This window comes from Hymenobacter cheonanensis, assembly GCF_030581075.1.
Taxonomy (GTDB): domain Bacteria; phylum Bacteroidota; class Bacteroidia; order Cytophagales; family Hymenobacteraceae; genus Hymenobacter.
Genome location: NZ_JAUQSW010000009.1, coordinates 1 through 55346, shown reverse-complemented (window position 1 = coordinate 55346; position 55346 = coordinate 1). Strand labels below are relative to the sequence as shown.

At 62.2% G+C, this 55346-nt stretch carries 55 protein-coding genes and 1 pseudogene (1 of these 56 running past the window's edge); 28 read left to right on the top strand and 28 right to left on the bottom strand.

All coding sequences use genetic code 11. From position 1 onward, the window contains the following. From accC to Q5H89_RS16505, 9 genes are all read right to left on the bottom strand, one after another. Positions 1-199, bottom strand: partial view of an acetyl-CoA carboxylase biotin carboxylase subunit gene (gene accC, locus Q5H89_RS16545; RefSeq protein WP_305020450.1) — the 5' portion only. Its footprint begins 1145 nt before the window's first position; only the first 199 of its 1344 coding nucleotides appear in the window; it begins with the start codon at positions 197-199; its stop codon lies beyond the left edge, outside the window. Positions 200-306: 107 nt separating this feature from the next. After that, entirely contained in the window at positions 307-783 is a 477-nt protein-coding gene (gene accB, locus Q5H89_RS16540; RefSeq protein WP_305020631.1) for an acetyl-CoA carboxylase biotin carboxyl carrier protein, read from the bottom strand. Between the two features lie 136 nt (positions 784-919). Next, entirely contained in the window at positions 920-1483 is a 564-nt protein-coding gene (gene efp / locus Q5H89_RS16535) for an elongation factor P (protein WP_305020449.1), read from the bottom strand. 102 nt (positions 1484-1585) lie between these two features. Beyond that, positions 1586-2578: a beta-ketoacyl-ACP synthase III gene (locus Q5H89_RS16530; RefSeq protein ID WP_305020448.1), complete on the bottom strand. Its 993-nt coding sequence runs from the start codon at positions 2576-2578 to the stop codon at positions 1586-1588. 58 nt (positions 2579-2636) lie between these two features. Beyond that, positions 2637-3578: a phosphate acyltransferase PlsX gene (gene plsX / locus Q5H89_RS16525; protein ID WP_305020447.1), complete on the bottom strand. Its 942-nt coding sequence runs from the start codon at positions 3576-3578 to the stop codon at positions 2637-2639. Positions 3579-3700: 122 nt separating this feature from the next. Beyond that, entirely contained in the window at positions 3701-3934 is a 234-nt protein-coding gene (gene rpmF / locus Q5H89_RS16520) for a 50S ribosomal protein L32 (RefSeq protein ID WP_157562136.1), read from the bottom strand. Between the two features lie 59 nt (positions 3935-3993). Further along, entirely contained in the window at positions 3994-4533 is a 540-nt protein-coding gene (locus Q5H89_RS16515) for a YceD family protein (RefSeq protein ID WP_305020446.1), read from the bottom strand. A 110-nt stretch (positions 4534-4643) separates the two neighbouring features. Next, positions 4644-5678: a 4-hydroxythreonine-4-phosphate dehydrogenase PdxA gene (gene pdxA, locus Q5H89_RS16510; protein WP_305020445.1), complete on the bottom strand. Its 1035-nt coding sequence runs from the start codon at positions 5676-5678 to the stop codon at positions 4644-4646. 139 nt (positions 5679-5817) lie between these two features. Then, positions 5818-7278 (bottom strand): leucyl aminopeptidase family protein, encoded by a 1461-nt coding sequence (locus Q5H89_RS16505; RefSeq protein WP_305020444.1) that lies wholly within the window; start codon positions 7276-7278, stop codon positions 5818-5820. A 119-nt stretch (positions 7279-7397) separates the two neighbouring features. On the opposite strand from Q5H89_RS16505, the gene Q5H89_RS16500 reads away from it, so the two are divergent. From Q5H89_RS16500 to Q5H89_RS16450, 10 genes are all read left to right on the top strand, one after another. Next, a complete protein-coding gene (locus tag Q5H89_RS16500; protein WP_305020443.1) occupies positions 7398-9059 on the top strand; it encodes a M1 family metallopeptidase in 1662 nt (553 codons plus the stop codon). A 202-nt stretch (positions 9060-9261) separates the two neighbouring features. Next, a complete protein-coding gene (locus Q5H89_RS16495; RefSeq protein WP_305020442.1) occupies positions 9262-9816 on the top strand; it encodes a hypothetical protein in 555 nt (184 codons plus the stop codon). Between the two features lie 162 nt (positions 9817-9978). Beyond that, complete coding sequence (gene rsmA / locus Q5H89_RS16490; protein WP_305020441.1) at positions 9979-10770, top strand: 16S rRNA (adenine(1518)-N(6)/adenine(1519)-N(6))-dimethyltransferase RsmA; 792 nt, start codon at positions 9979-9981, stop codon at positions 10768-10770. Between the two features lie 43 nt (positions 10771-10813). Further along, positions 10814-11410, top strand: coding sequence for a hypothetical protein (locus tag Q5H89_RS16485; protein WP_305020440.1), 597 nt, complete (start codon positions 10814-10816; stop codon positions 11408-11410). 11 nt (positions 11411-11421) lie between these two features. Next, on the top strand, positions 11422-12366 hold the full coding sequence (locus Q5H89_RS16480; RefSeq protein WP_305020439.1) for an NAD(P)-dependent oxidoreductase: 945 nt from the start codon (positions 11422-11424) through the stop codon (positions 12364-12366). A 184-nt stretch (positions 12367-12550) separates the two neighbouring features. Further along, the gene (gene greA, locus Q5H89_RS16475) at positions 12551-13024 is read left to right on the top strand and encodes a transcription elongation factor GreA (RefSeq protein ID WP_305020438.1); all 474 of its coding nucleotides are present in this window, start codon (positions 12551-12553) and stop codon (positions 13022-13024) included. Positions 13025-13155: 131 nt separating this feature from the next. Further along, positions 13156-13998, top strand: coding sequence for a nuclease A inhibitor family protein (locus tag Q5H89_RS23300; RefSeq protein WP_369810673.1), 843 nt, complete (start codon positions 13156-13158; stop codon positions 13996-13998). Between the two features lie 147 nt (positions 13999-14145). Then, a complete protein-coding gene (locus tag Q5H89_RS16460; protein WP_305020437.1) occupies positions 14146-15789 on the top strand; it encodes a M28 family peptidase in 1644 nt (547 codons plus the stop codon). Between the two features lie 60 nt (positions 15790-15849). Beyond that, on the top strand, positions 15850-16221 hold the full coding sequence (locus Q5H89_RS16455; protein WP_305020436.1) for a hypothetical protein: 372 nt from the start codon (positions 15850-15852) through the stop codon (positions 16219-16221). A gap of 94 nt (positions 16222-16315) precedes the next feature. Continuing rightward, positions 16316-17146 carry an alpha/beta hydrolase gene (locus tag Q5H89_RS16450; protein WP_305020435.1) on the top strand — a complete coding sequence of 277 codons (831 nt, stop codon included), beginning with the start codon at positions 16316-16318 and terminating at the stop codon, positions 17144-17146. 156 nt (positions 17147-17302) lie between these two features. Here the strand turns inward: Q5H89_RS16450 and Q5H89_RS16445 are convergent, their stop codons facing one another. The 4 genes from Q5H89_RS16445 to Q5H89_RS16430 all read right to left on the bottom strand — a co-directional run bounded on the left by Q5H89_RS16445 (position 17303) and on the right by Q5H89_RS16430 (position 22329). Beyond that, entirely contained in the window at positions 17303-18787 is a 1485-nt protein-coding gene (locus tag Q5H89_RS16445; protein ID WP_305020434.1) for a DNA/RNA non-specific endonuclease, read from the bottom strand. Between the two features lie 100 nt (positions 18788-18887). Further along, a complete protein-coding gene (locus Q5H89_RS16440) occupies positions 18888-19907 on the bottom strand; it encodes an aldo/keto reductase (RefSeq protein ID WP_305020433.1) in 1020 nt (339 codons plus the stop codon). A gap of 251 nt (positions 19908-20158) precedes the next feature. Beyond that, complete coding sequence (locus Q5H89_RS16435) at positions 20159-21475, bottom strand: hypothetical protein (protein WP_305020432.1); 1317 nt, start codon at positions 21473-21475, stop codon at positions 20159-20161. Between the two features lie 140 nt (positions 21476-21615). Further along, complete coding sequence (locus Q5H89_RS16430) at positions 21616-22329, bottom strand: hypothetical protein (RefSeq protein ID WP_305020431.1); 714 nt, start codon at positions 22327-22329, stop codon at positions 21616-21618. Positions 22330-22717: 388 nt separating this feature from the next. Here Q5H89_RS16430 and Q5H89_RS16425 point away from each other — a divergent pair, with 388 nt between their 5' ends. The 5 genes from Q5H89_RS16425 (at position 22718) to Q5H89_RS16405 (ending at position 27715) form a co-directional block, all read left to right on the top strand. Continuing rightward, positions 22718-24085 carry an AAA family ATPase gene (locus Q5H89_RS16425; protein ID WP_369810672.1) on the top strand — a complete coding sequence of 456 codons (1368 nt, stop codon included), beginning with the start codon at positions 22718-22720 and terminating at the stop codon, positions 24083-24085. Positions 24086-24111: 26 nt separating this feature from the next. After that, complete coding sequence (locus tag Q5H89_RS16420) at positions 24112-24615, top strand: hypothetical protein (RefSeq protein WP_305020430.1); 504 nt, start codon at positions 24112-24114, stop codon at positions 24613-24615. Between the two features lie 18 nt (positions 24616-24633). Then, on the top strand, positions 24634-26400 hold the full coding sequence (locus Q5H89_RS16415; protein WP_305020429.1) for a DUF885 domain-containing protein: 1767 nt from the start codon (positions 24634-24636) through the stop codon (positions 26398-26400). Between the two features lie 71 nt (positions 26401-26471). Continuing rightward, the gene (locus Q5H89_RS16410) at positions 26472-26828 is read left to right on the top strand and encodes a thioredoxin family protein (RefSeq protein ID WP_305020428.1); all 357 of its coding nucleotides are present in this window, start codon (positions 26472-26474) and stop codon (positions 26826-26828) included. 113 nt (positions 26829-26941) lie between these two features. Continuing rightward, positions 26942-27715: a YdcF family protein gene (locus tag Q5H89_RS16405; protein ID WP_305020427.1), complete on the top strand. Its 774-nt coding sequence runs from the start codon at positions 26942-26944 to the stop codon at positions 27713-27715. Positions 27716-27765: 50 nt separating this feature from the next. On the opposite strand, the gene Q5H89_RS16400 is transcribed toward Q5H89_RS16405, so the two are convergent. Further along, positions 27766-29163, bottom strand: coding sequence for an NAD-dependent succinate-semialdehyde dehydrogenase (locus Q5H89_RS16400; protein ID WP_305020426.1), 1398 nt, complete (start codon positions 29161-29163; stop codon positions 27766-27768). A 221-nt stretch (positions 29164-29384) separates the two neighbouring features. Between Q5H89_RS16400 and Q5H89_RS16395 the strand changes: the two genes are divergently transcribed. The 3 genes from Q5H89_RS16395 (at position 29385) to Q5H89_RS16385 (ending at position 31530) form a co-directional block, all read left to right on the top strand. Then, positions 29385-29945 (top strand): RNA polymerase sigma factor, encoded by a 561-nt coding sequence (locus Q5H89_RS16395; RefSeq protein ID WP_305020425.1) that lies wholly within the window; start codon positions 29385-29387, stop codon positions 29943-29945. 14 nt (positions 29946-29959) lie between these two features. Continuing rightward, positions 29960-30856, top strand: a complete 897-nt coding sequence (locus Q5H89_RS16390; protein ID WP_305020424.1) for an anti-sigma factor — start codon at positions 29960-29962, stop codon at positions 30854-30856. A 134-nt stretch (positions 30857-30990) separates the two neighbouring features. Then, positions 30991-31530, top strand: a complete 540-nt coding sequence (locus tag Q5H89_RS16385; RefSeq protein WP_305020423.1) for a heme NO-binding domain-containing protein — start codon at positions 30991-30993, stop codon at positions 31528-31530. Between the two features lie 60 nt (positions 31531-31590). Here the strand turns inward: Q5H89_RS16385 and xseB are convergent, their stop codons facing one another. Both xseB and xseA read right to left on the bottom strand, forming a co-directional pair. Next, on the bottom strand, positions 31591-31905 hold the full coding sequence (gene xseB / locus Q5H89_RS16380) for an exodeoxyribonuclease VII small subunit (RefSeq protein ID WP_305020422.1): 315 nt from the start codon (positions 31903-31905) through the stop codon (positions 31591-31593). A gap of 65 nt (positions 31906-31970) precedes the next feature. After that, positions 31971-33332 carry an exodeoxyribonuclease VII large subunit gene (gene xseA, locus Q5H89_RS16375; RefSeq protein WP_305020421.1) on the bottom strand — a complete coding sequence of 454 codons (1362 nt, stop codon included), beginning with the start codon at positions 33330-33332 and terminating at the stop codon, positions 31971-31973. 158 nt (positions 33333-33490) lie between these two features. Here xseA and Q5H89_RS16370 point away from each other — a divergent pair, with 158 nt between their 5' ends. Both Q5H89_RS16370 and Q5H89_RS16365 read left to right on the top strand, forming a co-directional pair. Beyond that, a complete protein-coding gene (locus Q5H89_RS16370; RefSeq protein ID WP_305020420.1) occupies positions 33491-35539 on the top strand; it encodes a M13 family metallopeptidase in 2049 nt (682 codons plus the stop codon). A 265-nt stretch (positions 35540-35804) separates the two neighbouring features. Further along, the gene (locus Q5H89_RS16365; RefSeq protein WP_305020419.1) at positions 35805-37871 is read left to right on the top strand and encodes a M13 family metallopeptidase; all 2067 of its coding nucleotides are present in this window, start codon (positions 35805-35807) and stop codon (positions 37869-37871) included. 61 nt (positions 37872-37932) lie between these two features. Here the strand turns inward: Q5H89_RS16365 and Q5H89_RS16360 are convergent, their stop codons facing one another. Both Q5H89_RS16360 and Q5H89_RS16355 read right to left on the bottom strand, forming a co-directional pair. Next, a complete protein-coding gene (locus Q5H89_RS16360; protein ID WP_305020418.1) occupies positions 37933-38457 on the bottom strand; it encodes a hypothetical protein in 525 nt (174 codons plus the stop codon). A 133-nt stretch (positions 38458-38590) separates the two neighbouring features. Continuing rightward, on the bottom strand, positions 38591-38818 hold the full coding sequence (locus Q5H89_RS16355; RefSeq protein ID WP_305020417.1) for a hypothetical protein: 228 nt from the start codon (positions 38816-38818) through the stop codon (positions 38591-38593). 222 nt (positions 38819-39040) lie between these two features. On the opposite strand from Q5H89_RS16355, the gene Q5H89_RS16350 reads away from it, so the two are divergent. Beyond that, entirely contained in the window at positions 39041-40240 is a 1200-nt protein-coding gene (locus Q5H89_RS16350) for a zinc dependent phospholipase C family protein (RefSeq protein WP_305020416.1), read from the top strand. Positions 40241-40373: 133 nt separating this feature from the next. Further along, positions 40374-41114, top strand: coding sequence for a peptidylprolyl isomerase (locus tag Q5H89_RS16345; RefSeq protein WP_305020415.1), 741 nt, complete (start codon positions 40374-40376; stop codon positions 41112-41114). A 128-nt stretch (positions 41115-41242) separates the two neighbouring features. On the opposite strand, the gene Q5H89_RS16340 is transcribed toward Q5H89_RS16345, so the two are convergent. Continuing rightward, positions 41243-42547 carry a metal-dependent hydrolase family protein gene (locus Q5H89_RS16340; RefSeq protein ID WP_305020414.1) on the bottom strand — a complete coding sequence of 435 codons (1305 nt, stop codon included), beginning with the start codon at positions 42545-42547 and terminating at the stop codon, positions 41243-41245. A 650-nt stretch (positions 42548-43197) separates the two neighbouring features. Between Q5H89_RS16340 and Q5H89_RS16335 the strand changes: the two genes are divergently transcribed. From Q5H89_RS16335 to Q5H89_RS16325, 3 genes are all read left to right on the top strand, one after another. Continuing rightward, complete coding sequence (locus Q5H89_RS16335; RefSeq protein ID WP_305020413.1) at positions 43198-43452, top strand: acyl-CoA-binding protein; 255 nt, start codon at positions 43198-43200, stop codon at positions 43450-43452. 98 nt (positions 43453-43550) lie between these two features. Then, entirely contained in the window at positions 43551-44597 is a 1047-nt protein-coding gene (locus Q5H89_RS16330) for a hypothetical protein (RefSeq protein WP_305020412.1), read from the top strand. Between the two features lie 61 nt (positions 44598-44658). After that, positions 44659-45027, top strand: coding sequence for a hypothetical protein (locus tag Q5H89_RS16325; protein ID WP_305020411.1), 369 nt, complete (start codon positions 44659-44661; stop codon positions 45025-45027). Between the two features lie 63 nt (positions 45028-45090). Here the strand turns inward: Q5H89_RS16325 and Q5H89_RS16320 are convergent, their stop codons facing one another. Further along, positions 45091-45321 carry a CDGSH iron-sulfur domain-containing protein gene (locus tag Q5H89_RS16320; protein WP_305020410.1) on the bottom strand — a complete coding sequence of 77 codons (231 nt, stop codon included), beginning with the start codon at positions 45319-45321 and terminating at the stop codon, positions 45091-45093. Between the two features lie 38 nt (positions 45322-45359). After that, positions 45360-45884, bottom strand: a complete 525-nt coding sequence (locus Q5H89_RS16315; protein WP_305020409.1) for a GNAT family N-acetyltransferase — start codon at positions 45882-45884, stop codon at positions 45360-45362. A 145-nt stretch (positions 45885-46029) separates the two neighbouring features. On the opposite strand from Q5H89_RS16315, the gene Q5H89_RS16310 reads away from it, so the two are divergent. Then, complete coding sequence (locus tag Q5H89_RS16310) at positions 46030-46509, top strand: hypothetical protein (RefSeq protein WP_305020408.1); 480 nt, start codon at positions 46030-46032, stop codon at positions 46507-46509. Positions 46510-46517: 8 nt separating this feature from the next. Here the strand turns inward: Q5H89_RS16310 and Q5H89_RS16305 are convergent, their stop codons facing one another. After that, the gene (locus tag Q5H89_RS16305; RefSeq protein WP_305020407.1) at positions 46518-46970 is read right to left on the bottom strand and encodes a hypothetical protein; all 453 of its coding nucleotides are present in this window, start codon (positions 46968-46970) and stop codon (positions 46518-46520) included. Positions 46971-47047: 77 nt separating this feature from the next. Here Q5H89_RS16305 and Q5H89_RS16300 point away from each other — a divergent pair, with 77 nt between their 5' ends. Continuing rightward, positions 47048-47671 (top strand): deoxynucleoside kinase, encoded by a 624-nt coding sequence (locus tag Q5H89_RS16300; RefSeq protein ID WP_305020406.1) that lies wholly within the window; start codon positions 47048-47050, stop codon positions 47669-47671. Between the two features lie 71 nt (positions 47672-47742). Here Q5H89_RS16300 and Q5H89_RS16295 read toward each other — a convergent pair whose 3' ends face one another. From Q5H89_RS16295 to Q5H89_RS16270, 6 genes and pseudogenes are all read right to left on the bottom strand, one after another. Beyond that, entirely contained in the window at positions 47743-48228 is a 486-nt protein-coding gene (locus Q5H89_RS16295; RefSeq protein WP_305020405.1) for a DUF2461 domain-containing protein, read from the bottom strand. Between the two features lie 777 nt (positions 48229-49005). Continuing rightward, positions 49006-50097: pseudogene (locus tag Q5H89_RS16290) on the bottom strand (aldo/keto reductase). 24 nt (positions 50098-50121) lie between these two features. Further along, positions 50122-50412 (bottom strand): DUF3861 domain-containing protein, encoded by a 291-nt coding sequence (locus Q5H89_RS16285; RefSeq protein ID WP_305020404.1) that lies wholly within the window; start codon positions 50410-50412, stop codon positions 50122-50124. 21 nt (positions 50413-50433) lie between these two features. Then, a complete protein-coding gene (locus Q5H89_RS16280) occupies positions 50434-51252 on the bottom strand; it encodes an aldo/keto reductase (RefSeq protein WP_449271983.1) in 819 nt (272 codons plus the stop codon). A 392-nt stretch (positions 51253-51644) separates the two neighbouring features. Next, entirely contained in the window at positions 51645-52193 is a 549-nt protein-coding gene (locus Q5H89_RS16275) for a hypothetical protein (RefSeq protein ID WP_305020403.1), read from the bottom strand. 541 nt (positions 52194-52734) lie between these two features. Beyond that, the gene (locus Q5H89_RS16270; protein WP_305020402.1) at positions 52735-53412 is read right to left on the bottom strand and encodes a DUF2461 domain-containing protein; all 678 of its coding nucleotides are present in this window, start codon (positions 53410-53412) and stop codon (positions 52735-52737) included. 335 nt (positions 53413-53747) lie between these two features. On the opposite strand from Q5H89_RS16270, the gene Q5H89_RS16265 reads away from it, so the two are divergent. Further along, positions 53748-55346, top strand: a 1599-nt coding sequence (locus tag Q5H89_RS16265; protein ID WP_305020401.1) for a hypothetical protein, incomplete at its 3' end; no start/stop codon positions are given.

The following is a 55346-nucleotide window of genomic DNA, read 5'->3' as shown; positions in this document are numbered from 1 at the left end:
TAAGAGTCGGGATGTTGAGGTAGCTTTGGCTGCTGGCGGGCGGGCCAATACACACGGCCTCGTCGGCAAAGCGCACGTGCAGGCTTTCCTTGTCGGCAGTCGAGTACACGGCCACCGTTTTGATGCCCATCTCGCGGCAGGTGCGGATGACGCGCAGGGCAATTTCGCCCCGGTTGGCAATTAGAATTTTATTGAACACAGTTTTTCAAGTTATGAGTTATGAGTTAAAAGCTATGAGTTAGGAAGTATGAATTGCCAGCGCAGCAACTCATACTTCCTAACTCATACTTCATAACTTAAAAAGGACTACTCAATCAGGAACAGCGGCTGGTCGTATTCTACCGGGGTAGCGTTCTCTACCAACACTTTTACGATGCGGCCGGCCTGCTCGGCCTCAATCTCATTGAAGAGCTTCATAGCCTCGATAATGCAGATAACCTGGCCTTTCTCGACCATATCGCCTACCTGCACGAAAACCGGCGAATCGGGGCCGCTGCTGCGGTAGAAGGTGCCAATCATCGGCGATTTCAGGGCCGTTTGGCTGGTGCTGGCGGCGGGGGCAGCGGCTTGTGGCGCGCTGGGGGCCGGGGCCGGGCTAGCGGCTGGGGCAGCCACGGGCGGCGGCGCGGGGGCGGCCAGCGGCGCGGCGCTCATGCTCACCACCTGCTTGGTAGAAGGCTCGCGCTGCACCGAAATCTTAAACTCTTCGGTTTCAATATTAACCTTATTGAGGCCCGACTTGGCAATGAAGTCGAGCAGTTCCTGGAGTTCTTTGGCTTTCATGGCGGCGTCCTTTTTGGGCGGGTTTTTGGAGGATTCTTTCGACATATTCTTAAGCGGATAACTCTTGTCTACTAGCCGTTAGCTTTTTCTTGAGCCGAAAGCTAACGGCTAGCAGCTAATAGCCAATAGCTTAGGACTACTTAACGCGCTCTACGTAAGAGTAGTCGCTGGTTTTGATGCGAATCTTGGTGTCCGTGTCAATAAACAGCGGCACCTGAATGCGGGCGCCGGTTTCTACGGTAGCGGGCTTAAGGGTGTTGGTGGCGGTGTCGCCGCGCAGGCCGGGCTCGGTGTAAGTCACTACGAGGTCGACGGTGGTGGGCAGCTCGGCGGTGAGGGGCTGCTCGGTTTCGGCGTGCATGAGGATGGTCACGGCCTGGCCTTCCTTCATGAGGTCGGCGAAGGGTACCATCGCCTCGGGCAGCACAATCTGCTCGAAGGTGTCGTTATCCATGAACGTGTAGCCGTAGTCGTCCTTGTACAGGTACTGGTGCGGGCGCTGCTCCACGCGGGCCGTCTCTATTTTAACGCCGGCGTTAAACGTGTTATCCAGCACCCGGCCAGTCTTGATGTTACGTAGCTTGGTGCGCACAAAAGCCGGGCCCTTGCCGGGCTTTACGTGCTGAAATTCAGTGATAACGTGCAAGTCGTTGTTGTACATCAACACGAGCCCGTTGCGGAAGTCGGCGGTGGTTGCCATTTTTAGGTAGTTGTAAGTTTTAAGTTATGAGTTATGAGTTGGGAAGCCGTGAGCAGAGCGACCGAATCAACTCATAGCTCATAACTTTTAACTCATAACTCCTCAAGAGTTGTACGCCCATTTTACGTGCATGGCGCCCCACGTAAAACCGCCCCCGAAAGCGGCCAGAATCAGGTTGTCGCCCTTGTGAAGCTGCTTTTCGTAGTCCCACAGGCACAGCGGGATGGTGGCGCTGGTAGTATTGCCGTAGCGCTGAATGTTGAGCATCACCTTGTCGGGGCCCACGCCCATGCGGTTGGCAGTGGCGTCGATAATGCGCTTATTAGCCTGGTGGGGCACCAGCCAGGCAATATCGTCGTGGCTGAGGTGCTGGCGGGCCATCACCTGGGCAGCCACGTCGGCCATGCTCTTCACCGCAAATTTGAAGACCGTAGCACCTTCCTGGTAGATAAAATGCTCGCGATTGGCAACGGTTTCGGCCGAGGGCGGGCGGCGGCTGCCGCCGGCTTTCTGGTGCAGGTAGGGCTCGCCGCTGCCATCCGAGCACAGCACCTGGTCGAGCACGCCGTAGCCATCGGTGCTGGGCTCCAGCATAACCGCCGCCGCGCCGTCGCCGAAAAGAATGCAGTTGGCGCGGTCGGTGTAGTCCACGATGGCCGACATTTTATCGGCGCCCACGATAACTACCTTCTTGTGCAGCCCGCTCTGGATGAACTGCGCACCCGTGGCTAGGGCATACAGAAAGCTCGAGCACGCCGCGTTCATATCATAGCTGAACGCCTTGGTAATACCGCAGCCGGCCGAAATAATATTGGCCGTAGCTGGAAACAGCATGTCGGGCGTCACGGTGGCGCAAATGAGCAAGTCTACCTCCTCGGGGCGAGTATTGGTTTTTTCCAGCAGCTGCTGCACCGCCTTGATGCCCATCACGGAGCTGCCCTGGTCCTTACCCTTCAGAAGGCGGCGCTCCTTGATGCCGGTGCGCGTCGTAATCCATTCGTCGGTGGTATCGACCAGGGTTGTAAGCTCCTGGTTGGTGAGCACGTAGTCGGGCACGTAGCCTCCGACTCCGGTGATGGCGGCGGTAATCTTCATGAGCGCAAAGGTGCGTTCCAAACGCAAAAAGCCCGACCATACGGCCCGGCTTTTTGCCCTAGGATTTGAAAGAGTCTTTGATTTGGTCCACGATGCCGGACTGCGCCATCTGGTAGCCCTGCATCAGCATGTTACAGATGGCTAGCGGCGTGCTTACCCCGTGGCCGATAATAGCATTGTCGTTGATGCCCAGGATGGGCGAGCCGCCAATGGTTTCGTAATTTACTTTCTCAAAAAATTCGTCGTTTAGGTTGCGGGCCACCATGATGTCGTACATCGACTCGGCCATTTTCAGCATCACGTTGCCCACGTAGCCATCGCACACAATCACGTCGGCCTTGTCGTTGAACAAGTCGCGGCCCTCGATGTTGCCGATGAAATGCACGTGCGGGTTGACCTTGAACAGCTGGTGCGCGGCCTGGGTGGTTACGGTGCCCTTGCCTTCTTCCTCGCCCAGGCTCATGAGTCCTACCTTAGGGCGCTCGATGCCTAGCACGTAGTGCGCGTAAAGCGACCCTAGCTCGCCAAACTGCTCCAGCATTTCGGGCTTGCAGTCGGCATTGGCGCCCACATCGACCAGGATGCCGTAGCCGCCGGCCAGCTTGGGCACAAAGTTGGCAATAGCCGGGCGCAGCACGCCGGGCACTGTTTTCACCGTAAACATGGCGCCCACCAGCATAGCGCCGGTGTTGCCGGCCGAGCAAAAGGCATCGACCTCGCCGCTGTGCAGCAGGCGGTAGCCCACGGCAATGCTGCTGTCCTGCTTTTGCTGAAAAGCCTTGGTAGGGTGCTCGCCCATCTCGATAACCTGCGAGGCAGGCACCACTTCGAGCAGCGTAGCGCTAGGGCCGTGCTCGAGCAGCAAGGGGCGGATTTCAGCTTCGGGGCCGATGAGGACAACCTGGGCTTTGCCGGCTAGGCGCTGGGCAGCCAGCACGGCACCGGCCACGGCGGCCTGGGGGGCAAAGTCGCCGCCCATAGCGTCGAGGGCAATTTTCATGAACGCGGATAAAGTAGAGAGTCAGCCATAAAAGCGCAGGGCGCGAAACCAAACCGGGCCGGACTGCCAATTTTAAAAGAGCAGTCCGGCCCGATGGTACCGCGAAATAACAACGCTTTCGGCTATTCTTCGTCCGAGCCCGTGTCGCCAGCGGCGGCCGGAGCGGCTACCGAGGTGTAATTTTTGATGGCTAGCTGGCCATTGTGGTACAAATCGCCGTCTACCACGTAGGCTTTGTGGCGCAGGTGCAGCTCGCCCGTGTTGGGGCAGATGGTCACGGCCTTAGGGGTCAGCTTGTGGTGGCTGCGACGCTTGTCGCGGGTGGCGGAGGAGGTCCGGCGCTTAGGATGTGCCATGGTCTTGGTAGGGGGAAATTAAGAGTTAGGAATTAGGAATGATGAATTAGTACAGGGTCCTAATTCAGGTTTTTGAGGGCCGCCCACCGTGGGTCAGCTGGCTCGTCATCGTCCGGGCCTTCGCCTTGCGGGCGGGTCGAGAAGATGAGCTTGGTAGTAGCGTCGGGGTCGTCGTCGGCTTCGTTTTGGAAGCGCGGGTGCAGCTTTTTCATCGGCAGCGCCAACCCGATGTAATCGTACAAGTGCTGAGCAATGTCGAGCGAAAGCGTTTCGGACGTGATTTGCAGCACGTCGTCGTCCAGCTCTTTGGGCTCGTCGCCGTAGCGCACCAGCAAGGTGTTGGTTACGTCCAGCGGGTGGTCGTACTCATCCAGGCTGCGGTCGCAGGTGAGGCGCACGGTGCCTTTGATGTGCGAGGTAATGGTGATAACGCGCTCGGTTTTGTCGAGCGTAATATCGGCGTGCAGGTTGCCATCGGCAATAAACTCGCCCTTGGGGTCGAACTGCTCGAAAAAGGCGCGACCTAGCTCAAACGCGAAGTGGTGCGTTTTAAGCGAGAGCCGGGCGATGGGCAATTCAAATTGCGGGTCTTTTTTCACAGTTAGCCGAATAACGGGGGGCAAAGGTACGGGTTTTTGTTGGCTTTATCAAGCCAATCGGGGGCTAGCGGTTCAGGCTCAGCTTGTTTTTAAAGCGAAGCATATGCTGGCTAGGCCTGGCGCGGGTCGGCAGCGGCTAGCCGGCGGGCGCGCACCACGTCGCAGGCCAGGTACACGGCCGCCCGAAAAGACGAGGCATCGGCCTGAAACTTACCCGCAATGCCGTAGGCCGTGCCGTGGTCGGGCGAGGTGCGCACTACCGAGAGGCCGGCCGTGAAATTGACACCCCGCTCGAACGCCATGAGCTTGAACGGAATCAGGCCCTGGTCGTGGTAGAGCGAGAGCGTGGCGTCGAACTGCCGAAACTGGCCGGTGCCGAAGTAGCCATCGGCCGGGTAAGGGCCGAACACGAGGTGGCCGTCGTGCTCAAACTGCCGGATTACGGGCGTGACCACGTCGCCTTCCTCACGGCCAATCAGGCCGTTTTCGCCGGCGTGGGGGTTGAGGCCCAGCACGGCAATTTTGGGCTTTAAAATGCCAAAGTCATGCTGCAATGACTTGAGCAGCAGTCGAATTTTGGTGCGCAGCAGGTCGCTGGTGAGGCGCGTCGATACCTCCTTGAGGGCGATGTGGCCGGTAGCGGTGGCCACGCGCAGCTGCTGGTCCTCATCGACAAGGAACATGAGGTTGTCGGCCGCGCCGAAGTAGCTGGCCAGAAACTCAGTGTGGCCGGGAAACCGGAAGTCGTCGGCCTGGGTGTTTTCCTTGCTGATGGGCGCCGTCACGATGGCGTCGAGCAGGCCGGCCTTAAGGTCGCGGGCAGCGGCTAGCAGGCTTTCGCGGGCGGCCTGGCCGCTGGCGGGCGAGGGCTGGCCGGGCGTGAGGTGGAAGTCCTCGTCCCAGCAGGTCACGGCGTTGAGGCGGCCAGGGGCAATGTCGGCCGCGTCGCGCAGCTGGCGAAAGGTGAGCGGCTCGGCGTTTTTCTCAAGCGGAAAATCGTCGAAAAGCGCCGTGGCCGTGCCGTACACCACGGGCGTGCACTGCTGCAGCAGGCGCTCGTCGCGCAGCGTTTTATAAATGACTTCGGGGCCGATACCGGCCAGGTCGCCTACCGAAAAGCCGAGGCGGGGGAGGTGTTTGGGCATGATAATGATAAGGCGTCCGTCAGTCGTCCGTCATGCTGAGCTTGCCGAAGCATCTTGCTCGCGTCGTCGAATGAGTGGAGTTAGTGATGCTGGAAAGATGCTTCCTTCGTCAGCATAACAACGATTTAAGGGGCTAGGGCTACTTAGTGAGCTGCTTGGTCAAAAACTCATACAGCAGGCGCACGCCGGTGCCGGTGCCGCCCTTACCGCGGTACGAGTCGGGGGCGGTGAGGAAGGCGGGACCGGCGATGTCGAGGTGCAGCCAGGGCGTGCCCTCGATAAAGCGCTCCAGAAACTTGGCGGCCGAGATGTGGCCCGCGTCGCCCTTGCCGAGGTTGGAGAGGTCGGCGATGTCCGATTTCATGTGGTCGGCGTAGTCGTCCCAGAGCGGAAACTCGACCAGGCGCTCGTGCACGCGGTGGGCGGCGGCCAGCAGCCGGGCAGTGGTTTCGGGGGCGGCGGTGCCCATTACGGCGGCGCCCTCGGTGCCGATGGCGCGCACGGCCGCGCCAGTGAGCGTGGCCAGGTCAATTACCAGCTCGGGGTGGTATTTTTTGGCGAAGCTGAGCGCATCGGCCAAGAGCAGGCGGCCTTCGGCATCGGTGTTTTTGACTTCTACCGTGAGGCCCGAGTGCATGGTGAGCACGTCGCCGGGCACGTAGGCTAGCCCGCCGGGGCGGTTATCGGTGGCCGGCACCAGGCCGATGACGTGCAGCGGCACGTTGTTCTTAGCCAAGGCGTAGAGTGTGCCGCCCACGGCTGCGCCGCCGGCCATATCGCACTTCATCATGTCCATGCTGTTGGGCGTGGGCTTGAGGCTGAGGCCGCCGGTGTCGTAGACCACACCCTTGCCTACCAGCACGTAGGGGTGCTCATTCTGCGCGCCCTCAGGCTTCCACTCCAGAATGCTGAAGGTGGGCGGCTCGGGCGAGCCCAGGTTCACGGCAAGCAAACCGCCCATGCGCAGGCTCTCGATTTTGGCAAAGTCGAGAATCTCAGTATGGTAGCCGGCCTGGTCGCCGGCTTCGGCCAGGCGGTCGGCAAATTGCTGGGCGTTGAGCTTGTTGAGCGGCATATTGACGAGGTCGCGGGCGAAGGCCACGCCGTCGAGCACGTGTTGCAGCGCGGTAGCCTGGGCCTCGGTGGCCGCGTTGCCGACCAGCGTAATGGTGGCTAGCGGGGCGGCCTGGCGCGATTTCTCATCCGTTTTATAGCCTTCAAACTCGTAGGCGGCCAGGAATAAGCCTTCGGCCAGGGCCAGCCCAGCGTCGGGATTATCGCTTAAGTTTTGAATAAAAACTTCGGCGGTTTTTTCTTTTTTCAGGGCGGCTTGCAGTTGGTGGCCGGCCTTGCGCAGGGCTTCGAGCTGCAGGTCAGGGCTAGCCTTTTTTTCGAGCACTACGAAATAGTGCTGGTGCGAAAAGTGGTTGAGGCTGACGAATTTCTGCTCGGCGGCCAGGGCGCTGTCGACGTAGTGGCGGGCCGCGGTGGGCAGGTCGGTGGCGGCGGCCTCGGGTAGCGTGGTGGTGGCCAGCGGCAGGATGAAGACCTGGGTAGACTGGGCCGGCGCGGTGGCGGCGTGGGCGAGCGTGAGCGACATAGGGGAGGGTATAGAGGCGTAACTTTGGCGTGAAGGTATTGTAAAACGGAGTGGCACTCCATTTTAGCGTTAGGTCTGCGCTTAGGAGAAACGGAGTGCCACTCCGTTTTACACCCCCCATGATTCTTCGGAAAACCATGCGGCTGCTGTTGCCGCTCCTCTGCTCGTCGCTGCTGGCTTCGGCCCAGCTCATGCAACCCAAAGCCGCTTTTACCCGCGCCGACTCGCTGCGCGGCGGGCAGCCGGCGGCGCGCACCTGCTACGATATTACGTACTACCACCTCGATGTGAAGCTCGATGTGGCCAACAAGGCCATTAGCGGCACCAACCTGTTCCGCTTCGCGGCCACGCGCGATTTTACGCGGCTGCAATTTGACCTTTTTGCCAACCTGGCGGTGGAGAAAGTGACCTGGCACGGCCGCGCGCTAGCCTTCACTCGCGAGGCGAATGCCGTGTTCGTGACTTTCCCCGAACCCATTAGGCAAGGCACCCGCGACGAGTTTACGGTGGCCTACTCGGGCCAGCCTACGGTGGCCAAAAAAGCGCCCTGGGATGGCGGTATGGTTTTCGCGCAGGATGCCCAGGGCCAGCCCTTTATAGCCACGGCCTGCCAGGGCGTGGGCGCCAGCATCTGGTGGCCCTGCAAAGACCAGCAGGCCGATGAGGTCGATTCGATGCTTATCAGCATTGCCGTGCCGGCGGGGCTCAAAGACGTGAGCAACGGCCGCCTGCGCGGCACCAAAAAGCTGGCCGGCGGCCACACCCGCTACGATTGGGCCGTGACCAGCCCCATCAACAACTACGATGTGGCCCTGAACGTGGCCAACTACGCGCATTTCTCGGATGTGTATCAGGGCGAAAATGGACCGCTAACCCTCGACTACTGGGTGCTGCCCGAAAACCTGGAGAAAGCCAAAAAGCAGTTCGCGGCCAACGTGAAGCCCATGCTCAAGAGCATGGAGTATTGGTTTGGGCCGTACCCGTGGTACAAGGACGGCTACAAGCTGGTGGAGGCGCCGCACCTGGGCATGGAGCACCAGAGCGCCGTGGCCTACGGCAACAAGTACCAGAACGGCTACCTGGGCCGCGACCGCTCGGCCACCGGCTGGGGCGATAAATTCGACTTCATCATCATCCACGAAAGCGGCCACGAGTGGTGGGGCAACAACATCACCAGCAAGGACATTGCCGATATGTGGGTGCACGAAAGCTTCACCACTTACTCGGAAAGCCTGTTTGTGGAAAGCCAATACGGCAAGCCGGCGGGGCAGGAGTATTTGCACGGCCAGCGCCGCAACATCCAGAACGATGGGCCGATACTAGGCCCCTACGGCGTAAATAAGGAAGGCTCAAGCGATATGTACGACAAGGGCGCCAGCCTGCTCAACATGCTGCGCACGGCCCTGAACGACGATGCTAAGTGGCGCGGTATCCTGCGAGGCCTGGGCAAAACATTTTACCACCAAACCGTGACCGGCCAGCAGATTATCGACTATATCAACCGGGAGTCGGGCCGCGATTTCAGCAAAGTATTTGCCCAGTATCTGCAACACAGCGCGTTGCCGGTGCTCGAAATGCGCCTCGAAAAAGGCCAGCTGCTAGGCCGCTGGGTGGCCGCCGTGCCGGGCTTCGACCTGCCGGTGCGCTTGCGCACCAAGGGCGGCGAGTACAAGCTGCTGACCCCCGCCACCAAGTGGGCACCGCTCGACCTGCCCGGCGCCACGCGCGAAACCGTGGAAGTCGATACGTTTAACTATTACGTAGGCGTGCTGGTAGACTAAGAGCGTGTTCGGATTTTCAATTTCCGGGTCATGCTGAGCTTGTCGAAGCATCTCTACCGCCCCGTTGAGCGGCTTTTCAACAAAGCGGTAGAGATGCTTCGACAAGCTCAGCATGACAAAAACTCTGTTTTTTACAATTTCCAAACACGCTCTAAGCAGTTGGCTGAGCAGGCGCCCACTCATTTACTTAGCTGCTAGCCTCATGAGCGAATTCATAATTCGAACGGCGACGGAAGCCGATGCGCCCGCCATTGCCGCGCTGGCCAACCAGCATACCTACCAGCAACTGCCCGAGGCCGAGCGGCGGGGTGGCTTTCTTACGGGCGCGTTCACGGTGCCGGCCCTAGTGGCCATGCTGGCCTCGGTGCCCGGGCAGGTGGTTTATAAAGATGCTGAATTGGTCGGCTTTATCATCAATTCGCGGCTGGCCCCCGAGCGCTACCCGCCGCTGGTGCAGCACATCGGCGCGCTGCTGCCCACGCTGCACTACCACGGCCAGCCGCTGGCCGATTACCGCTGGTTTTTCTACGGGCCGGTGCTGCTGGCGCCGGCCTGCCGGGGCCGGGGCCTGCTGCCCGCGCTGTTTGCCGCCAGCCAGCGGGCATTGGCCGGCCGCTACGAGGTAGGCGTGGCCTTCATCGCGGCCGAGAATGCGGCGTCGCTGCACGTGCACACCCACAAGCTGGGGCTGGCGGTGGTGGGCGAGCTGGAGTTTGGCGGCGCGGCCTATAGTATCCTGGCTTTCGCCGTGCGCTAGGGGCTGGCCGAGCCAGCGCGCCGCCCCAAAGCCCCCGGGCTGCCGATATTTGAGCCAGCTTTCGCCGCCTGGCGAAGGCAGTTGCTCATCAGGCGGTGGGTTTGAGTAGGGGAGGGGGCGTGCCGCCCGCTGCCACGCACGCCGCCGCAGCCCGTTTAGCCCGTGGCCTATCCCGCCGTTCGCCCCAAAAAACACCTCGGCCAGCACTTCCTCGCCGACCCCAACATTGCCCGCCGCATTGTGGAAAGCCTGCGCCTGCCCGATGCCGTGCACGAGGTGCTCGAAATCGGCCCCGGCATGGGCGTGCTCACGCAGTACCTGCTGGAACACAGCGAGTACCAGACCAGCGTGGTGGAGATTGACACCGAATCGGTGGCTTATCTCACCGAGCATTATCCGGCCCTAGCCCCCCGCATTCACGCTACCGACTTTCTGCGGCAAGACCTGGAGGCCATGTTTCCGGGCCAGCTGCTGACTATCATCGGCAACTTTCCTTACAACATCAGCACTCAGATATTTTTTCAGGTGCTCGACAGCCGCCAGCAGGTGCGCGAGGTGGTGGGCATGCTGCAAAAAGAAGTGGCCGAACGCCTGGCCGAGCCGCCCGGCTCCAAAACCTACGGCATTTTGAGCGTACTCTTGCAGGCCTACTACGACATCGAATACCTGTTTACGGTGCCGGCCCACGTGTTTGTGCCGCCGCCAAAGGTCGAGTCGGCCGTGGTGCGCCTCACGCGCAACAAAACGGAGAAATTGGACTGCGACGAGAAGCTGTTCTTCCGCGTGGTGAAGCAGGCGTTCTCGACCCGCCGCAAAACGCTGCGCAACGCGCTGCGGCCGCTAGGCATGTCGGCCGAGACGATGGCCGCCGAGATTTTTGACAAGCGCGCCGAGCAGCTAGGCGTGAGCGATTTTGTGCTGCTGACGAACCTGGTGGCTACCGCGGAGAGCTAAGTAAATGAGCAGGCGGCGCGTGTATTGCCTGACCAGCCTAACAATGGCTAGCCTGGTGCTGGCCGGAGCTGGCGGGCCGATGACACCGGCTTCAGAATCCCTGTTTGGGGGATGCATTGTGTACGAAACCGAGTATCAAACGATGGTAGGCGCGCCACTCTTCTATGCAGTAAAGCCAAAAAGCTGGCTGTATATACAGGGCAACAGCTTCAAAGCGTACGACCGAAAAAAGCAGCTGGAAGAGTTGTACCTCGGTGACAAAAACGAGTTGTATCGGTTTGACAAAGGCCAGGCCGTGCTGGTGCCCGATACTGCCCGGCCCCCGGCCCATAGCGCCCGGACGTGCCTGCTTACTACGGCCACTATTTTAGGCTATCGGTGCCAGCTGCTGCAACTAGTGCAGGGGGGAGTTTCGACCTTGGTTTTCTATTCGCCGCAGCTGCGTATCGAGGCCGAAGGCTACCGCCACTGCCCCGCGCCGGGGTGGTACGAATTGCTGCAAGCCACGGATGGCGCATTGCCACTACGGGTCATCTCCGTAGACATCCAGCACGACATTACGGTGACGCGCGAAGCCATTGAGGTGCGCGCGCTGCCGCTTGCCGCTGCCGATTTTACCCCTGTCGCCCCAGCGCGGTAACTAGTATTTCTATGTCCCTCTGCCTGATAATCGACGATATGCACCCCTCGCTCTTGCCCATGCTCACGAGCATCGGCATCGAGGGCGACTACCAACCCAAGCTCACCCCGGCCGACGTGCCCGCCGCCCTCGCCGCCCGGCCCTACCAGGGCCTCATGGTGCGCAGCAAGATGCGCATTACGGCCAGCCTGCTGGCCCACGGGCCGCAGCTGCGCTACGTGGCCCGCGCCGGGGCCGGCGTCGATAATATCGACGAAGACGCCCTGGCCGCGGCCGGCGTGGTGCTCGTGAATGCCCCCGAGGGCAACCGCGACGCGGTGGGCGAGTTTGCCACCGGCCAGCTGCTGGCCCTGCTGCGCCACACCGTGCGCGCCGATGCCGAGGTGCGCCGCGCCGAGTGGCACCGCGAGGCCAACCGCGGCGAGGAGCTGGGTACCAAAACAGTAGGTATTATCGGCTACGGCCACATGGGCCGCGCCTTCGCTAGGCGCCTTAGCGGCTTCGGCTGCACGGTGCTGGCGTATGATAACGACCCGGCCGTGACTACCGATGGCCACGCCGAGCTGGTGCCCCTGGCCGAGCTGCAAGCCCGCGCCGAGGTGCTGAGCCTGCACTTTCCGTACTCGGCGGCCAATCATCAGTTTGTAAATGAAGGCTTTCTGGCCGGTTTTGCCCATCGGCTTTACTTCGTGAACACGGCCAGGGGTGAGGTAGTAGACCAGGCCGCCCTGGTGGCGCGGCTGCAAAGCGGCGCGGTGCGCGGCGCCGTGCTCGATGTGCTCGACAACGAGAAGCTGGCCACCCTCACGCCCGCCCAGCAGGCCACCTACGACTACCTGCGCACGGCCTCCCAGGTGCTACTCTCGCCCCACATTGGCGGCTGGACGCACCAGAGCTACCAGCGCATCAACGAGGTGCTCGTGGCCAAGATTGAGGCCCTGGGCCTGGAAGCCTGAGACTAGTTGGTTTAACTGCCCCCGGCCGGCGGCCCGCGCTTTTGCTAGCCCCCGAAGCTTGACGCCGGCCGGTTTTAGTGTATCTTTGCCTTACCGATAGGGGAGAACGGCTGGCCGATGTGCCAGCCGTTCTCTTTCTTTTTTACCTGACCCACCCGCTACGCGAACAGTCCTGCATTTTCCTATGGCTACTATCAATTATTACACCCCCGAGGGCCTGCAAAAGCTGAAAGACGAACTCCAGGACCTCAAAGTCCGGGGCCGGGCCAAAGCGGCCGAAGACCTGCGCGAAGCCCGCGATAAAGGCGACCTGAGCGAGAACGCCGAGTACGACGCCGCCAAGGATGCCCAGGGCCTGCTCGAACTCAAAATATCGAAGCTGGAAGAAGTGCTGGGCAATGCCCGCCTCATCGACGAAACCAACATGGATTTTAGCAAGGTGCTCATTATGAGCAAGGTGAAGCTGAAAAACCTGAAGAATAACATGGTCCTCAACTACGTGCTCGTGGCGGAGGAAGAAGCCAACCTGGCCGCCGGCAAAATCTCGGTGAAGTCGCCCATTGGCAAAGGGCTGCTCGGCAAGTCGGCCGGCGACATGGCCGAAATCACGGTGCCCGCCGGCAAGCTCCAGTTCGAGATTCTCGAAGTAGGCCGCTAGTAGCTTAGCTGCCAGCTTGTGCAAACGACAAAAGGCCGCTGAGCGAATCAGCGGCCTTTTGTCGTTATTCGCAGCATATTTCATGGGCTGGGAGCTAGCAGCTAACAGCCAAAAGCTAACAGCTAAACCCAATGCCCTCTATTTTTTCGCGCATCGTTTCGGGCGAGCTGCCCGCCTACAAGGTAGCCGAAGACGCTGACCACCTGGCTTTTCTCGATATTACGCCCCTGGTGGAAGGCCACACGCTGGTGATTCCGAAGCAGGAAATCGACTACATTTTTGACCTCACGCCGCAGGCATTGGCGGCCCTGCACGTGTTTGCGCAGCGCGTGGCCAAGGGCGTGCAGGCAGCCGTGCCCTGCAAGCGCATTGGGGTGGCGGTAATTGGTCTGGAAGTACCGCACGCCCACATTCACCTCATCCCGATGAACAAGGTGGCGGATATGAACTTCGCCAACCCCAAAATCAAGGTGCCCGAGGCGCGGATGCAGGAGCTGGCCACCGCTATTGCGGCCCAGGTGCCCGGCGGCAGTGGCCTGCCCGGTGCCCCGGCCGCCAGCGTGGCCCCGGCCGCCGACCCCAACGATGCCACCCTGGCCCAGCTGCAAAAGCTGACGCAGGGCCTGAATTTCATCAGCGAGTCGGACGCGCCGCTCGAAGCCGTGAGCTACGCCGCCCCGGCCGGCAGCCTGGCCGATAAGCAGCTGCTGCAAGTGCTGGGCGAGCCCGCCGGCGCCAAAGTCGAAAAAATAGACCTGATACCGTTCCTCAGCAACCACACCAGCGACGACGGCGTGACGGGCAGCGTGGCCCTGGCCAACCGCTTCAAGGCCCTGCAAATGTACCTGAAGCAGGAGCTTGATGGCACGCAGGTGTACCGCGTGGGCGCCGGCCCGCAGGTGCACGCCTACGCGCTGGGCCGCGACGTGGCCGGCCGCCTGGCCGGCTTCAAAACCGTGCTCACGACCACGTAGCACCAGCACAGCAGCGCGGGCCGGCACTTTGTGCGCGGCGAGTAAGCAGCGCTGGCCTCAGCTGGCCGCGCCGGCCCGGCTTGCGCATAAAACCGGCGCCCGGTGCAGCTGCGCCGCCAAGTTATTCATATGAAGACAGTTGATTGCATGAGATTTTTAAGTGCAGCGGGCCTGGCCGCTGGCCTGCTACTGGCCCAGTGCGCCCGGGCCCAGGGCATTGACCCGGCGGCGCTGGCGGTGCTGCCCACCGTGCAGCCCGCCGCCCTCGAAGCCCACGTGCGCTACCTGGCCGACGACCGCCTGCGGGGCCGCCTGCCCGGCACGCCCGGCTACCAGCTGGCCGTAGACTACGTGACCGCCCAGCTCAGGCAAAACGGCGTGCAGCCGGCCGGCGACAAAGGCGGCTACACCCAGGCCGTGCGCCTGCGCCGCGCCTTCGTGGAGCCGGGGGCTAGCGCGGGCTACCAACCGGGCAGCGGTGCCGCCCAGCCGCTGGCCCTGGGGCCGGCCATCACGTTTTACCCTAACCCCGGGCAGGCCGAAGTGAGCGTGGCCAGTGCGCCGCTGGTGTTTGCCGGCTACGGTATTTCGGCGCCCGAGCTGCAATATGACGACTACGCTGGCCTCGACGCCAAAGGCAAAGTCGTGGTTATTACCCGGCAGGCGCCGCGCCAGTTTGCCGATAATGAGCGCCAGTACTTTGCCGACCTGCGCACGGTGCTCGAAACCGCTGCCCGCCACGGCGCGCTGGGCGTGCTGCTGGCCGCCGCCCACGCCGAGGCCAGGCTGCCCGAGTTTCCGAAAGGCGTGGTGAGCGCCCTCACGCCCGGGGGGCAGGTGGGCGTGTCGCGCAGCTACGCGCCGGGCTCGGCGCAGCTGGTGGGCAGCATCAGCCCGGCCACGCTGCAGCAGCTGTTTGCCGGGGCTGCCCGCGACACGGGCCAGGTATTTAGTGCCTTGCGCGGGGGCAAGGCCGCGCCGCTAGCCCTGGCGGCCCGAGTAACTGCCCGCTACCGCAGCCGCTACCAGGATGTAGACAGCTACAACGTGGTGGGCAAAATTATGGGCTCGGATGCCAAGCTCAAGAATGAATACGTGGTGCACAGCGCCCACCTCGACCACCTGGGCGTGGGGGCGCCCATCAATGGCGATTCTATTTTTAATGGCGCGCACGACAACGCCACGGGCGTGGCTAGCGTGCTCGAAATCAGCAAGCTCTACGCGAGCCTGAAAACCAAGCCCCGGCGCTCAATACTGTTTGTGCTGGTGACGGGCGAGGAGATGGGCCTGATTGGCTCGACCTATTTTGCTAAATACCCGACCGTGCCGAAGGCGGCGCTGGTGGCCGACATCAATACGGATATGCCCACCATTATTGCCCCACTGCTGAGCGTGGTGCCGCTCGGGGCCGACCATTCGTCGCTGATGCAGCCGGTGAAGGCGGCGGCCGATTACCTGAAGCTGACCATCGAGCCCGACCCCGAGCCGACGCAAAACCGCTTTATCCGCAGCGACCAGTACAGCTTTGTAGTGCAGGGTATTCCGGCCTTACATATCAAGTATGGCAACCGCACGGCCGACGGCAAAAACAACCTCAGCGAAACCGTGCAGAAGTGGCGCGCCGTGACGTACCACAAGCCGCAGGATAACTTCGAGGGCGGCACCTTCGACTGGGCAGCCGGCGCGCAGTACGCCCGCCTCAACTTTCTTATCGGCTACCAGGTGGCGCAGGCTACCGCCCGGCCTAGCTGGAACAAAGGCGACTTTTTTGGGGTGCGGTTTGGAAAATAGCATGCAACGGTTGGCAAGCTAAGCAGCTCTCTTACCGGGGCTTCTGTTATTTTTCCGCCTATGAAAAGATACGTGTTTCTGCTAGGCCTGCTTGCGGCCGGATGCCAGAAGGACAGCGACCTTGCACCCGACGCCAAAGCGGACGATGAGTTCGAAATAGAAACGCAAGGCACCAATCGTGACTGCGGCATTGCGCAAGTGTATGTGAAAGACGCGGCCCGGATGCAACAGCTGCTAGGCCGCGCCCCCTACGCGCCCATCTACACCGCCACGCAGCTCGATACGGCGCTGTGGGTGAGCAGGAAGCATACACTGTATGTGCGCGTGCGCAAGCCGGAGCCGCGCGAGGCGGTAATTTGCACGGCGATGGGGCCTGGCTACCAAATGTTTGTAGTCACGAGTGCCCGCCTTAAACCAGTGGGTGGGCAGTAGGGCCCGGCAAGATGCAACGCCCGCGCTAGCAGGCAGTCTATACAAGAAGCCAGGGGCTAGTACCCTGGCTTTTTTCGCGCTTTACTCATTTTTTATGGTTCGCGCCCTACTGTTTTGCCTGGCGCTGCTCACTGCCGGGCCCGCCCTTGCCCTCAAGCCCGCCGCCAAGTGGTGGGCTAAGCCCACCACGCTGGGCCTCAGCTACCGGCAGCTGGAGCTAACCACCGCCGACCACGTGAAACTGGTGGCCTGGCTGATTGAGCCCGCCGCCAAGGCCACCGACCGGCACACGACAATGGTAGTGGCCGGTGGCGACGCGGGCAACATGGCCGGCAGCCTCTATACGGCCTGGGCGCTGGCCGAGGCGGGCTACCGCACGCTGCTGTTCGACTACCGGGGCTTTGGCCACAGCCAGGCTTTTACTATCGACGCCCAGCGGCTTTACTACGAAGAATTTGCTCTCGACCTGCGCGCCGCCCTGGCCGAGGCACGGCACCTGGCGCCGCACGACCAGGTGGGCATTCTGGGGTTGTCGATGGGCGGTATTGTGGGGTCGGAGGTAGCGGCCCGCGCCAGGCCCGACTTTCTGATAACGGAGGGCTATCCCGGCAACCTGACCACTATTGTAGCCTACCAAAAGGCCACCCGCAACCACACCGTGACGCTGCCCGCCGAAGCCGCGGCCTACCCACAGGTGGCGGCCCGCGTGCGCTGCCCGTGGCTGCTCATTGCCGGCACCCAAGATAAAAATACTCCCCTGGCCGACTCGGCTGCCGTGGTGCTGGCGGCCCGCCGGGGCCAGCGCCGCCAGCTACTGGCCGTAGACTGCGGCCACCTGGGAGCCCAGGAGAAGCTGACCGAAAAGCTCTTTGCCGAAGGCTACGTGCGCGCCATCGGCCACTTTTTGGCGGGCGGGAAGGCCTGAGGCTAGCTAGCAGTAGGCCTTGCGCCGCCTCTCGTACTGGCCGCCGTGCAGAAGCTTTTAGGTGTTGCCGCGCCCGCCAGGGCGCTGCCAGGCGTAGCTGCGCCTGCTGCTAGGCCCCGCCAAAGCCGACCTGGCGGGGCCTGGGCAGCTACGTGGCTAGCGCCGCTCGGCGGCCCGGCCGCTGTCCACTACCTTTTGCAGCTGCGCCTGGGTAGCGGCGGGTAGCGCACTCAGAATATCGAGGCCCGAGGCCGCTTCAATGGCATCGACGGAAGTCAGATACTGCGTCCACTGCGGGCTAATGCTGTTGTCGTTGGGCGTGTCGATGGCCACTACGCGGGCCTGGCCGGCGGCAATGCGCTGGAGGTCGTTGTTGCCTTCGGGTAGGAACACCACCACTTTCCAGATGTGGGCGGGCACGGTCACGCGGCCCTGGTCGATGGTTTGGGCAGGGCCGTTTTTGCCGGTGCCGCCGCGGCCGTAGCTGCCCATAATCACGTAGGCTTCCTGGCCGTTTTCGACCTGGGCGCGGGTGTATTCTTCGAGGTGGGCCCAGGTTTGCTGGTTGTTCTGGGGCGCCTGGGGCACCATGTTGCTCATCAGAAAAGTAGCCGAGTTATCGTCGAGCGCGGCGGTGCGGTCGCCGCTCGGGCAGTTGTGGCCCTTGTCGAAGCCCGAGCCGGCGTAGCTCTGCGGCGACACCTGGTAAAACTGCCGGGGCAGGCCGGGGTCGGCCCGGAAGTCGTTCTGGCGCGGAAAATTCTTGGTAATATCGGTGCGGCCCACGTGCCAGCTCGTCCAGACCGGGATGCCGCGCTGGGCGTTGTAGCCGGTCGTGAATTGCGGCCGGGTGAGTAGGTAGTTGGTAGTATTGCTAGGGTCTGACGTGGCACCGCTAGGGTTGCCGAGCAGTAGGTTGTCGTTGTCGGAGGTGGCGCCGGCAGCACCGGGGGCTTGGCGGCTGGGCGTGGTAGCGGTGGGATTAGCCGGAGTGGTGGCCGGCTTGTTTCGGTTTTTAAAATAGTCGTCCGTGGTAGGCGAGGGGCTAGCGACCGGGCGACTAACCGGCGCAGCCGTCACCGCGCCAGTGGCCGTTTCAAGGCTGATGTCATCGAGGTTGAGTCGATTCTTGCTGGCGTCAGTCTTGCGGATTTCCAGGCGCAGCGGCTCGTTGGCTAGCCCCGCAAACAGCGACGGGCGCAGGCTGGGGCCAGTGGCCGTTTGGGGCTGGCCGTTGCGCTGCCAGGTGCGGCCGTGGTCGCGGCTCACCCACAGCTCCCACGTACTGGGGCCATCGTTGCCGTAGGCTGCCGAGAGGATGGTGATTTTGCGCACCCCGGCCGGCGCGTCAAACTGCATGGTGAGCCGGCCGCCGGTGCGCAGGCGGGCGGCGTGCTCGCCGTCTTTGTGGTCTTGCTCGGTGCTGCCAATGAGGCCTTCGGTAAACAGCCAGGGGCCGGTAGCCAGGGCCACGTCGGCGGTTTCATAGGCGCCTTTGCTGCCGGTTTCAAAGGTTTCGGGGAAGGCCCCGGCGGGCACCTGGCGGCCGGCGGCGGGGCTAGTGGCGGTAGCCTGGGAGTCGGCCGAGGGCTGCGTGCAGGCCAGCAGCGCCGGCAGCACCAGTAAAGTGTAAAAACGCATGGGGCGAAAGTAGCAGCCGCTAGGGCAAGAAAACGCAAAAAGGCCCGCAGCACTGCCGCGGGCCCTTTGCAGTAGCCAAAATCCAGGCCAAGTGCCCAGCTTACGCCTGGCGGTCGCCCTTCGTGAAGTCCAGCATCCAGCCGGGGTACTCGGGCGCGAGCTTGCTTACCGCGTCGAGCTGCTGCAACTCTTCGGGGGTAAACTGCACGTCTACGGCCGTGAGGTTGTCGTCGAGCTGCTCCATTTTCTTGGCCCCGATGATAACGGTGCTCACCACCGGCTGGTGCAGCAGCCAGGCCAGGGCCAGCGCGGCCACGGTACTGCCCTTGGCCTCGGCCAGCGGCTTCAGCTTATCGATGATGTCGAACGCCCGGTCCTTGTTCACGGGCGGGAAGTCAAAGTTGCTGCGGCGGCCGTCGCCCTTCTCATTTTCGCGGGTGTACTTGCCCGAGAGGAAGCCGCCGGCCAGCGGGCTCCACACCATGAGGCCCACTTTCTCGGCCAGCAGCAGCGGCACAAGCTCGCGCTCCAGGTCGCGGCCGGCCAGGGTGTAGTAGGCTTGCAGCGAGGCGTATTTTTCGAGGTGCTGGTAGTGCGAGGTATCCAGCGCTTTTTGCAGCTGCCAGGCGGCCACGTTGCTAGCCCCGATGTAGCGCACCTTGCCCTGGCGCACGAGGTCATCGAGGGCGCGCAGGGTTTCCTCCCAAGGCGTGAGCGGGTCGAAGCTGTGGGTTTGGTAGAGGTCGAGGTAGTCGGTGTTCAGGCGCTTGAGGCTGGCCTCGGCCTGCGCCATAATGTGCTTGCGGGTGAGGCCGGCATCGTTGGGGCCGTCGCCCATTTTGCCGCGCACCTTGGTGGCCAGCACGAGGTCGTCGCGCTTCAGGCCGAGGTTGCGGATGGCCTGGCCGGTTATCTCTTCCGACTGGCCCTCGGTGTACACGTTGGCCGTATCAATGAAGTTGATGCCCGCCTCAACCGAGCGCTTGAGCAGGGCATCGGCCCCGGCCTGGTCGACCCCGCTGATGGCGCCGAAGCGCCCGCCGCGCGTGCCAAAGGTCATGGTGCCCAGGCACAGCTCGGATACTTTGAGGCCGGTATTGCCTAGCAGGTTGTATTTCATCGGAAAAGGAAGATAGTGCGGGGTGATAAGCGGGGCCAGGGGCGTATTGTTTGCGCGGTGATGGCCGGCGAATAGTCGGCGCGGGGCTCGGCCCCGTACCGACTATTCGCCGGCCTCTGGCCCGCACCGCCTGGCTAGCCAAACAGGCCGCGCAACGACCGCAGGCCAGGGCCCTGCTACTAGTTAGCACGGGGCAGCGCCCCGCGCTATCAACGAACGTTTTAGCCCACCTAAATAGTAAGCATAGGCGATTAATACAGCTTGAACAGCGGCTTCACATTGCCCAGAATCTCCCCAAACCGCTCGGAAGCCCTGGCCTGCTGATACGTTTCGGCGGCGGCTTTGGCGCGGGCGGTTTCGTCGGCAATCACTTTGGTGGCGCGGTCGGCCTTGATGAGGCCATCCTGCTGGCCCTGGGCAATGGCCGCCCGGATGGCGGCGCTGTACTGCGCCGTGATGACGGGCAGGCGGTCGGTGAGGCTCTGGAGCTGGGCGGCGAGCTGCACGGCGGCCTCGGCCGAGTTGTTGGCCGGCGTGAGGTAGCCGTCGGGGTCCAGGATATCGCCCTGGTTTTGGGCCCGGGCAAACGACTGGTCGAGCGAGGCAAAGCGCGCCCCCAGGTTGCTGGCCACGTAGTTGCTCATGTGGCTGATGTTGCCCACGTCGAGCGTGTTGGTAGCCGGCTGGCCGGCGGGCGGCGCCGTGTAGTAGGCCGAAATATCCTCCTGGTAGGCCACTAGCTGGGTGTAGGGCCGGTAGAGCTGGCTGAGCTGGTGTTGCAGCACAATCAGCTCGTTATCGAGCGTGAGCAGCGAGGTCTGGTTATCGGCCCGGGCGGCATCGAGGGCCGAGAAAAAGTTGAGCGTCGGGCGCAGGCCATTCTCAATAATTTTCACCTGCTCGGGCGTGAAGCCGTCGCTGCTGAGGCTGCTGGCGCGCACGCTGCTCAGCAGCTCGCCCACGGCATTGAGCATGGGCCCCACGGTGGGCAGGGCCGTCACGTAGGTGCTCTGGCTGAGGTGGGCGGCCAGGTCCACGAGGCGGCGGCCCTTGCTCTTATCCACGGCCTTGTTGGCCACGAGCGTTTTGGTGTAGTCGACCAGCGAAATGCCGAGCGGATTGCTCTCGGTGGGCGAGCTAAGGGCGGCCTGCTCGTTGGCATTGCGCAGGGCCTGGGTGAGGGCGCGTAGCTGCGTGAGGCGGCTGTGGCACACCAGCAGCAGGTCGGCGGTGGCGCGCACGTTGTTTTTGGCCAGGGTAAAGCGCGTGCTGCGGCTGAGCTGCTGCCCGGCCAGAAAGCTGCTGAAGCGCCCCCCCAAATCGGAATACATGCGCTGCTGCTGGCGGTAGGCCAGGCGCAGGCTGTCTACGCGCCGCGTAAGCAGCAGCACCGTGGCCTGCGCCTGGGCGGTGGCGTCGTCGGGGCCGGGGCGCGGGGGCGGCAGGGGGGCCAGGGCGGGCGTGGCAAGGGCCGCCGGGGCAGTAGTTTGGGCATAAGCCCGGCCCGGCAGCACCAGGGCCATTGCCAGGCCCGCAAGCAGTGGCCGGCAGGCAGCAGTACGATACATCGGAAACAAGTTTTTTCGGAAGAAACGAAGGTAGCCCAGGTCCGTGGCCGGCCCATGAAGCCCGGCTAGCCCGCTGCCTAACAAAAAAGGAGCCACTGCGCCCGCAGTGGCTCCCGAAGCGGCGGGTGGCCCCGCGCCGGCTAGGCCGCCGTGGCCGGCTTGGGGCCGGCGCTCACGGCCGCGCCGGGGCGGTCTACCACCTGGCGGGCGGCCACCACGCGGGCGTAGAAAGCGGGGGCGCGGCGCTCGTACTTGCGCAGCTGGCGCATAAGGCGGTCTTGCAGCAGCGTGCCCAGCTCGGCAAACTCGGCGCGCAGGCTGGCGCGGGCCGTTTTGCCGTCGATGATGGCTTCGCGGGGCGCGGCTTTGAGGGCGTCGAAGGCGGCCAGGGCATCGGCCAGCTCTTGCAGGCGGGCGTCGGTGAGGTCGTAGTCGGCTTGCAGGGCTTTGCGGTGCTCGGGGCCGCTGGCCGCGTTGTAGAGGGCGGTGGCCGCATCGGTGAGGCGCGAGCCGCGCAGCTTTTCGAAATCGGCCTGGCTGTAGTCGGCCACGGCTTGCAGGGCGGTATTGCGCTGCTCGTCGGCGTAGGCAAATACGTCGCCGGCGATTTCGGCCGCCACCAGCGCCAGGTGGGCGCGGGCCTGCTCCTTGCCGCTGGGCTGGCCGGCTACCTTGGCCAGGGTGGCGCGCTGGGCCTGCTGGCGCAGGGGCAGCATGGTGGCAATAAGCTCGGCCAGGCGCTGGGTCACGGCTTGCAGGGCCTTGTCGGTGGCGTAGGGGCTAGGGTCGTGTTGCAGGGCGGCGAGCAGGGTTTCGGCGGCGGTGAGGCGGTTGTCTTGCTTGGCAGTGAGCATAAGAGGGAAAAGGAAATGGATTGGAAAAAAGGCGAGGGTGCGGCAGCCCGCGATTAGGACGAAACCCAGCGAAACTTGGATTCGGAGCCCCGCGGCGTTAGTGCGGAAGAGTGGAGCGACAGGCCGGCCCGTTGGGGCGGCGGGGCGGCTGCCTGGTCAATAGGGCCGGCCAACGGGGCGGCGGGTCAGCTGCCTGCGTCGGCAGTGCGGCCGGCCGGGGCAGGGGTGCGGGCCGGTGGGGCGGCAGCGAGGGAGCGTAGAGCCGGGGTGCGGGAAACATGGGCCGCTAGTTACGCCGAAATGCTGAAATATGTTAAAGCAAAAGTGCTTGGCAATTGCGCCGCTTAGCGGGTAGGTGCTTGCGGCAGCCAGCCCCGTACTTTGCCGCATGGCTACCAAACGCACCGCTACCCCGCCACCCCCCGCGGCCCCGGCCCGCCCGCCCTACATGCTCATCGAAGAAATTCGGGTGCAGGGCTACAAGTCCTTGGTAGATGCCACGCTGCACGTGCGGCCCCTCACGCTGCTGGCCGGCACTAATAGCTCGGGCAAGTCGAGCATCATGCAGCCGCTGCTATTAATTAAGCAGACGATGGAAGCACCGTATCAGCCGGCCGGCGCGCTGGTGCTGGATGGCGCGCACGTGCAGGCGGAAACGGCGGGGGAACTGGTAAGTAAACTAAGCAAGGAGAAGTTCTTTACATTAAAATTTGTTGGTAAAAATGTGTTTAAGAAAAAGGAATTCCCAACCAATAGTATGGAATTAACCTATGGTAATCATGATGGTGTATTTAAAATTTTATCCCAAACAAATTCCTTTAAAAAGAACGAATTTGTTATAAATCCCAATTCAGCACCTGATGAAATTAGGGCGCAGTTTACCGCTGATTTTGAAAAGGAAGTTCAAATAGATAAAAAGTTAACAGGGACAGTGCAGTTTGAGGGCGGTATGCTCAATTTGCGTTTTGCTAATTCTAAGGGTGAGCAACAAAAAACGCTCTTATTTTCGGTGACTGTGGCGACAATTCTTGGGGCACTTATGCACATACCTGGCTTACGTAGCATTCCAAAACGTGCATATCCAGCAACATTTTTTCGTGACCAAATAAAAGGTACTTTCGACCTCTACTCCGCCGGCACAATTAGCCAGTGGCAGCAGGAAAGTAACACCGAAGCTCTAGCCCAATTAAACGACTCTCTCCAACGCCTGGGCCTCACCAATACCGTCACGGCGAAAGTGAAAAATGCGAACGAAGTAGAGCTAAGCGTGAACCGCCTGCCCTCGGCTTCCAAGGCCAAGCCGCGCAAAGCCGATATGGTAAACATTGCCGACGTGGGCATCGGCGTGTCGCAGGTGCTGCCGATACTGGTGGCGCTCATTGCGGCGCAGGAAGGGCAAATCGTGTACGTGGAGCAGCCTGAGCTGCACCTGCACCCCCGCGCCCAGGTGGCAATGGGCGAGCTGCTGGCCGAAGCCGCCAACCGGGGCGTGCGCGTAATTGTGGAAACGCACAGCAGCCTGCTGCTGCTGACGGTGCAAACGCTGATTGCCCAGGGCAAAATTGCCAATACCGACGTAGGTTTGCACTGGTTTACCCGCGATGCGAAAGGGGCTAGCCAGGTGCAATACGTAGTGCCCGACGAGGACGGCGCCTACGGCGAATGGCCCGAGGATTTTAGCGAGATAGAATTAAAGGCGCAGGATGCCTACCTCACGGCGGTGGGCCTGCGGCAGTTTGGGGAGGCCGCTAAATGAGGCTGCCTGCAAACTCGCGTCGCATTGTGGTAGATACCAACGTGGCTTTCTCAGCTAGCAAGAGCATAAGCCCGCTTTCGGAGGCGTGCCGGCTGGTATTAGAGACAATGATGATGAAACAGCATCGGGTCGTACTGTCTGCAACGCAGTATTGGGAATGGCAGAAGCATCAGTCAGGCTATTCTAAAGCTTGGTTGGCGCGAATGATAGCCAAAAAGCAACACGTAGTATTGACCCCTGAACCGGATAGTGGGCTCACCGACCGCATCTATCGATTAGACTGCGCAGATAAGACCCGTGCCGAAATTTTGAAGGACGTGCATTTATTGGAAAATGCCTTAGCTACCGACCACGCGGTAGTTTCGCAGGAAACCAACGTGCTGGCTTTGTTTATTGCCCACGCGCAGCCGCTCCAAATACCCCGCCCGGTGGCATGGGTAAATCCGGCAGAAAATCCCGCAGTCTGCATTGCCTGGCTGGAAAAGGGGGCGGCTACCGATGCGGTTCCCTTCGTGCCAGCCGGTATTTAATTTCACAAAACGTCACCCATGAAACTCCGCTACCTGCCGCTGCTGGCGCTGGCCCTGCCGGCCTGCACCAGCCACCCCGATAAAACTGCCGCCGGCCAGGCGGCCGCCACGCCCGCCGATGCGCGGTTCGACCGCTTCAAAAATCAGTTTATCCTCGATTTGTGGAAGCAAAACCCCGACTATGCCTCGTCGCAGGGCTTTCATAACTACGATTCGCTGCTGGTGATACCTAACGACGCGCAGCGCCGCAGCGATGCCGCGTTTGTGGCTAAAAGCCTGGACGCGCTAGGGGGCTTTGCGCTCGATAGCCTTTCGCCCAACAACCAAATCGACTACCACCTGCTCGCCAACGAGCTGCGTAGCCAGCGCTGGTATACCGATACGCTCAAGAGCTGGCAGTGGAACCCGGCCAGCTACAACCTGGGCGCCAGCGTGGGCGATTTGCTTAATGGCCGCCACTACAAGCTGGACCGCCGCCTGCGCAACATCTCCGACAAGATTGCCCAGGCTGGGGCTTACTACGCCGCTGCCCAGGCCAATAGCAGCAACCCAACGCTGGAACACCTGGAGCTGGGCGTGCAGCAAAACAAGGGGGGCCTAGCCGTGTTCGGCCCCGCGCTGGCTGATTCGGTGCGGAAATCGGGCCTGAGCGCCGCCGAAAAGCAGCTGCTGACGCAGCGCGTGGCGGGGGCACAGCAGGCAGTGCAGGGCTACCTCAATTTTTTGGACAAGCAAATAACGGGCACCAAGGTTTTTCGCTCGTTCCGCATCGGCAAGGCACTTTTCGACCGCAAGTTTGCGCTCGATATTCAGTCGCGCTACTCGGCCGAGGAAGTATTCAGGCTAGCTCAAAAGCACAAGGCCGACCTGCTGCACGACATGGGCCGGCGGGCGGCGCGGCTCTTCCCGAAGTACTGCGCCGGCCGGCCCATGCCCACCGATACGCTGGCCCTCATCCGCCAGGTTATCGACCAGCTGACGCTGAAGCACGCCCCGCGCGAGGGCTTCGTGGATGCCGTGAAGCGTCAGATTCCGACCCTCACCAAGTTTGTGAACGACCACGACCTGCTGACCCAGGACCCCAGCAAGCCGCTGGTGGTGCGCGAAACGCCGCTTTATATGCGCGGCAGCGGGGCGGGGGCCAGCGTGAGCGCGCCCGGCCCTTACGACAAAAAAGCCAACACCTACTACAACGTGGAGCCGCTGCCGCCCACCTGGACGGCCGCCCAGGCCGAGAGCTACCTGCGCGAGTACAACGACTATACCTTGCAGATTCTCAACATCCACGAGGCCATTCCGGGGCACTACACCCAGCTGGTGCACGCCAATATGTCGCCCTCGCTGGTGAAAAGTATCTTTGGCAACGGCGCCATGATTGAGGGCTGGGCCGTGTACTCGGAGCGCATGATGCTGGAAAGCGGCTACGGCAACAACTCGGACGAAATCTGGCTGCTGTGGGACAAGTGGAACATGCGCTCGACCCTGAACGCGGTGGTCGATAACCTCATCCAGACCCGGAACGCCAGCGAGGCCGACGTGGTGCGGCTGCTCACCCGCGAGGGCTTCCAGGAAGAGGCCGAGGCGCGCAATAAATGGCACCGCGCCACCCTGAGCCAGGTGCAGCTCAGCTCGTACTTCACCGGCTACACCGAGATAGTGGCCCTGCGCGATGAGGTGAAAAAACGCGACGGTAGCAGCTTTAATCTCAAGAACTTCAACGAGCAGTTTCTCAGCTACGGCTCGGCCCCGGTCAAGTACATTCGCGAGCTTATGCTGCGCCGCTAGGCCGTAGCTTTGCCAGCCAAACCTTTGCCTTGCCCGGCCGTTTTTAGTAGCCCCTCCCAGCTGTTTGTTTTATGACTGAAGAAGCCCGCCAGTACGTCGTGGATACCGACGATGACCACCTGCGCCGCCTCACCCACGAGCACCTCAAGGTGTTTGCCAAATTCACTTCCGAAAACTGCGCTGTTTGCCAGGCGCTGGCCCCGCCCTTCGCCAAATTTGTAGACGACCCCGCCAACGTAGGAATTCTCTTCGTGCGCCTTAACTCGGACGAAAACCCGGTGGCCAAAAAAATGATGCAGGAAAAGGTGGCGCCCTTCTTCGTGAGCTACTGCCAGGGCCGCCTGCTCGAGTGCGATGCCCTCACCGAAGAAGCCCAGGTGGTGGCCCAGCTCAAGCGCCTGCGCGAGTTTGTGCCGGCCGTGGGCTAGGCCCCGGTAGCCCGCGCTGCCTTATTATTGCCGGCAGAAAGCTCGTTGGGCCGCCCGTGGCGCGGCCCAACGAGCTTTTTTACGACCATTCTTTTCACCTCACGCTATCCGGTTTGTTCTTTTTTCTGTCGAAGATTCTGCTCGTTGCTTTCTCGCCCGGCGCCTGGCTGATGGCCCTGCTGGGGGCCGCGCTGCTAGCCCGGCGCACCGGCCGCTGGCGTGCCCGCTGGCTGTGGGCGGCGGCCATTCTGCTGCTTGTGGGGGGCAACGATGCCTTGCACGACCTGGCCGTGCGGGCATGGGAAAAGCCGCCCGTGGCGCTCAGCGCCGTGGCCCCGGCCGATGCGGCGGTGCTGCTCACGGGCATTACCAATACGGGCCGGCGGCCCCACGACCGGGTGTATCTTAACCAAGGTGCCGACCGCTTCACCAATGCCCTGTGGCTGTACCGTGCCGGCAAGGTGCGGCGCATCATCATTTCGGGCGGGCTGGCTACGCTGCACCCCCAGCCCGGCGTGGTGCCCGAAGCCGAAGAGCTGGCCACCCTGCTTAAGCTGGCGGGCGTGCCGGCCCAGGATATTCTGCTGGAGCCGCGCAGCCACAACACCCGCGAGAACGCGCTCTTTACCAAGGCCCTGTTGCAGCAGCACCCCGATATTAAGTCGCTGGTGCTGGTTACGTCGGCCTTTCACGAGCGGCGGGCTCTGGCCTGCTTTGCCAAGGTGGGGCTGCACCCGGTGCCTTTCCCGGCCGATTTCCGCAGCCACGACCTGATGGTGACCCTCAGCTATCTGGTTATTCCGAGCACCGACGTGCTTACCCGCTGGAGCTCGCTGCTGCACGAGATGGTGGGCTTCGGCATCTACCGGCTAATGGGGTACTGCTGAGGGTCCGGAGTCAAAAATTTGGAATGAGGAAGTACCGCTTTGGTACTTCCTCATTCTGTTTTAGTGGGGTCGGGCTGAGCGGGCTTGGCAATCCAGACCGATTTCTGGTTGACAAACTCCCGGATGCCCACGTAGGACAGCTCGCGCCCGTGTCCCGATTTCTTGACGCCGCCAAACGGCAGCTCGGGCATCGATTTCACCATGCCGTTGATAAACACGGCGCCGCTTTCGAGCTGGCGCGCCATGGCCTCGGCCCGGGCCACGTCGCGCGTCCACACGGCCGCGCCCAGGCCAAACTCCGAGTCGTTAGCCAGGGCCAGGGCGTGGGCCACGTCGCGGGCCGTGAGCACCAGCGCCACCGGCCCGAATAATTCTTCGGCGTAGGCGCGCTGGCCTTTCTTCACGTTGGTCAAAATCATGGGGTCAAACTGGGCGGCCCCGGCCTTGGGCTGGCCGCCGGCCAGGGCAATTTTAGCGCCCTGGGCCACCGAGTCGGCCACCTGGCGGCTCAGCTCGTCGGCCAGGTCGGGGCGGGCCAGTGGGCCGTAGTCGGTGGCCTCGTCGAGCGGGTCGCCGTAGCGCAATTGCGCCAGGTGCCCTTTCAAGAGGCGCACAAACTCGGCCTGCACCGGCTTTTCGACAATAAAGCGCTTGGCCGCAATGCAGCTCTGGCCGGCATTAATCATGCGGGCCTGGGCGGCGGTTTTGGCGGCTAGCGGCACGTCGGCATCGGCCAGCACAATAAACGGGTCGGAGCCGCCCAGCTCCAGCACGGCCTTTTTGAGATGCTGGCCGGCGGCGGCGCCCACCGCCACCCCGGCCCGCTCGGAGCCCGTGAGCGTAACGGCCGCCACGCGGGCATCGGCCAGCAGCCGGGCCACCGCCTCGTTGCCGATGAGCAGCGTGCGAAACGCGGCCGGCGGCAAGCCCGCGTCGTGAAAAATGCTTTCCAGCGCCAGGGCGCACTGCGGCACGTTGGGCGCGTGCTTGAGCAGGCCCACGTTGCCGGCCATGAGGGCGGGCGCCGCAAAGCGCACCACCTGCCACAGCGGGAAGTTCCAGGGCATAATGGCCAGCACCACCCCCAGCGGCGCGTAGCTGATAAAGCTGCGCCCGGCGTCGGTTTTCACCTCCTCATCGGCCAAAAAGGCCTCGGCGTGGTCGGCGTAGTAGTCGCAGCAGGCGGCGCATTTCTGGGCCTCGGCGCGGCCATCGCGCAGGGGCTTGCCCATCTCGATGGCCATGAGGTGGGCTAGCGCATCCTGGCGCTCGCGCAGCAGCGCGCCGGCCCGGCGCAGCACCGCGGCGCGCTGGGCAAAGGTGGTAGCGCGCCACGCGCCGGCCGCCCGGTGCGCCTGGGCCAACAGGCGCGCGGTGGTGGCCCACGAAAACTCGGCAAAGCGGCGCAGCTGCCGGCCGGTATAGGGGTTTATCGAAGCAATAGCCATCGGAGTATCAGCTAATAAAGAACTAAAGGGGCAGCGCCGAATTTTTTGGCGCACTGGTGCCCCGGCATTTTATACAAACCGTACAGCAGGCGAGCGGGTTGTGCTGCCACGCGCAGCAGCTAGCCCCGCCCAACTGCCCAAAACCTAAAACTACCCTACATTCGCCGTTGGTTACCGAACGTTTCGGCTGGCTTCGTCGGTTTTGATTTCCTCTTTCACCCGTGTCCGACCTACCCCTTATATCCACCCCACCTGCCGCCGAGGCGGCACTGGTCGAACGCCTGCGGGCCGGCGACCAGTCGGCCATGACCGAGTTTTACGACCGCTACTCGGGCGCGCTCTACGGCGTCATCAACCGCATCGTCAAAGACGAGGAAGAAGCCGCCGATGTGCTGCAGGAAGCGCTGGTTAAAATCTGGCATTCCATGGCGGGCTACGACAATTCCAAGGGCCGCTTGTTTACCTGGGTGGTGAACATCAGCCGAAATTTAGCGATTGATAAAATCCGCTCGCGTCAGCATCGCGTAGGTTCTCGCACTCAGGGCCTCGACGATAGCCTGGCCGCCCAGCGCCAGGCCGCCCCGGATACTTTTCGCCCCGAGCACATGGGCTTGCAGGAAATTACCAGCAAGCTAGTGCCCGAGCAGCGCCAAGTCATCGACTTGCTCTATTTCGGCGGCTTCACCCAAAGTGAGGCAGCCGAAGAACTCAACCTGCCGCTGGGCACCGTGAAAACCCGGGCCCGCACTGCTCTGAAAATATTAGCCAAACTTATTCGCTAACAGCCGTTACTTCCGTGGAAGATTATCAAGAATATATCGAATCAGGCCGCCTCGAGCAATACGCGCTGGGCGAGCTAGACCCCGCCGCCCAGGCCGAGGTCGAAGGCTGGGCCGCCCGCTTCCCGCAGGTGCGCCACGAACTCGACGAGCTGCTGGCCGGCCTCGGCGTGTATGCCGAAGCCCACACCCTGGCACCCCCCGCCGGCCTGCGCGACCGCGTGCTGGGCCGCGTACTGGCCGAAATCGGAGCCGAGGCCCCGGCTTCGGTGGCCGCTAGCCCCCTGGCGGCAGCCCCAGCGGCCGAAGCCGCACCTACCATGCGGGTATCGGCCTCCAACCCGCGCCCTGCCGAAACCTATACCCCCGCACCGGCCGCCAGCTCGCGCAGTGGCTGGGCCATTGCGGCCTCGGTGGCGCTGCTGCTGAGCCTGGCGGCTAATGCCTTGCTGTACAGCCGCTGGCAGCAGGCCAGCACCGACCTGGTAGCGGCCCAAAACAGCCAGGCGCGCTTTGCCCAAACCTCGCAGGTGATGGAGCGCCGCCTCACCTCCACCCAGGAGCAGCTACACGTGCTGCGCTCGCCGCAGGAGTACAAGATGGTGGCCCTGGCCGGCACGCCGGCCCACGCCAGCGCCCACGCCCGCGTGCTCTACAACGTGGCCAGCCACCGCGTGTACCTCGATGTGCAGCAGCTGCCAAGCCTGCCCGCCGGCAAGCAGTACCAGCTGTGGGCCCTCGACAAAGGCAAGCCTGTGGATGCCGGGGTGCTGGCGGCCAACACCGCCGCCGGCGACAGCCTCCAGCAGATGAAGGACATTGCCAGTGCCCAGGCCTTCGCCATGACGGTGGAGCCCACCGGCGGCAGCGCCGGCCCCACGCTCACTACCATGACGGTTATCGGTAATATTTAATTAATTCGCTCTGCTTTCCGCGCGCGCCCGCTTTGCCTTCACCGGCGAGCGGGCGTTTTTTTGGGGTGCGGGCTAGCCCTCAACCTTTCGGGTTGGCCGCGCGTTGTACTGGTCAACACGCGTTAGCTTTCCTCATGCACGGTACCATTTTTACGCTCCTCAAGCGCTACGTTCAAACTCAGTACGACCACAGCACGTGGCTGAAGCTGGTGCAGGCGGCGGGCCTCGATTCGGGCGATTTCAGCCACAAGGAAGTGTATCCCGACGAGCAGATGTATGCGCTGATTGGCCAGGCGGCCGAGGCAACTGGTATTCCGGCCGGCGAGCTGCATGAAAAATTCGGCGAATACCTCGTGCCCGATTTAATGTACATGTACCAGAAGTACGTGAACCCCGACTGGCGCACGCTCGAAATGCTGGAAAATACCGAGCACAAAATGCACGACCAGGTGCGCCGCGAGCACCCCGAAAACTCGCCGCCCGTGCTGAAAGTCGAGCGCCTGAGCGAAAACGAGGTAATGATTAATTACGTGTCGCCGCGCCGCATGGGCGGGCTGGCCGTGGGCATTGTGCGGGGCCTGGCCGTTTATTATGATGAGGCCGACCGCATCGACGTGCTGCCCACCACCACCGAAGACGGCGAGCGCGTGCAAATTCACGTGCGACGAAATTAATTGCAGAAAAAACCCAAAAAAGGGCCTGAATTACGCACGTAATTCAGGCCCTTTTTTGGGTTAAAATAACCGGGGCTGGGTTGGTCGGCCCGGGCCACCGGGCTGGTAATCGTCGGGTTCGTCGTCTTCCGGTTCGTCGCCCTCGTCCTCAGCTAGGTCTTCTGCATCAGCCTCAGGCTCTTCGTCTTCCTCCTCATCAAGCGAATCGAATACGCGGTCGAGCGAGGCCTCGGCGTGGCGCAGCTTGTGGCGGCACAGGCGAATTAATTCGGCCGAGCGCTCGGCGCGGGCCGTTAGGTCGTCCACGTCTACCTGGTCGGTTTCGAGGCTGCGCAAAATAGTTTCCAGCTCCTGAATGGCTTCGTTGTAAGTCACTTGCTTGAATGATGAGTTAGGAATTATAAAGTATGAGTTGCGAAAATTCTGGTGAATGCAGCTACTTAATGCGAACGTAAAAGCTGATTTTCGCGGCGTAGAATATTCACCTCCGAGGTAAGGATTCTGGCCTCGTAGTGCGCCAGCAGTTTTTCAAATTTTCGCTGCGTAGTAAACTGCTGCTTTAATAATTGCTCGCGCTTGCGCTGGTGGTGGCGCACAAAGCGCCGCAACACCGTGCGCGAGCGGCGGCGCAGGCGCTGCTCCTCTTGCCCCAGGGCGCGGCGCGCCGCCTGCGGCAGCGTGTAGCGAAAGCTGGCGAGGTGCTGGCCTAGCTGGCGCAGGTGCTGGCGCGGCGCCTGGGCGGCCTGGCGGCTGCGCTGGCCCAGCGCCGCCTGGGCATGGCGTAGGTGCTGGCGGGCGGCCTCGCGCGAGTGGTCGGCCAGGTGCTGCACGTGGGCGTGGTGGCGGGCCAGGTGCTGGCGGCTGCGGTCGGCCACGCGGTCGGCCAGCTCCAGCACCAAGCTTTCGAGGCGGGCCAGGCGGTCTACCAGGAAGGCAGCCACGGCGGTGGGCGTTTTGAGGGCCCGGTGAGCCACTAAGTCTACCACCGCCTCGTCGCGCTCGTGGCCGATGCCCGTGAGCACGGGCAGCGGGAAGGCCGCCACGGCCGCCGCCAGCCCGTACTCATCGAAGGCCAGCAGGTCGGTTTTCGAGCCACCCCCCCGGATGATAATTACGACCTCAAACTGCCCCCGGCGCGGCCGAATGGCATCGAGCGCCGCCCGGATGCTGCCGGGCGCGCCGTCGCCCTGCATCAGGGCCGGGAAAAGCGTGAGGGCAAAGTCGTAGGGCGCTTCTTCGAGCTGGCGCACAAAGTCCTGGAAGCCCGCGGCGGTGGGCGAGGAGATAACGGCCAGCCGCTGCGGTCCCAGCGGCAGGGCTAGCTCCTGCTGGCGCTCCAGCAGGTCTTTTTCCTGCAATTTGCGCAGCGTGGCCAGGCGCTGGCGGGCCAGCTCGCCCACCGTGTAGCTCGGGTCGAGGGCCAGCACATCGAGCGAAAAGCCGTACTGCTCGTGGAAAGTCACCTTCACGCGCAGCAGCAGGCGCAGGCCGGGGCGCAGCTCCTGGCCGGTGGCCTCGGCAAAGGCGGGGGCTAGCTGGGCGTAGCGGCTGCCCCAGAGCGTGGCCCGCGCCTGGGCCGTGAAGCCCATCGCTTCGGCCCCGGCGGGCTCGGTGAGGGTGAGGTAGCAGTGGCCGCCGGCCTGGCGCGGGCGGGTCATCTCGGCCACTTCGGCTACCACCCAGTAGCTGTCGGGAAAGCGGTGGTGCAGGGCGGTGCGCACCTGGGCCAGCAGCGCGCCCAGGCTAAGCGGGGCGGCCGGCTCGGCCGGGGGGCTAGCGGCGCGGCGGTTGTAGAGAGGCATAGGAGTAAAAACGGCCGGTAACAGCAGGCCGAACAGCCAACGAACAGTAAAAGTACTTTCCGGGCCCCCGATAGTGCTGCAATAAGGCGGCCTCGGGAACCGACGCTTAACTTGCGCACCTTAACCCTGAAGTACAACCCATCCACTTTTTCTTTTTCATGTTTAAAAATTCCCGTTACCAGCGGGGCGCGGCCCTGGCCGTGGCCGCGCTGGGGCTGGCCGCCGCGCCAGCGCTGGCCCAAACTGCTAAGTCCGGCGTTGGCATCGACCCGGCCAATATTGACAAGTCGGTAAAACCCTGCGACAACTTCTTTCAGTATGCCAACGGCAACTGGCTGAAAAACAACCCCACGCCGGCCGCCGAAAGCCGCTGGGGCAGCTTCAACGAGCTGGCCGAGCACAACTACGCCACCCAAAAAGCCATTCTGGAAGACCTGGCGGCCCATGCCAGCACCGCCAAGCCTGGTACCAACGCCCAGAAAGTAGGCGACTTCTATGCCTCGGCCCTCGACACGATGGCCATCGAGCGCGCCGGCCTCAAATACCTGCAGCCCTACCTCACTAAAATAAACAGCCTCAAGACCCTGCCCGAGGTGCAGGCCTACCTCGCCGACCCTAAGAGCGTGAGCACCGGCTGGTATGACTTTGGGGTGGGGCAGGACGAGAAAATCAGCACCCAGTATGCCGTGCAGATGGGCCAGGGCGGCCTCACGCTGCCCGACCGCGACTACTACCTCAAGGACGATGCCCGCTCGAAGAGCATCCGGGCCGCGTACAAAACCTACCTGACGACCGTGTTTGGGCTGCTGGGCGATGCGCCCGCCCTGGCCACTGCCAACGCCGACGCGGTGATGGCCCTCGAAACCAAGATGGCCGAGGCCAGCCGCACCCGCGTAGACCTGCGCGACCCGCAGAAGAACTACAACAAAATGACCGTGGCCCAGGCCACCAAAGACTACCCCAACCTGGCCTTGCCGCTGGTGCTCAAAAACAACGGCCTCGGCGCCGCCAAGGAGGTAATTGTGGGCCAGCCCGAATTTCTGAAGGCTGCCAACGGCCTGCTGGCCAGCACGCCCATTGCCGACCAGCGCCAGTACCTGCGCTGGCACCTGGTGAGCAGCCTTACCTCGGCCTTGCCCAAGGCCTACGGCGATGCCGCCTTCCGCTATGCGCAGGCCCTGACCGGCGCCAAAAAGCAGCAGCCCCGCTGGAAGCGCAGCCTGCAAGCCACCGACCGCTCGCTGGGCGAGGCTTTCGGTGAGCTGTACGTGGCCAAGGCGTTTTCGCCGGCCGCCAAGCTCAAGGCTAAGGAGATGATTGAGAACCTGCGCAAGGCCTACGCCGAGCGCATTATGGCGACCGATTGGATGAGCGCCGCCACCAAGAAGGAAGCCATCGTGAAGCTCAATGCCTTCGCGGTGAAAATCGGCTACCCCGATAAGTGGAAGGACTACTCGAAGCTGAAAGTCACCCGCACCAGCTACCTCGATAACCTGATAGCCGCCCGCCAGTGGGCCGCGCAGGATAACCTGAGCCACTTTGGCAAGCCGATAGACCGAGGCGAATGGGGCATGACCCCGCCCACCGTGAACGCCTACTATAACCCGGCCATGAACGAGATTGTGTTCCCGGCCGGCATTCTACAGGCCCCGTTCTACGACCCCAAGGCTGATGACGCGGTGAACTACGGCGGCATTGGCGCGGTAATCGGCCACGAAATGACCCACGGCTTCGACGACCAGGGCCGGCAGTACGACGCCAAAGGCAACCTGCGCGACTGGTGGACCAAGGAAGACGGCGACAAGTTCAACGCCAAAGCCAAGATGGTGGGCCAGCAGTACAGCAAGTTCTCGCCCCTCGACTCGGTGTACGTGAACGGCGACCTGACGATGGGCGAAAACCTGGCCGACATTGGCGGCCTCACCATTGCTTACCAGGCCTTCCAGAAAACGGCCGAGGCCAAAGCCGGCAAGAGCATCGACGGCTTCACGCCTGAGCAGCGCTTCTTCCTGAGCTGGGCCACGGTGTGGCGCACCAACGACCGGCCCCAGGCTGTGCGTCAGCAGGTGCTCACCGACCCGCACTCGCCCGGCATGTTCCGCGCCAACGGGCCGCTCATGAACATGCCCGAGTTCTACAAGGCCTTCGGCTGCCAGCCCACCGACAAGATGGCGCGGCCAACCGTTGAGCAGGCGCGCATCTGGTAGGGGCTGCGCGGCGTCAGCCCGGGCGTAGCTGGCTTCTGGCCCACTAGGGAGTAAAAACCAAGCGGTTAGTAAAGAGGCCCGCGTGCGCCGCCTAATGCACGAAGCAACCACAGGAAACCCCGCTTCGGCCCCGAAGCGGGGTTTTTTGCGGAGGAATTTTTTGGCCCGCGCCTGCCTTTACGGTGGCATGATGCAACTGTGCAGCGGCGGTTACATCTATTGTCGTTAAGTTCGCCTCCCCCTTTTCTTCAAACCAATCTTTTCTATGTCCTCAATTACCTTTTCGCGGCTGGCCCTGGCTACGCTGGGGCTCGGCACCTTAGCCGCTACCACCGCCTTTGGGCCGCCCGCCCGGCGCACCGCGCCCCCTGCCCAAAAGGGCGTGGGCATCAACCTGGCCAATATCGACCAGTCGGTGAGCCCCTGCGAGGATTTTTATCATTACGCCAACGGCAACTGGATAAAGAACAACCCAGTGCCGGCCGCCGAAACCCGCTGGGGTGCCTTCAACGAGCTGGGCGACCGCAACATTGCGGTAGAAAAGCGCATTCTGGTGAAGGCCGCCGCCGACGCGCGCACGGCCAAGCCTGGCTCGAACGAGCAGAAAGTGGGCGACTTCTACGCGGCATCTATGGACACGATGGCCGTTGAGGCCGCCGGCCTCAAGTACTTGCAGCCGCGCCTCAACCGCATTGCCGGCCTCAAAAACCTGGGCGAGATTCAGCAGTACATGGCCGACCCCAAGTCATTTGGCACGGGCTGGTATGGCCTGGGTGTGCGCCAGGATAGCAAGAACAGCTCGCAGTACGTGGTGGGCATGAGCCAGGGCGGGCTAGGCCTCGGCGACCGCGACTACTACCTGAAGGACGATGGCCGCTCGAAAACCATTCGGGCCGCTTACAAAGCTTACATGACGAGCGTGTTTCAGCTGCTGGGCGATGCGCCGAGCCTGGCCGCTACCAACGCCGATGCCGTGCTGGCCCTCGAAACCAAGATGGCCCAGGCTAGCCGGGGCCGCGTGGAACTGCGCGACCCCAACAAGAACTACAACAAGGTGAGCGTGGCCCAGGCCGCCCAAGACTACCCTAACCTGGCGCTGCCCCTGCGCCTTAAGCAGGCTGGCCTGGGCAGCGCCCAGGACCTCATCATCGGCCAGCCCGAGTTTTTGGCTGCGGCTAACAATTTGATGGCCAACACGCCCATTGCCGACCAGCAGCAGTATTTCCGCTGGCACCTGGTAGAGGGCGTAACCTCGGCCCTGCCCAAAGCCTACGGCGATGCCAGCTTCCGCTTTCAGCAGGTGCTGACGGGCGCCAAGCAGCAGCAGCCCCGCTGGAAACGCGCCTTGCGCGCCACCGACGGTGCGTTAGGGGAGGCCTTCGGCCAATTGTATGTAGACCAGGCCTTCTCGCCCGCCGCCAAGGCCAAAGCCAAGGAAATGGTAGAAAACCTGCGCAAGGCCTACGCCGAGCGCATTATGGCCACCGACTGGATGAGCGCCGAAACCAAGAAGGAGGCCCTGCAAAAGCTCAACGCCTTCGCGGTGAAAATTGGCTACCCCGATAAGTGGAAGGACTACTCGAAGCTGAACATCACCCGCGAGAGCGCCCTGCAAAACCTGTTTGCCACGGCCGAGTGGCGCCGGGAGGACAATATCAAGAAGTTTGGCAAGCCGATAGACCGCACGGAATGGGGCATGACGCCGCCTACGGTGAACGCCTACTACAGCCCGAGCATGAATGAAATCGTGTTCCCGGCCGGTATTCTGCAGCCGCCTTTCTACGACCCCAAGGCCGATGATGCGGTGAACTACGGCGGCATTGGCGCGGTAATCGGCCACGAAATGACGCACGGCTTCGACGACCAGGGCCGGCAGTTTGATGCCAAGGGCAACCTGCGCGACTGGTGGACCAAGGAAGACGGCAGCAAGTTTACGGCCAAGGCCGACATGGTGGGCAAGCAGTACGACGCCTTCTCGCCCCTCGACTCGGTGCACGTGAACGGCAAGTTGACGATGGGCGAAAACCTGGCCGACATCGGCGGCCTCACCATTGCTTACCAGGCTTTCCAGAAAACGGCCCAGTTTAAGGCCGGCCAGAAAATCGATGGCTTTACCCCTAGCCAGCGCTTTTTCCTGGGCTTTGCCCAAATCTGGCGCGCCAACCAGCGCCCCGAGGCCCTGCGCCAGCAAATCCAGACCGACCCGCACTCGCCCGGCATGTACCGCACCAACGGCCCGCTCATGAACATGCCCGAGTTCTACGAAGCCTTCGGCTGCAAAGACGGCAACAAGATGGTGCGCGCTACGCAAGACCGCTCGCGCATTTGGTAAGCCTTTTGCAGTAATGCTAAACGACGAAAAGCCTGGCCGTATTGGTCAGGCTTTTTTTGTTTTAATCTATTGGATAATGGATGAAATCATAAAATTTTTCGCCATGCACATCATATTTAATAGACCAGCAATCCGCTCCTCTTATTGGCATTCTTACTGGACCATTCAACCAGTTAGTTGCTTTAGCAGAGCCTTCTGAGGAATTGGTAGCTAGGAAAAAAATGTAGAAATGAGGTTGGTGTTGATTATTGTAAAAGCCATAATACTGGCGACGATAAGCGACTAGTTTATAATCAGGAGGATAAAAGGGATGTGAAGAAAACGAGTTTAGCTTAAGGGATTTTGCTGTCAGTTTCTTCTCAATAAGAGCTACTTGTTGTTTAGTAGGCGTAAATCGTTCAATAGGTAAAGACGCACTATTCTTACGGTAAAAGGGAAGTGTAGCCGCTGCTGGAAATAGTGCACAGTCGGCCCCCGGTAGCTGGTAGCGCGTGGCAACGGTGGCTTTGCGGACAGGCAATACCTGCGCCTGGGCTAGCGGCGTAATCACACTTCCGGCCCACAATAGAAAGCTAAGAAAGTACATAGGATGAGAGCATTTGACTAGCAAGACAACCCCAGCCTGCACTCACGAAAAAGCCCGGCTCCTTTACAGAAACCGGGCTTTGCAGTCGCTACAGCCAGGAGCCTTGCGGCTCCGAATCTAAGGTACTCAAAAATTATTTATCGCTGTGGTCGGCGGCGTGGTTTTTGGCCGCGCGGCGCGAACTAGATTTGGCGCTGGCGGCGTGGCCGCTGGCCGTTTGGGCGTGGTGGGCGGCCGTTTTGTGGTCGCCGCTATCGGCGTGCTTGGCCGCTTCGGTGTGGTGCTTGGCGGCGGCGGTGTGGTGCGAGGCGGCGGTACGGTGGTGGTCGCCGGTGTTGCCTTTTTTGGTGGTGGTAGCCATGAGTAAAAAAGAATGGGTGGGAAATTTGTTCCTTCTACGCAGCGATAAGCTGGTCTGGCTAAAAAAGCCGGTGTAAAATTCAGGCATTTTAGAAAATGAATTTTCACTGAGCAAATGCTGAGGTCAGCTGGGGCGCGGCGCGTACTGGAAATGTGCGCGCCGCGCCCGAACTTCGGGCCCGTTGGCTATTCGCTTGCGTTATGCGCTAGTTCCTTTTATCAGATGAAAAAACTATTGTTGAGCCTGGGCCTGGCGGTCCTGCTGCTAGGCCCCGCCGCCCCGGCGGCCCGCGCCTGGGGCTTTTTGGGGCACCGCGTTATCACGCAGGTGGCCGTGTATGAGCTGCCGGCCAGTATGCAGGCCTTCTACTTTCGGCACCTGGCCGAGCTGGTGCGCCTGAGCACCGCCCCCGACGAGCGCCGCGCCCAGGACAAGGAGGAAGGCCCGCGCCACTTTATCGACATGGACCACTACTCGGAGGATAACCCCTTTGCCAAGGTGCCGCGCGACTATGAGGAGGCCGCCGCCAAGTTCTCGGCCGATACGCTCAAGAAATACGGCACCGTGCCCTGGACGGTGCTGGATACCAAGCAGCGGCTAGTCGATGCCTTTCGGCAGCGCGATACCACGGCCATCATCAAGTACTCGGCCGAGCTAAGCCACTACACCGCCGATGCCTTTGTGCCGCTGCATACTACGGTGAATTATGACGGCCAGCTCTCGGGCCAGACCGGCCTGCACGCCCTATGGGAAAGCCAGCTGCCCGAGCGCTTTCTCAACGACTACAAGCTTGATGGCGAGGAAGGTAAGGTGCTGAAAGACCCGCTGGCGGCCATCTGGGGCACTATTCAGGGCAGCTACGGCTTTCTCACGGCCACCTACGACCTGGAGGCTAAGACGGCCAAGGGCTTCACGCCCCAAACCAAGTACACGTTTTCGCACCGCTTTGGGCGCACCCAGCGCCGCTACTCCGATGCCTTTGCCGATGCCTACGAGAAGGAGGTGGGCGGCATGGTAGCCTTCCGCCTCAAGGGCGCCGCGCCCATGGTGGCCTCCATGTGGCTCACGGCTTGGCAGGAAGCCGGCCGCCCCGACCTGGGCACCCTCATGGCCCCCGCCAAGCTGGGCAAGGAAGAGAAAGAACAGCTCACCACCCAGCTCAAGGCCTGGAAAACCAACGCCCTGGCCCAGGACCACCTGCTGCTAGCCCAGCAAAAAGAGCAAAAGGCCGCCGCCGCCGACGAAATAAAAGCCGCCGACGGCGAGGCCGCCCCGCCGCCCCCGCCCGAGCCCGCTGCCCCCGCCGCCGCTAGCCCCGCTGCTGCCCCGGCGGCTGCTCCCGCTACCAAAGTGAAGGTGAAAACCAAAGCCGCCACCGGCACGGACAAGCAAAAAACCAAGGCCGCTGGCTTTACCTGGTAGCTAGCGGGGGATGCGCGTTCGTTCGCGGGCTCAACCCCCGGCCTCTTCTTTGCGGGCCGGGGGCGGGCGCCGAGGCGTTTGGGCTTGCCTGTAGCCGTTTTTTAGACCTAGCTGACTTACCGAAGTGCCTCATTTGCTGAAACCAGCCGCGGCCGCGCCCTGGCTGCTAGCCCTGCTGGCCGCCTGCGGCCCCGCCGACAAGCCCGCCGCTACGGCCCCGCCGCCCAAGCCCAAGCCGCCCGGCCCCGACATTGCGGCCCTCACCGACAGCACCGCGCCTGCCGCGCTGCTGGCCTACGGCCGCCAGTACCCCGGCTCGGAGGTGTTGTTTAAGACCCGGCTGGGTAATATTCGGGTGCGCCTCTTTGATGATACGCCGGTGCACAAGGCCAACTTTCTGCTGCTGGCCCGGCGCGGGGTGTTCGATGAAACGGTGTTCAACCGCGTGGTGAAGGACTTTGCCGTGCAGGGCGGCCAAACGAGCGGCGTGCGCAGTATTCACCTGCGCCGCTACCGCCTGCCGGCCGAAATCCGGCCCCAGCATTTCCATGTGAAAGGTGCGCTGGGCATGGCGCGCTACGACGACGAAATCAACCCCGGCCACCTGTCATCCAACACCGATTTTTACTTCGTAGTGGGGCAGAAGCTAGCCCCTTACCAGAGCAAAGCCGCCGCCGGCCGGCCCCTCACGCCGGCCCAGGTGCAGGCCTATGCCACTAGGGGCGGCGTGCCCTCGCTCGATGGCAAGTACACGGTTTTTGGCGAAGTAATCGAAGGCCAGGACGTGGTCGATAAAATCAACAAAGTGAAAGTGGACCCCCAGGATAAATGGCCCATCGAGGACGTGGCCATGAAGGTGGAAGTGGTGAAGTGAGCCGACAAGTACAAGAAGGTCGTCATGCTGAACGCAGTGAAGCATCTTGCTCGCGCCGTTGGATTTCTAACCCTAACGATGCGAGCAAGATGCTTCACTGCGTTCAGCATGACGACGGGTAGATTGGACTAGTTTCCCACGTACACCTTGCCTTCTTTCATCACAAACTGGGGCCTGGTGAGCGTCGAGACATCCTGCAAGGGGTTGCCCTCCACGGCCACGATATCGGCGAACTTGCCCACCTCCAGGGTGCCCAGGTTTTGCGGGTCGCCGAGCAGCTCGGCGGCGTTCACGGTGGCCGTGCGAATGGCGTCGGCGGCCGACATGCCGGCCTCGGTCATGTAGCCAAACTCCAGCGCGTTCTGGCCGTGGCGATATACGCCCGCATCGGTGCCAAACGCCACCCGCACGCCCTGCTTGATGGCCCGCCCGAAGGTGCCCTGCATCTGGGTGCCCACGTTGAGGGCCTTCACGGCAATAACGGGCGGAAAATAGCCCGGGTGCTTGCGCGTGGTATCGGCCACCGACTTGCCGGCGATGAGCGTGGGCACGTACCAGGTGCGGTTTTTGGCCATCAGCTGAATGGCCTCCGCGTCCATCAAGGAGCCGTGGTCGATGCTCGTAACGCCCGCCCGAATGGCCCGCTTGATGCCCTCGGCGCCGTGGGCGTGGCAGGCCACGGGCATGCCCAAATCGCGGGCGGCCTGCACAACGGCCCTTATTTCTTCCTCGCTGTACTGCGCGCCGGTGCCGTCCTTGCTCAGGTCGAGCACGCCGCCAGTGCTGGCTATTTTAATAAGGTCGGCCCCGCGCCGAAACTGCTCGCGCACGGCCTGGCGGCACTGCTCGGGGCCGTTGGCCACGCCCTCGGCCGGGCCGGGGTTTAGCTTTTCCATCATAAAATCGCTGAGGCCATCGGTGGGGTCCATGTGGCCGCCGGTGCTCGAAATGGCCACCCCCGCCGAGTAGATGCGCGGCCCCGGCACCAGCCCCTTGGCCACGGCCTTGCGCAGGGCCGTGTTCACGCCCGAGCCGCCGCAGTCGCGCACGGTGGTGAAGCCCGCCCGCAGCGTAGTGAGCGCGTTGGCCTCGGCGCGGTAGGCGATGTCGGCCGGGTTCAGGGTAAACTGCTCGGCAAACGAGCTTCGGCTCGGCACCGACTCCAGGTGCACGTGGCAGTCGATGAGGCCGGGCAGCACCGTGCGGTTTTCGAGGTTGATTACCTGGTCCTGGGGGCCGCTGGCGGCGGTGTAGCCGGCTTGCACGGCCACAATGCGGTCCTTATCAACCACAATGGTTTGCTGGGCTAGCAGGCGCCCGGCGCGCACATCGAGCAGTTGGCCGCAGTGCAGGTAGGTTTTTTGGGCAAGGGCGCCGTGGCTGGCGAGGCCTAGCAGGGCGAGGGCCAGCAGCGAGCGGGTAGGAGTGGGCATAGGGCTGAGTGCGAGAAGAAAACGGGATGGTGAATGAGCCCGCAAGCTACGCGCCGCCCGGCTAGCCCGATGCGCCCGGCGCCAGCCCTTGGGCACTGTAACCTGGCGCTACTCCAGCACCTCACCCAGCGCCTGGTAACTGATAGATAAACGCCACGGCCTGCTGGCGCAGCGGGTTGCTGTCGTGCGCGGCCAGCTGCACGCGGTGCTCGTGGGCCAAGCCATTGGGCAGAATGGCGGCGAACCCGTGCCCACCGGCTTTTCGGGCGTGGCCGGGGCGCCGGGGCCGCACAGGCCCGTCACGGCCACGCACCCATCGGCCTGGGGCAGGTGCTTGCGCCAGCTCGTTGGTGGTTTGCGGCTTCTGGCTAGGGCCCGGGTGAGCTTATGGTGCAGAAAAAGCTTGACGTAGGGCCTCGCTATCGAGGGCGGGAGAAGGGCACTTCATCACAAATACAGACTACTTTGCGACGCCTGACGCAGGGTAGCTCCTTGCGTGTGGGGGCCGGGGCTAGTAAGCTAAGCCACGAGCCGCTGGTGGCGGCGTGGCCTACCGCTTCGAAGAACTAAAAAAATGAATGTAGCAAACTGGCCGCCCGGCGCTACGTTTGCAGTCCAACTATTTCTTTCTACCCTTCTACTCTTCTGCCATGACGACCCAGCAAGACTTTGAGGCTGCCGCCCAGCGCGCCCAGCAGCTACCCGTTAAGCCCAGCAACACGGTGCTGCTCCAGCTCTACGCCCTCTACAAGCAGGCCACCGACGGCGATGCCACCGGCCCGCGCCCGGGTGGCTTCGATTTCAAGGCCATCGCCAAGTACGACGCCTGGCACCAGCTGGCCGGCCTCAGCAAAGACGCCGCCCGCCAGCAATACGTGGAGTTGGTGAGCGAGTTGGCGGGGTAAACACTGGGGGAATGGCTGAATGAGTAAAGGGGTGGATAAATGCCGCTTACCTGGTTCATTCGCCCAGGTACTCACTCACCCATTCACTCATTGCCACCGTGGATATTTCCCGCAAAAAGCACAGCTACCCGCTCACGCCGGCCCTGCGCCAGTACCTGCGCGATTACGACCGCGAGGCGCCGCTGCCGGTGAGCTACGCCGATTTGCTGCGCTTCAGCAATTCGTTTGCCCTGCTCGACCGGGCGGGCAAGGATACGCTCTGGCAAACCGTGTTTTACGAGCCTAGCGCCCTTGTGGAGCTAAGCCAGGGCCTGGTGCAGGTGTATGCGCTGCTGAAAACGGCCGGCGACCTCTCGTTCAGCCCCGACCTGCTGGCCGACCGCATCGACTACTGCCGCTTTGGCAACTCGCACCCGTTTCGGGTGCGCATCCTCAACCAACTAAATGACAACTACGACTATTTCTACGTGAAGCAGGCCGATGCTTCGCGCATCTACGGCCTGGAGCTGGAGCATTTGCTCTCGCCCAACTCGATGAACTACTTGGTAGACAGCGGCCACACGCTCATCGAGGAGCACATTGCCGGCATACCGGGCGATGACTTTATCCGGCTGCGCCTCAACCAGCCACACCTCAACCAGGTGCGTATTGCCAAGGAGTTTGTGAAGTTTAATGAGCGCTGCTTCGCTAGGCTGCTGGGCGATATGCGGGCCTACAACTACGTCATCGATGTGACGCCCGACTTTGAGGACGAGCAGTACCGGGTGCGCGCCATCGACTTCGACCAGCAGAGCTACGAGGGCCGCCGCGCCATGTACGTGCCCCAGTTTTTCAAGGATAACGGCCCCGTGGTGGAGCTGTGCGCCCGCCTGCTCAAGCCCAGCACCCTGCGCCAGTACCAGGCCGAGGAGCGCACCCTGATGGCCCGCCGCGCCCGCGCCGAGCGCCATCGCCTCAAGGCTCTGCTCGATGTGATGCGCCGCCAGGAGCTAGCCCCGCCCGAGAAGGTGGAGGAGTTGAAAAGCGCCCTCAACCGCTACCACCGCACCCAAAAGTTTGCCGCCTGCGACTCGATGGGCGACGTGGTGCGCCTGAACCTGTGGCTGATGCTGGGCCCCCGCACCCTGGCTACTGTAATGCCCTAATGCCGGCGGCGATACACCGCTGCGGCACGCACATTTACTAACTGCGGCTACTCTTTCTACTATGGTCAAGATTGAGCAACAAGACGATACGGTAGTATTTGTCGTGGAGGGCTGGCACAAGCTCTGGGCGCTGCGCAGTGAGTTGCGGATTCCGCAGGTCCATATTAAAGGAGCGCGGCGCGACGCCTGGGCCTCGCACGCCAGGGGCTTGCGCATGCCCGGTACCCACATACCCGGCTTTTTGAAGGCCGGCACGTTTTACTTGGATGGCTTCTTCGACCACAAGCCTTCCTTTATAGATGTGCAGCACGACGAAAATACCATTGTGGTAGACCTGGCCGATGAGCAGTTCAATCGCCTCATTATCGAAGTAGAAGACCCCGATGAGGCCGTGACGTTGCTTAACGGGCTAGCTGCCGAGCCGGTGTAATGCAAAACGCGCAGCCGCCCGGCTAGGGTGGCTGCGCGTAGAGAAAGGCGCCGGCGTGGGTTATTACACCACCGGCTTGGGCGCGGGCAGGTCAAACGCCGTGGCGTCGTGGTCGAAGCGGCCCTTGTGCGAGCCGTCGCAGAAGGGCTTTTGCGCGCTCAGCCCGCAGCGGCAAATGCTGATGCGCTCGCGGCCGCCCAGCCCGTAGGCATTGCCCTGGGCATCAACGAGTTGAATATCTTCGCCTTCCACGCGCAGCGAGCCGTTGGAGAGAACAGTGAGTTTAGTAGCCATTTTCGAAAGGGAAAAAAAGTAAAGTAGGGTAGCGGGGGTTACAGCTCCTTGCGCAGCACGTAATCGTTCATCCAGTACGGGCCGATGGGAATGTCCTCCTCGCGGTGCTGGGCAAAGCCCTGGCGCTCGTAGAAGGCTAGCGCGGGGTTGTGGCGGTTCACATTCAGCTCCAGCGCTTTGCCATCGGCGGCGCGCACGGCATTTACCACGGCTTCGACTAAGTTTTGGCCCAGGCCCTGGCCCTGGTGCGAGGGCAGCACGTAGATTTTATTGAGGTGGTACACGCCCTCGGGCTTCTCCGAGTAGGAGGCAAAGCCGCTGGGGTGCCCATCCACGTAAGCCAGTAAAAACTGGTGGTGCTGCTCGCGCATCTGGCGGCGCAGCGAGGCCGGCGTGTAGATGACGCGGTACATGTAGTCAATCTGCTCCTTCGAGATGATAAACCGATAGGTAGGCTCCCAGGTAGCCTCAGCCAGCCCAATGATGGTGGGAATATCCTGCTCGGTGGCGGGCTGAATGCGCAGGGGCAGGGCCGGCTGCGCCGGGTCGGAAGGGGTAGGCATAAACAACGATGAAGCGGGCGAAGGTCGGCCAAAAAACCGACTTGTGAGCTACCCAGGCATACGCAAAGCCGGCGCCGGCCGTTAAGCAGGCGTGTTTGGCCCGCATTTGGCAAGGCAGTTCTTGCTTCACCTACGTATTATTTCTATGACCAAGCCTGTTTTTTTTGCCCGCTACACCGGCGCTGCCCTGCTGCTGGCCGCCCTGCCGCTAGCCGCCGCCGCCCAAACTACTGCCCAGGATAGCCTGCTGCGCCGGGGCGACCTGCTGGGCGGCCGCCCCCACGCCTCGGTGCCCCGCACGGCCGCCCCGGCCCGCCGCCTGGTAGCCACCGCCGACCCGGGCCTGGCCAGGTACATGCACGAAAGCATTGACGTAAACCGCCTGCCGGCCAACCAGCTGCTAGGGGTATACGAGCGCTTTCTGGAGGCCACGCGCGCCCAGCGCCGCCAGTGGAGCACCCAGGACTGGGACGAGGCCAGCGCCGCCCTCACCCGCCTCAACACCCGCTACGAGGCCGTGCGCCAGGAGCTGCCCCTCGATGACCGCCTGACAGTGCGTACCTACCAGGGCGAGTTTCGCACCCTGCAGGGTGCCCGCCGCGTGAAAGACCGGGTGAACGAGTAGGGCCAGGGCTAGCGCTGCACGAGCCAGCGCCAGGCGGGCTCCAGGTTGCGAAACGAGGCGGTGCGCATGGTTTGCCGCAGAGCCGTCACAAATTCCTGGCTGCCTTGGTAGTTTACCGCGTGGCTGCCGTGGCTTTTGGCCAGCACGTGGGCTAGCACGCGCACGCCACGCTCAGTTACCTCGGGCAGCCACTCGTATTGTAGCCAGGGCAGGGCTTCGGCCCATTCGCCCGTCACTTGCGAGTGGTTGCTGAGCAGGCGGCGCGGCAGCGGCTGGCCCGCAAACAGCGCCAGGCCCGCCCGGGCGCCCTGCACCAGGGCATCGGAGGTGAGGTGGCCGTGCCAGCGCACGTGCAGCAAATCGAGGGTCGGAAAGTGGTCGAAATCGGCTAGCAAAGCCCCGTGCACGTCGAACAGCCTAAGCAGGCGCGTAGCCAGCGCAGAGGAGAAGCGTGAAGTCATAGCGGAAGGGGAGAGAGTAGGGCACTGCAGCGCTTACCTTTGGCGTCCTCAATTCGTCCGCCTACAGTATTTATCGCATGCACATTGCTATCGTTGGCAATATCGGAGCCGGCAAAACGACCCTCGCCCACAAATTGGCCCAGCATTTTCGCTGGGAAGTTTTTCTGGAAGAAGTGGACGATAATCCGTATTTGAAGGACTTTTACGCAGACATGCCGCGCTGGGCCTTCCATTTGCAGGTTTATTTTCTGAACGGCCGCTTTCGCCAAACGCGCCGCATCAAAGAGTTGGTGAGCGAAGGTAAGAGTGTCATTCAAGACCGCACAATTTACGAAGACGCGCACATCTTTGCCGCCAACCTGCACCAATCGGGGCTGCTGGCCGAGCGCGATTATAACAACTACTACGCCCTGTTTGAGAGCATGATAAGCCTGGTAGACCCGCCCGACCTGCTGCTTTACCTGCGTGCCGACCTGCCCAAGCTCATCGGCCAGATTGAGAAGCGCGGCCGCAACTACGAAAACTCCATCAGCATCGAGTACCTGCGCAACCTCAACGAGCACTACGACCAGTGGATTGCCGAGTACAAGCAGGGCAAGCTGCTCATTATCGACGTAAACGAGCTTGACTACGTGCGCAATCCCGAAGACCTGGGCTCCATCATCGAGCGCATCGACAACAAGCTGTTTGGCTTGTTTTAGGGCCTAGCAGGTAGTGTAAAAAAGCCCGTTGGGGTGCGGCAGCACGCACCCCAACGGGCTTTTTTATGCGGTTATTCGGCCAGCGCCCGGTTCAGGAATGCTACCCACGGCTGGGCGGCCACCAGGCGGGCCACGGCCTGGTCGATAAAATCGGGGGCTAGCACGTCGGCATCCGAGAAATAGCTGTTCAGGCCAAAGCTTTTCAGCTTTAGAAAAGGCAGGCCGGGGTCGGTGGCCTCGTAGCCGCGCGGCGGGCGCGTAAGCTGCGGCGCGCTCAGGTCCAGGCCACCGGGAAAATGCTGCAGAATTTCCGGCGCCTCGATGACGCGGTGAAAGCCCGCGCTATCGTAGTGAATTTCCTGCCGGATGGCGGCCAGCTCGGGCGGCGTGGGCGTGAAGCGGCCGGCCCGCACCCACGAACCGCCACCTGGCATCAGGGCCAGAAAGTAGCCGGCGCGCAGCGCGTGCCGCCCGCCGGGCACCAGGCCCGCGCCCAGGCGGCGCTTGTAGGGCTCGGGGTCGGTTTGGCTGCGGTCATTTTTATGCAGCCGAAACATGAATATAAGCCCGTGTATTCAAGTAGTATGCTGATAATAAGTAAATTGTGTTTTGTTGGTTTGCTTGGAATCTGATAAGGTATCCTATAATTAGAGGTTACAGGATACATGTGGGTGCAATTGGGATACAGTTAACTCAATCTGCGGCACACTGCTTTAGGCGCCTGAACAAGACCGCGCCCTAGTTGAGGTGGTCCGATTACGCTGGATAGTTTAGGGCGTTAAGTTGAAAAGCTATTGATGAGTGTGCTACGGTACTTGATAGCCGATGCTGCAGTGCAGGCGCTCGTGATTATACTAGTCAAATAGTTGGCGACGCTGGCCTACACATCGGCCAAGTCGGCAAATACGAGCCGCTCGTGGACTTCGAGTACCTCCTTTTCGAGGCGCGCCCACAGGCTCTCAGCTTGTGCATTGTTGCAGCAGTCGCCACGGTGGCTCTGCGAGCCCAGCGCTTTGTGGTCATGGAGCAGTTTGCGATAGGCGTTGCTGCAGTATTGCCTGCCGCGGTTGGAGTGGACGAGTAAGCCTGGGGTAGGCGACTGGGCTCGAAAAGCGCGTTGCAAAGCAGTAGTAATCAGTTCCTCCGGCATAGTGGCCATTAAGTGTTAACTCACCATCTGCTTGTTAGCTATACCCACTAGCCACTTGCGAGAAGCGGGTTGGTTTGGATTAACCCGAAAAGGGAGGTAACCCAAATTTATCGGGCTACCTCCCTTTTACGTGGTGCTGGGGTTTGCTAGGATTGTGGCTGCCTGCCTGCTCCCGTCGAAGCAGTTAGTACCGGTCCTGGTCAGAATTGGGAGTCATCGGATATTTGAAGGGCGTGACCCCATTCACCGAAATCCCCCCGTGCTGAAAGCTGCTGGTTAGGCGCTGCTGCATGGTCGTGAACATGGGCGGGGGCGTCGAGAGCGCGTCCAGGGACGCGAGTTCTTCGGCCGAGAGTCGCACGTCCAGGGCCGCGACGTTGGCCTCCAACTGGTCGAGCCGGCGGGCGCCGATGATGGTCGAAGTCACCCCCGGCCGGCTCGCCACCCAGGCCAGGGCAATGGCGGCAGAAGTTGTTTGGTGCGCGTCGGCTAGCTTAGCCAGGCGGTCGAGGATGGTATAGGCCCGCTCATCGAGCAGCGACACCGTGCCCATCAGCTCGCCGCGGCTGCCGCCGACCTGCCCGGCGTTGGTGCGGGTAAATTTGCCCGACAACAGCCCCGACTTGAGCGGCGACCAGGGCGTGACCCCGATACCCAGCGCCTGGGCCATGGGCAGCAGCTCGTCTTCTACCGTGCGCTCCAGCAGCGAGTATTCAATCTGCAGGCCCACGAACGGGGTCCAGTCCTTTAGCTGGGCCAGGGTATGGGCTTGTGCCACCTGCCAAGCCGGCGTGTCAGAAACGCCGATGTAGCGCACCTTGCCGCTGCTGACCAGGTGGTTGAGCGCCTTCATGGTTTCCTCCACCGGCGTGTTCCAGTCCTAGTGGTGAATCCAGTACAGGTCGATGTAATCGGTTTGCAGCCGGCGCAGCGACTGCTCGCACTGCTGAATAAGCGCCTTGGTGCCGTTGCCGCCGCCGTTGGGGTCGCCCGGGTAGAGGTTGTTGGCAAACTTGGTCCCGATGACCATGCGGTCGCGTTTGGACGATTCACGGCCCAGCGCGTCGCCGATAATCTTCTCGGAATGCCCGTTATTGTAGGCGTTGGACGTGTCCAGAAAATTGCCGCCCAGCTCCCAATACCGGGCCAAAATGGCCTCGGCTTCCTGTGGCGAAGAGCCCATGCCCCAGTCCTCGCCGAAGGTCATGGCGCCCAGGCACAGTGGGCTTACCCGTAGGCCGGACCGGCCCAGGGTTACATACGAATTCAGGGACATCTGTACTAGGTTGAAAATGAGGTGTTAACTCGCCTTAAGCTTCTTCATAAACGGGCCGAACGCCTGCACCACCTCCGTAAAAAGCGGGTCGGTACGGTGCCGGAGCATGACCTCGCTGAAGAGCTTTAGGCCCACGGCAAACTGCGCGGCCTCGTCCGGGTCGCTGAACAGCGGCTTGGCCTGCATCAGCCGCACAATGTGTAGTACATCATCGTGGTTGCTGAAGTCAAATTCGAGCGAAGCCGGCTCACCGGCACCCGTTTTGGTGCTTAGCTGGTCGAGCCGCAGGTGGTAGCGATGCGCCTTCTTTTCCATTGGGGGAAGCTGCCAGCAGCGCTAGGCGTGAATCTTCATCTCGCCAATCCACTTCACCATGTTGGGGTCGCGGCCGTCGAAGAAAACGCTGGCTTTCGTGTCAAGCGTGGCGATGGCCTGCAAGTCTTCTGGGCTCACCTCAAAGTCGAAAATGGCGAAGTTCTCAGCCATGCGCTCGGGCCGTACCGACTTGGGGATGGCTACTACCCCGCGCTGGGTGAGCCAGCGCAGAATCACCTGGGCTACCGTTTTCTGATATTTGCGGGCGATGCCCTGCAGCAGCTCGTTGGTGAATATGTCATTCTTACCCTCGGCAAAGGGCCCCCAGGCCTCAATCTGCACGCCGTTATCGACCATGAATTGCTGCTCGGCCACCTGCTGGTGGAAGGGGTGGGTTTCCACTTGATTCACGGCCGGCTTTACCTCGTGCTGCACGAGGAAGTCCATCAGCCGGTCGGGGGAGAAGTTGCTGACGCCAATGGCTTTGATGCGGCCGGCCTTGTAAAGCTCTTCCATGGCGCGCCAGGCGCCGTGCACGTCGCCGAATGGCTGATGAATGAGGTAGAGGTCGAGGTAGTCGAGGCCCAGCTTTTGTAGCGACGTCTCAAACGCTTGCTTGGCGCCTTCGTAGCTGGCGTCCTGCACCCAAAGCTTGGTCGTGATAAACAGCTCCGCGCGCGGCACGCCGCTACGCTGGATGGCCTTGCCGACGGCCTCTTCGTTCATGTAGGAAGCGGCCGTGTCAATCAGCCGGTAGCCAGCCTTGATAGCTGCCACCACGCTGTTCTCGCACTCGGCGGGGTCGGGCACCTGAAACACGCCGAAGCCTAAAACGGGCATCTTTACCCCATTATTTAACTCAACTTTCTGCATCGTTTTCGTATGTAACACAATGATTTAGAAGGTAGCCGACTAGGTCGGATGAGTACGCTTACGCTTCTGCATTCGGCCTGGATGCAATGGCGAAAGCGGTTGCCTAGTTGGCTTTAAAAGCACTTTACAGGCTGTCACAATCGCCGCTCATTTACCTTACAAAGGTCTGGCAGCACTGCTAGGCCAGAAAAAAGGAATCAAACGAATTAGTATAAAATTCAAACAGATTTCACCGTTCACTTAAGCAGCAGGAGCCTTGACCAGCATGCAGGGCTGTACTCAAAAAGCTGCTACCAGCTAGCTTTTTAGTCAACTAACAGGAAAGAGCTGTGGAGTAGGATACCTACTACGCAAATAACTCACCCCTGGCGCCGGCGGCTTCCCCAGCCTAACCTAGGCGTGCTTCCGGTTTCCGGCTGCTGGCAGTAATACCGAAAGCGGTATTTTACGGCTGGCTGACATAGCCGCGTGGCTTCGTGCAGGACCAGGTTGAGGTAGCTACGAAGCAGCTCGTCCTTAAAGCGGTACGCGGATTGTTGCTCCGCCAGCATCTTCTCGAAGAGTCCCACCAGATACGTCGCCTGTTCGTTGCCCAGCAAAAGGGTACGGGTATACTTGCCGGTGAGCACCGCCCACGGCGGCACCGCTCCCACCAGACTTCCTTCCTGCACGAATTCACTCGTAAACAAACAGCCGTAGCCTGCCTGATAAATCGCTGCGGAGGCTACGTTTTCTGCCTCGCTTGGAGTACCGATAAATAAGTACGTACCGTCCCGCTCCACTGCCTGGTCAGCGCACTGCCACCGCCGTGCGCCGGTCAGTAAGTACATGGTATACAAGTCGCGGCGACCGGACGCCGCCGGCGGATTGTGTGTAGCATCCAGCTGATAAACCTTAAATCCTTTCATAGGTAAGTCGGCGGTGGCTAACCTGTCTTTGGCAGCTTAAGCAAGCACTTGGCGAACAGGTACTGGTCGGCTTCCAACGGTGGCCCCGGCCCCCTCGGCCGTTGATTGGCAAGAGCACGTACTTCAAAGCAGGTTAGGCTTAAGAAAGACAAAGGTCTGTCCGGTTGGCAGGAGCAACTAATAAGAATCAAACGAATGAGTTTACGATTCAAATAGTTGAGGCTGCGTGGCCGGTCCTGACTAGCAGGTAACGCTTCTATTGCCCTGCGGAACGACAATAAGGCGTTGCCTGGTAGCAGGCACTTAGCTAAGTCGGCTTGCACCGGAAACGGACAGTCCATTCCACTTGCCAAGCCTGTCCTTGCGTGACCGGACACGACAGGTTGAGGTGGTCTAGGAAAGGCGGACAGAAGAAATATACGTCCTTCTTCTGTCCGCCTTTCTTAGACCACCTCAACAATGCGTTGTAGGCATAACGATGAAGGTGCTAGGTGGTAAATAGAAGCCCCGCTGCGCGCATTGATAGCCCTTACTTAGCGGCTTACTTGCCGTCGCCAAGCGCCTCGTTGAGGAACTGCACCCAGGGCCGGGCGGCGGCAATGCGAGCCACCACGCGACCCACAAAATCGGGCGCCAGTACCTCCGTGTCGCTGAAGTAACTATTCACACCGAAGCTCTTAAGTTTCAGCCACGGCAAGTCGGGGTCGTCGGCGGTGTAGCCGCGGGGCGGGCGCGTCAGTTGCTCCACGCTCATGTCTAGCCCGGCAGGAAAGTGTTGGAGCAACTCGGGTGCCGCCAATTGACGGTGAAACTCGGCGCTACTGTAATGGATTTCCTGCCGGATGGCTGCCAGCTCGGGCGGGGTAGGGGTGAAGCGTCCGGCTCGCAGCCACGAGCCGCCGCCCGGCATCAGGGCCAAGAAGTAGCCGGCCCGCTGCGCGTGCCGCCCGCCCGGCACCAGCCCCGAGCCAAAGCGCCGCTTGTAGGGTTCGGGGTCGGTTTGGCTGCGGTCGTTTTTATGCAGCCGGAACATCACTTGCGTGGGCGTGAGGTCGGCCAGCTCGGGCGCAACCGGCGTGGCCTGGTGCAGCACTTCGGTCACCAAGGCGGCAAAGGTGTCGCGGGCGCGCAGGTAGTCGGCGCGGTGCGCCTGCATCCAGGCCGCGTTGTTATTCGCCGCCAGGCGGCGCAAAAAGTACAGTACGAAAGCAAGGTCCATGGCGACACCTAACGCAGCCGACGCCCACAGGTTTAGCCAGGTATTGCGGCGGCGCTGCCCACCAGCGGCGGCATTGGCAGCAGGCGTGCCGCCCCGAAAAGCTAGGTGTATACTATAAAAATACTGGCATAATTGGCTTCGAGTACTTGCTAGAATTCAGTGCTAGCACGGTTGCATAGCTTGCAGTGAGGCTGTTTCTTGCTGCCTCATTTCACTACTGCTATATGAGGTGGGGCTGGCTGGCATTGCTTACGGGAGGTAGTATGCTGGCCAGTCGGGCTGGAGTAGCGCAGGCGCCCGGGGCGGGTAGCCAAACCAGTACAGCGCAAGTGCTTATGAGCCGCCTTATTGCGTTCTGGCAGCAGGGGCACGCAGTAGACTGGGCCACCGTGCAGCAAGTAAACGGCCGCCTGTTTTTTGTGGGCAAGCAGCTGCCCGACTCGCTGCCCGCCTCGCTAGGCCCTCCCTATCAGGTGTATCAGCTAGGGCCGGCCGCCCGGCAGGCGGAGCCGGTGCGCGTTGGGCGGGTTTTGCGGGAGTACACGGATGTGCGGCTGGGCGGGGCCGGCGCCGCCGATACCTGCCGCCGCGTGCTGCAGTTTGGCCGGCTGTGGTGCAACTGCCCGCCGGCCCCGGACACTGTTCTGCGTCCGGCCAGCGACTATGGAGTACTGCCGATATTTGACGAGTATGGCCTGGCCGCCGTCGATTCGGTGGGCCGCCGCCTCTACTGGGTAGGCGGGGCCCGGCCCTGGCGGCGGCCCAGCGCCGCGCTCCCGGCCGGCACCAGGATAACCCAGCTGAATAAAGTAAACCGGGCGGGGTTAACGGCGCTGTGGGTAAGCAAAGCCGACCCGGCCGCGGGCGACAGCGCCCAGTGGGTATACGATGCCCTGGCCGGCCAGTTCGTGAGCCCGGCGCCCAGCCAGCAGGTGGTATTTCTGCGCCCCGAGGTGCTGAAGCTGCAAGCTGTGCCCAACGGCAGCTGGCAGTTTATGCGTCTCGACCCGGCTACGCGCACCCTGCGGCCGCTGCCGGGCCCCGCCAGCTTTCGCGCAGTTGAGGCGCTGGACGCGGCAAGCGGCCCGGCGGCCGGCGCCTGGCGCTACGCGGCAATTGACACCGACAGCACCCTGTACTGGTACAAGGCAACGCCAGACGGCCCGGACACCCTGATGCTGAGAAACCAACGCATACTGGCGCATCGGTGGCTGCCGGGCGGCCAGCGGGCGCTGGTGCGCACCCCGGCCGGCTGGCGGGTATGCGAGCCAGGCAGCACCCAGCCCAAGGCCGATACTAGGGCCAAGCTCGTGCCCAAGCCCGATGCCAAAGCCAGGCTCCGGCTGGCGCCCGGCGCTTTCAGCGCCTGGCAGCTGTGGCCGCTCACTGGCAGGTGGGTGCTGTGCAGGCAAGACAGTGGCAGCACCTTGTTGACTATTCGCGACCTGCAAGAAAAGCAGTGGCAGCCAACAGCCATTGCGGCCTCGGCCGACTCGCTGCTGATTGCCAGCAACGCGCGCGGCGACACGGTGCGCGTGTGCTGGCGCGAGCCGGCGGGCCAGGCGGGCCAGCTGTACTTCCAGTTTTTTCGCTGCCTGCCCGAGTCCTGCACGGCAATTGGCGCCCGGCACCCTGCCCGGCAGCTGTTTCCTTTCCGCAGTGTGCTGATTACCTATGGCGAGGAGGGCCAGCCGGCCGAAACCGATAGCGCGCGGCTATGGCGCTGGGCCGTGCCCTACCGGAAGGGGCGGGCCTATGCCCTCGAAGCCACCCGCCCGGTGGAGCTGCCCGCCGACGCGGGCACTTACTACTGGCCCGGCCGTCGCCCGCAGGGCAAAAAGGCACTGGCCCGCCTGCTGGAACTCGATAGGATGGACCGGCTGCGCGAATACACCCAGCCCGCCCCGCCGGCGCCGCCGGGCGTACTTTTGCGG

What these genes read in the sequence shown, in the direction of transcription:
- accB (WP_305020631.1), bottom strand. Translation starts at nt 783, where the DNA reads ATGAAAGCCAAAGAACTCCAGGAACTGCTCGACTTCATTGCCAAGTCG.
- efp (WP_305020449.1), bottom strand. Translation starts at nt 1,483, where the DNA reads ATGGCAACCACCGCCGACTTCCGCAACGGGCTCGTGTTGATGTACAAC.
- Q5H89_RS16530 (WP_305020448.1), bottom strand. Translation starts at nt 2,578, where the DNA reads ATGAAGATTACCGCCGCCATCACCGGAGTCGGAGGCTACGTGCCCGAC.
- plsX (WP_305020447.1), bottom strand. Translation starts at nt 3,578, where the DNA reads ATGAAAATTGCCCTCGACGCTATGGGCGGCGACTTTGCCCCCCAGGCC.
- rpmF (WP_157562136.1), bottom strand. Translation starts at nt 3,934, where the DNA reads ATGGCACATCCTAAGCGCCGGACCTCCTCCGCCACCCGCGACAAGCGT.
- pdxA (WP_305020445.1), bottom strand. Translation starts at nt 5,678, where the DNA reads ATGCCCAAACACCTCCCCCGCCTCGGCTTTTCGGTAGGCGACCTGGCC.
- Q5H89_RS16505 (WP_305020444.1), bottom strand. Translation starts at nt 7,278, where the DNA reads ATGTCGCTCACGCTCGCCCACGCCGCCACCGCGCCGGCCCAGTCTACC.
- Q5H89_RS16500 (WP_305020443.1), top strand. Translation starts at nt 7,398, where the DNA reads ATGATTCTTCGGAAAACCATGCGGCTGCTGTTGCCGCTCCTCTGCTCG.
- Q5H89_RS16495 (WP_305020442.1), top strand. Translation starts at nt 9,262, where the DNA reads ATGAGCGAATTCATAATTCGAACGGCGACGGAAGCCGATGCGCCCGCC.
- Q5H89_RS16485 (WP_305020440.1), top strand. Translation starts at nt 10,814, where the DNA reads ATGGCTAGCCTGGTGCTGGCCGGAGCTGGCGGGCCGATGACACCGGCT.
- Q5H89_RS16480 (WP_305020439.1), top strand. Translation starts at nt 11,422, where the DNA reads ATGTCCCTCTGCCTGATAATCGACGATATGCACCCCTCGCTCTTGCCC.
- greA (WP_305020438.1), top strand. Translation starts at nt 12,551, where the DNA reads ATGGCTACTATCAATTATTACACCCCCGAGGGCCTGCAAAAGCTGAAA.
- Q5H89_RS23300 (WP_369810673.1), top strand. Translation starts at nt 13,156, where the DNA reads ATGCCCTCTATTTTTTCGCGCATCGTTTCGGGCGAGCTGCCCGCCTAC.
- Q5H89_RS16460 (WP_305020437.1), top strand. Translation starts at nt 14,146, where the DNA reads ATGAGATTTTTAAGTGCAGCGGGCCTGGCCGCTGGCCTGCTACTGGCC.
- Q5H89_RS16455 (WP_305020436.1), top strand. Translation starts at nt 15,850, where the DNA reads ATGAAAAGATACGTGTTTCTGCTAGGCCTGCTTGCGGCCGGATGCCAG.
- Q5H89_RS16450 (WP_305020435.1), top strand. Translation starts at nt 16,316, where the DNA reads ATGGTTCGCGCCCTACTGTTTTGCCTGGCGCTGCTCACTGCCGGGCCC.
- Q5H89_RS16445 (WP_305020434.1), bottom strand. Translation starts at nt 18,787, where the DNA reads ATGCGTTTTTACACTTTACTGGTGCTGCCGGCGCTGCTGGCCTGCACG.
- Q5H89_RS16440 (WP_305020433.1), bottom strand. Translation starts at nt 19,907, where the DNA reads ATGAAATACAACCTGCTAGGCAATACCGGCCTCAAAGTATCCGAGCTG.
- Q5H89_RS16435 (WP_305020432.1), bottom strand. Translation starts at nt 21,475, where the DNA reads ATGTATCGTACTGCTGCCTGCCGGCCACTGCTTGCGGGCCTGGCAATG.
- Q5H89_RS16430 (WP_305020431.1), bottom strand. Translation starts at nt 22,329, where the DNA reads ATGCTCACTGCCAAGCAAGACAACCGCCTCACCGCCGCCGAAACCCTG.
- Q5H89_RS16425 (WP_369810672.1), top strand. Translation starts at nt 22,718, where the DNA reads ATGGCTACCAAACGCACCGCTACCCCGCCACCCCCCGCGGCCCCGGCC.
- Q5H89_RS16415 (WP_305020429.1), top strand. Translation starts at nt 24,634, where the DNA reads ATGAAACTCCGCTACCTGCCGCTGCTGGCGCTGGCCCTGCCGGCCTGC.
- Q5H89_RS16410 (WP_305020428.1), top strand. Translation starts at nt 26,472, where the DNA reads ATGACTGAAGAAGCCCGCCAGTACGTCGTGGATACCGACGATGACCAC.
- Q5H89_RS16400 (WP_305020426.1), bottom strand. Translation starts at nt 29,163, where the DNA reads ATGGCTATTGCTTCGATAAACCCCTATACCGGCCGGCAGCTGCGCCGC.
- Q5H89_RS16385 (WP_305020423.1), top strand. Translation starts at nt 30,991, where the DNA reads ATGCACGGTACCATTTTTACGCTCCTCAAGCGCTACGTTCAAACTCAG.
- xseA (WP_305020421.1), bottom strand. Translation starts at nt 33,332, where the DNA reads ATGCCTCTCTACAACCGCCGCGCCGCTAGCCCCCCGGCCGAGCCGGCC.
- Q5H89_RS16370 (WP_305020420.1), top strand. Translation starts at nt 33,491, where the DNA reads ATGTTTAAAAATTCCCGTTACCAGCGGGGCGCGGCCCTGGCCGTGGCC.
- Q5H89_RS16365 (WP_305020419.1), top strand. Translation starts at nt 35,805, where the DNA reads ATGTCCTCAATTACCTTTTCGCGGCTGGCCCTGGCTACGCTGGGGCTC.
- Q5H89_RS16360 (WP_305020418.1), bottom strand. Translation starts at nt 38,457, where the DNA reads ATGTACTTTCTTAGCTTTCTATTGTGGGCCGGAAGTGTGATTACGCCG.
- Q5H89_RS16355 (WP_305020417.1), bottom strand. Translation starts at nt 38,818, where the DNA reads ATGGCTACCACCACCAAAAAAGGCAACACCGGCGACCACCACCGTACC.
- Q5H89_RS16350 (WP_305020416.1), top strand. Translation starts at nt 39,041, where the DNA reads ATGAAAAAACTATTGTTGAGCCTGGGCCTGGCGGTCCTGCTGCTAGGC.
- Q5H89_RS16340 (WP_305020414.1), bottom strand. Translation starts at nt 42,547, where the DNA reads ATGCCCACTCCTACCCGCTCGCTGCTGGCCCTCGCCCTGCTAGGCCTC.
- Q5H89_RS16335 (WP_305020413.1), top strand. Translation starts at nt 43,198, where the DNA reads ATGACGACCCAGCAAGACTTTGAGGCTGCCGCCCAGCGCGCCCAGCAG.
- Q5H89_RS16325 (WP_305020411.1), top strand. Translation starts at nt 44,659, where the DNA reads ATGGTCAAGATTGAGCAACAAGACGATACGGTAGTATTTGTCGTGGAG.
- Q5H89_RS16320 (WP_305020410.1), bottom strand. Translation starts at nt 45,321, where the DNA reads ATGGCTACTAAACTCACTGTTCTCTCCAACGGCTCGCTGCGCGTGGAA.
- Q5H89_RS16315 (WP_305020409.1), bottom strand. Translation starts at nt 45,884, where the DNA reads ATGCCTACCCCTTCCGACCCGGCGCAGCCGGCCCTGCCCCTGCGCATT.
- Q5H89_RS16310 (WP_305020408.1), top strand. Translation starts at nt 46,030, where the DNA reads ATGACCAAGCCTGTTTTTTTTGCCCGCTACACCGGCGCTGCCCTGCTG.
- Q5H89_RS16305 (WP_305020407.1), bottom strand. Translation starts at nt 46,970, where the DNA reads ATGACTTCACGCTTCTCCTCTGCGCTGGCTACGCGCCTGCTTAGGCTG.
- Q5H89_RS16300 (WP_305020406.1), top strand. Translation starts at nt 47,048, where the DNA reads ATGCACATTGCTATCGTTGGCAATATCGGAGCCGGCAAAACGACCCTC.
- Q5H89_RS16295 (WP_305020405.1), bottom strand. Translation starts at nt 48,228, where the DNA reads ATGTTTCGGCTGCATAAAAATGACCGCAGCCAAACCGACCCCGAGCCC.
- Q5H89_RS16285 (WP_305020404.1), bottom strand. Translation starts at nt 50,412, where the DNA reads ATGGAAAAGAAGGCGCATCGCTACCACCTGCGGCTCGACCAGCTAAGC.
- Q5H89_RS16280 (WP_449271983.1), bottom strand. Translation starts at nt 51,252, where the DNA reads ATGCCCGTTTTAGGCTTCGGCGTGTTTCAGGTGCCCGACCCCGCCGAG.
- Q5H89_RS16275 (WP_305020403.1), bottom strand. Translation starts at nt 52,193, where the DNA reads ATGAAAGGATTTAAGGTTTATCAGCTGGATGCTACACACAATCCGCCG.
- Q5H89_RS16270 (WP_305020402.1), bottom strand. Translation starts at nt 53,412, where the DNA reads ATGGACCTTGCTTTCGTACTGTACTTTTTGCGCCGCCTGGCGGCGAAT.